56 protein-coding genes (1 of these 56 running past the window's edge) are annotated in these 57671 nt (G+C 69.1%); 38 read left to right on the forward strand and 18 right to left on the reverse strand.

From position 1 onward, the window contains the following. Positions 1-779: 779 nt before the first annotated feature. Entirely contained in the window at positions 780-2534 is a 1755-nt protein-coding gene (locus VKZ50_05350) for a gamma-glutamyltransferase (GenBank protein HLJ59139.1), read from the reverse strand. 284 nt (positions 2535-2818) lie between these two features. Further along, positions 2819-3664, reverse strand: coding sequence for a polysaccharide deacetylase (locus VKZ50_05355; protein ID HLJ59140.1), 846 nt, complete (start codon positions 3662-3664; stop codon positions 2819-2821). 369 nt (positions 3665-4033) lie between these two features. On the opposite strand from VKZ50_05355, the gene VKZ50_05360 reads away from it, so the two are divergent. Continuing rightward, positions 4034-4420 carry a hypothetical protein gene (locus tag VKZ50_05360; GenBank protein HLJ59141.1) on the forward strand — a complete coding sequence of 129 codons (387 nt, stop codon included), beginning with the start codon at positions 4034-4036 and terminating at the stop codon, positions 4418-4420. A 100-nt stretch (positions 4421-4520) separates the two neighbouring features. Here VKZ50_05360 and ligD read toward each other — a convergent pair whose 3' ends face one another. From ligD to VKZ50_05375, 3 genes are all read right to left on the reverse strand, one after another. Beyond that, positions 4521-5456, reverse strand: coding sequence for a non-homologous end-joining DNA ligase (gene ligD, locus VKZ50_05365; GenBank protein HLJ59142.1), 936 nt, complete (start codon positions 5454-5456; stop codon positions 4521-4523). 381 nt (positions 5457-5837) lie between these two features. Next, a complete protein-coding gene (locus VKZ50_05370) occupies positions 5838-7319 on the reverse strand; it encodes an HD-GYP domain-containing protein (GenBank protein HLJ59143.1) in 1482 nt (493 codons plus the stop codon). Positions 7320-7636: 317 nt separating this feature from the next. Further along, the gene (locus VKZ50_05375) at positions 7637-8158 is read right to left on the reverse strand and encodes a CAP domain-containing protein (GenBank protein ID HLJ59144.1); all 522 of its coding nucleotides are present in this window, start codon (positions 8156-8158) and stop codon (positions 7637-7639) included. 382 nt (positions 8159-8540) lie between these two features. On the opposite strand from VKZ50_05375, the gene VKZ50_05380 reads away from it, so the two are divergent. The 5 genes from VKZ50_05380 to VKZ50_05400 all read left to right on the forward strand — a co-directional run bounded on the left by VKZ50_05380 (position 8541) and on the right by VKZ50_05400 (position 12826). Then, positions 8541-9311 (forward strand): creatininase family protein, encoded by a 771-nt coding sequence (locus tag VKZ50_05380; GenBank protein HLJ59145.1) that lies wholly within the window; start codon positions 8541-8543, stop codon positions 9309-9311. A 7-nt stretch (positions 9312-9318) separates the two neighbouring features. Continuing rightward, a complete protein-coding gene (gene uppS / locus VKZ50_05385) occupies positions 9319-10116 on the forward strand; it encodes a polyprenyl diphosphate synthase (protein HLJ59146.1) in 798 nt (265 codons plus the stop codon). Between the two features lie 232 nt (positions 10117-10348). After that, on the forward strand, positions 10349-11176 hold the full coding sequence (locus tag VKZ50_05390; protein HLJ59147.1) for a polysaccharide deacetylase: 828 nt from the start codon (positions 10349-10351) through the stop codon (positions 11174-11176). A 1-nt stretch (position 11177) separates the two neighbouring features. After that, positions 11178-11762: a Maf family nucleotide pyrophosphatase gene (locus VKZ50_05395; GenBank protein ID HLJ59148.1), complete on the forward strand. Its 585-nt coding sequence runs from the start codon at positions 11178-11180 to the stop codon at positions 11760-11762. Between the two features lie 38 nt (positions 11763-11800). Beyond that, the gene (locus VKZ50_05400) at positions 11801-12826 is read left to right on the forward strand and encodes a D-2-hydroxyacid dehydrogenase (protein HLJ59149.1); all 1026 of its coding nucleotides are present in this window, start codon (positions 11801-11803) and stop codon (positions 12824-12826) included. Positions 12827-12883: 57 nt separating this feature from the next. Here the strand turns inward: VKZ50_05400 and VKZ50_05405 are convergent, their stop codons facing one another. After that, positions 12884-13426 carry a hypothetical protein gene (locus VKZ50_05405; protein HLJ59150.1) on the reverse strand — a complete coding sequence of 181 codons (543 nt, stop codon included), beginning with the start codon at positions 13424-13426 and terminating at the stop codon, positions 12884-12886. Positions 13427-13569: 143 nt separating this feature from the next. Further along, positions 13570-14115 carry a hypothetical protein gene (locus tag VKZ50_05410; GenBank protein HLJ59151.1) on the reverse strand — a complete coding sequence of 182 codons (546 nt, stop codon included), beginning with the start codon at positions 14113-14115 and terminating at the stop codon, positions 13570-13572. Between the two features lie 275 nt (positions 14116-14390). Between VKZ50_05410 and VKZ50_05415 the strand changes: the two genes are divergently transcribed. From VKZ50_05415 to VKZ50_05425, 3 genes are all read left to right on the forward strand, one after another. Next, positions 14391-14678, forward strand: a complete 288-nt coding sequence (locus tag VKZ50_05415; GenBank protein ID HLJ59152.1) for an HU family DNA-binding protein — start codon at positions 14391-14393, stop codon at positions 14676-14678. Between the two features lie 243 nt (positions 14679-14921). Next, the gene (locus tag VKZ50_05420) at positions 14922-16796 is read left to right on the forward strand and encodes a 2-oxoacid:acceptor oxidoreductase subunit alpha (GenBank protein HLJ59153.1); all 1875 of its coding nucleotides are present in this window, start codon (positions 14922-14924) and stop codon (positions 16794-16796) included. After that, positions 16789-17664: a thiamine pyrophosphate-dependent enzyme gene (locus VKZ50_05425; protein ID HLJ59154.1), complete on the forward strand. Its 876-nt coding sequence runs from the start codon at positions 16789-16791 to the stop codon at positions 17662-17664. Before VKZ50_05420 ends, VKZ50_05425 begins: the two co-directional genes overlap by 8 nt. 67 nt (positions 17665-17731) lie before the next feature. Here the strand turns inward: VKZ50_05425 and VKZ50_05430 are convergent, their stop codons facing one another. The 7 genes from VKZ50_05430 to VKZ50_05460 form a co-directional block, all read right to left on the reverse strand. Then, on the reverse strand, positions 17732-20332 hold the full coding sequence (locus VKZ50_05430; GenBank protein HLJ59155.1) for an MFS transporter: 2601 nt from the start codon (positions 20330-20332) through the stop codon (positions 17732-17734). Beyond that, complete coding sequence (locus VKZ50_05435; GenBank protein HLJ59156.1) at positions 20329-21564, reverse strand: HD domain-containing phosphohydrolase; 1236 nt, start codon at positions 21562-21564, stop codon at positions 20329-20331. The genes VKZ50_05430 and VKZ50_05435 overlap by 4 nt, the downstream gene beginning before the upstream one ends. Before the next feature lie 680 nt (positions 21565-22244). After that, positions 22245-22829, reverse strand: coding sequence for a FumA C-terminus/TtdB family hydratase beta subunit (locus tag VKZ50_05440; GenBank protein ID HLJ59157.1), 585 nt, complete (start codon positions 22827-22829; stop codon positions 22245-22247). After that, a complete protein-coding gene (locus VKZ50_05445; protein ID HLJ59158.1) occupies positions 22826-23668 on the reverse strand; it encodes a fumarate hydratase in 843 nt (280 codons plus the stop codon). Before VKZ50_05445 ends, VKZ50_05440 begins: the two co-directional genes overlap by 4 nt. Then, positions 23649-25106 carry an MmgE/PrpD family protein gene (locus VKZ50_05450; protein HLJ59159.1) on the reverse strand — a complete coding sequence of 486 codons (1458 nt, stop codon included), beginning with the start codon at positions 25104-25106 and terminating at the stop codon, positions 23649-23651. Before VKZ50_05450 ends, VKZ50_05445 begins: the two co-directional genes overlap by 20 nt. Position 25107: 1 nt before the next feature. Beyond that, positions 25108-26307 (reverse strand): CoA transferase, encoded by a 1200-nt coding sequence (locus VKZ50_05455; GenBank protein ID HLJ59160.1) that lies wholly within the window; start codon positions 26305-26307, stop codon positions 25108-25110. Between the two features lie 64 nt (positions 26308-26371). Further along, complete coding sequence (locus VKZ50_05460; GenBank protein ID HLJ59161.1) at positions 26372-28675, reverse strand: DEAD/DEAH box helicase; 2304 nt, start codon at positions 28673-28675, stop codon at positions 26372-26374. 78 nt (positions 28676-28753) lie between these two features. Here VKZ50_05460 and VKZ50_05465 point away from each other — a divergent pair, with 78 nt between their 5' ends. Then, positions 28754-29194, forward strand: coding sequence for a hypothetical protein (locus VKZ50_05465; protein HLJ59162.1), 441 nt, complete (start codon positions 28754-28756; stop codon positions 29192-29194). 28 nt (positions 29195-29222) lie between these two features. On the opposite strand, the gene VKZ50_05470 is transcribed toward VKZ50_05465, so the two are convergent. Together VKZ50_05470 and VKZ50_05475 are read right to left on the reverse strand one after the other, a co-directional pair. Beyond that, a complete protein-coding gene (locus VKZ50_05470; GenBank protein HLJ59163.1) occupies positions 29223-29906 on the reverse strand; it encodes a metal-dependent hydrolase in 684 nt (227 codons plus the stop codon). A gap of 53 nt (positions 29907-29959) precedes the next feature. Then, positions 29960-30598, reverse strand: coding sequence for a metalloregulator ArsR/SmtB family transcription factor (locus VKZ50_05475; protein ID HLJ59164.1), 639 nt, complete (start codon positions 30596-30598; stop codon positions 29960-29962). Positions 30599-31032: 434 nt separating this feature from the next. Between VKZ50_05475 and VKZ50_05480 the strand changes: the two genes are divergently transcribed. After that, positions 31033-32094, forward strand: a complete 1062-nt coding sequence (locus tag VKZ50_05480; GenBank protein HLJ59165.1) for a GntG family PLP-dependent aldolase — start codon at positions 31033-31035, stop codon at positions 32092-32094. A 95-nt stretch (positions 32095-32189) separates the two neighbouring features. Here VKZ50_05480 and VKZ50_05485 read toward each other — a convergent pair whose 3' ends face one another. Next, positions 32190-32480 carry a ferredoxin family protein gene (locus VKZ50_05485; GenBank protein HLJ59166.1) on the reverse strand — a complete coding sequence of 97 codons (291 nt, stop codon included), beginning with the start codon at positions 32478-32480 and terminating at the stop codon, positions 32190-32192. Between the two features lie 151 nt (positions 32481-32631). Here VKZ50_05485 and VKZ50_05490 point away from each other — a divergent pair, with 151 nt between their 5' ends. The 21 genes from VKZ50_05490 (at position 32632) to VKZ50_05590 (ending at position 52145) form a co-directional block, all read left to right on the forward strand. Beyond that, positions 32632-33279: a CoA pyrophosphatase gene (locus VKZ50_05490; protein HLJ59167.1), complete on the forward strand. Its 648-nt coding sequence runs from the start codon at positions 32632-32634 to the stop codon at positions 33277-33279. Between the two features lie 18 nt (positions 33280-33297). Beyond that, positions 33298-34011 (forward strand): metallophosphoesterase family protein, encoded by a 714-nt coding sequence (locus VKZ50_05495; GenBank protein ID HLJ59168.1) that lies wholly within the window; start codon positions 33298-33300, stop codon positions 34009-34011. Positions 34012-34036: 25 nt separating this feature from the next. After that, entirely contained in the window at positions 34037-34879 is an 843-nt protein-coding gene (locus tag VKZ50_05500) for a histidinol-phosphatase HisJ family protein (protein ID HLJ59169.1), read from the forward strand. Positions 34880-34913: 34 nt separating this feature from the next. After that, a complete protein-coding gene (locus tag VKZ50_05505; protein ID HLJ59170.1) occupies positions 34914-35681 on the forward strand; it encodes a methyltransferase domain-containing protein in 768 nt (255 codons plus the stop codon). Between the two features lie 142 nt (positions 35682-35823). Next, positions 35824-36210, forward strand: coding sequence for a MerR family transcriptional regulator (locus VKZ50_05510; GenBank protein HLJ59171.1), 387 nt, complete (start codon positions 35824-35826; stop codon positions 36208-36210). Between the two features lie 106 nt (positions 36211-36316). Next, on the forward strand, positions 36317-36670 hold the full coding sequence (locus tag VKZ50_05515; GenBank protein HLJ59172.1) for an NADH-quinone oxidoreductase subunit A: 354 nt from the start codon (positions 36317-36319) through the stop codon (positions 36668-36670). Further along, the gene (locus VKZ50_05520) at positions 36661-37152 is read left to right on the forward strand and encodes an NADH-quinone oxidoreductase subunit B family protein (GenBank protein ID HLJ59173.1); all 492 of its coding nucleotides are present in this window, start codon (positions 36661-36663) and stop codon (positions 37150-37152) included. Before VKZ50_05515 ends, VKZ50_05520 begins: the two co-directional genes overlap by 10 nt. 13 nt (positions 37153-37165) lie before the next feature. Continuing rightward, on the forward strand, positions 37166-37726 hold the full coding sequence (locus VKZ50_05525) for an NADH-quinone oxidoreductase subunit C (protein ID HLJ59174.1): 561 nt from the start codon (positions 37166-37168) through the stop codon (positions 37724-37726). Positions 37727-37730: 4 nt separating this feature from the next. After that, the gene (locus VKZ50_05530) at positions 37731-38903 is read left to right on the forward strand and encodes an NADH-quinone oxidoreductase subunit D (protein HLJ59175.1); all 1173 of its coding nucleotides are present in this window, start codon (positions 37731-37733) and stop codon (positions 38901-38903) included. Continuing rightward, complete coding sequence (gene nuoE / locus VKZ50_05535) at positions 38900-39376, forward strand: NADH-quinone oxidoreductase subunit NuoE (GenBank protein ID HLJ59176.1); 477 nt, start codon at positions 38900-38902, stop codon at positions 39374-39376. The genes VKZ50_05530 and nuoE overlap by 4 nt, the downstream gene beginning before the upstream one ends. A gap of 1 nt (position 39377) precedes the next feature. Then, positions 39378-40661 (forward strand): NADH-quinone oxidoreductase subunit NuoF, encoded by a 1284-nt coding sequence (nuoF, locus tag VKZ50_05540; protein ID HLJ59177.1) that lies wholly within the window; start codon positions 39378-39380, stop codon positions 40659-40661. A gap of 22 nt (positions 40662-40683) precedes the next feature. Next, a complete protein-coding gene (gene nuoG, locus VKZ50_05545) occupies positions 40684-43158 on the forward strand; it encodes an NADH-quinone oxidoreductase subunit NuoG (protein HLJ59178.1) in 2475 nt (824 codons plus the stop codon). Positions 43159-43180: 22 nt separating this feature from the next. Then, a complete protein-coding gene (gene nuoH / locus VKZ50_05550) occupies positions 43181-44170 on the forward strand; it encodes an NADH-quinone oxidoreductase subunit NuoH (GenBank protein ID HLJ59179.1) in 990 nt (329 codons plus the stop codon). A gap of 1 nt (position 44171) precedes the next feature. Next, a complete protein-coding gene (nuoI, locus tag VKZ50_05555; GenBank protein HLJ59180.1) occupies positions 44172-44657 on the forward strand; it encodes an NADH-quinone oxidoreductase subunit NuoI in 486 nt (161 codons plus the stop codon). Between the two features lie 48 nt (positions 44658-44705). After that, a complete protein-coding gene (locus VKZ50_05560) occupies positions 44706-45308 on the forward strand; it encodes an NADH-quinone oxidoreductase subunit J (GenBank protein ID HLJ59181.1) in 603 nt (200 codons plus the stop codon). Positions 45309-45310: 2 nt separating this feature from the next. Continuing rightward, positions 45311-45610, forward strand: coding sequence for an NADH-quinone oxidoreductase subunit NuoK (nuoK, locus tag VKZ50_05565; protein ID HLJ59182.1), 300 nt, complete (start codon positions 45311-45313; stop codon positions 45608-45610). Positions 45611-45613: 3 nt separating this feature from the next. Further along, entirely contained in the window at positions 45614-47512 is a 1899-nt protein-coding gene (gene nuoL / locus VKZ50_05570) for an NADH-quinone oxidoreductase subunit L (protein ID HLJ59183.1), read from the forward strand. Continuing rightward, positions 47509-49110, forward strand: a complete 1602-nt coding sequence (locus VKZ50_05575) for an NADH-quinone oxidoreductase subunit M (GenBank protein ID HLJ59184.1) — start codon at positions 47509-47511, stop codon at positions 49108-49110. Before nuoL ends, VKZ50_05575 begins: the two co-directional genes overlap by 4 nt. A 2-nt stretch (positions 49111-49112) precedes the next feature. Continuing rightward, positions 49113-50546, forward strand: coding sequence for an NADH-quinone oxidoreductase subunit N (locus VKZ50_05580; protein ID HLJ59185.1), 1434 nt, complete (start codon positions 49113-49115; stop codon positions 50544-50546). A gap of 10 nt (positions 50547-50556) precedes the next feature. Then, positions 50557-51864: an FAD-dependent monooxygenase gene (locus VKZ50_05585; GenBank protein HLJ59186.1), complete on the forward strand. Its 1308-nt coding sequence runs from the start codon at positions 50557-50559 to the stop codon at positions 51862-51864. Further along, on the forward strand, positions 51861-52145 hold the full coding sequence (locus VKZ50_05590; GenBank protein HLJ59187.1) for a 4Fe-4S dicluster domain-containing protein: 285 nt from the start codon (positions 51861-51863) through the stop codon (positions 52143-52145). The genes VKZ50_05585 and VKZ50_05590 overlap by 4 nt, the downstream gene beginning before the upstream one ends. 88 nt (positions 52146-52233) lie before the next feature. Here the strand turns inward: VKZ50_05590 and VKZ50_05595 are convergent, their stop codons facing one another. After that, positions 52234-52779 (reverse strand): hypothetical protein, encoded by a 546-nt coding sequence (locus VKZ50_05595; protein HLJ59188.1) that lies wholly within the window; start codon positions 52777-52779, stop codon positions 52234-52236. 163 nt (positions 52780-52942) lie between these two features. On the opposite strand from VKZ50_05595, the gene VKZ50_05600 reads away from it, so the two are divergent. From VKZ50_05600 to VKZ50_05625, 6 genes are all read left to right on the forward strand, one after another. Beyond that, positions 52943-53704 (forward strand): SDR family oxidoreductase, encoded by a 762-nt coding sequence (locus VKZ50_05600; GenBank protein ID HLJ59189.1) that lies wholly within the window; start codon positions 52943-52945, stop codon positions 53702-53704. A 135-nt stretch (positions 53705-53839) separates the two neighbouring features. Beyond that, on the forward strand, positions 53840-54697 hold the full coding sequence (locus VKZ50_05605; GenBank protein ID HLJ59190.1) for an IclR family transcriptional regulator: 858 nt from the start codon (positions 53840-53842) through the stop codon (positions 54695-54697). Beyond that, entirely contained in the window at positions 54697-55572 is an 876-nt protein-coding gene (locus tag VKZ50_05610) for a dihydrodipicolinate synthase family protein (GenBank protein HLJ59191.1), read from the forward strand. Before VKZ50_05605 ends, VKZ50_05610 begins: the two co-directional genes overlap by 1 nt. Before the next feature lie 13 nt (positions 55573-55585). Further along, positions 55586-56746: a galactonate dehydratase gene (gene dgoD / locus VKZ50_05615; GenBank protein ID HLJ59192.1), complete on the forward strand. Its 1161-nt coding sequence runs from the start codon at positions 55586-55588 to the stop codon at positions 56744-56746. 105 nt (positions 56747-56851) lie between these two features. Next, entirely contained in the window at positions 56852-57583 is a 732-nt protein-coding gene (gene ehuD, locus VKZ50_05620) for an ectoine/hydroxyectoine ABC transporter permease subunit EhuD (GenBank protein ID HLJ59193.1), read from the forward strand. After that, positions 57583-57671, forward strand: partial view of an amino acid ABC transporter ATP-binding protein gene (locus VKZ50_05625; GenBank protein HLJ59194.1) — the 5' end (the start) only. The gene runs 721 nt beyond the window's last position; 89 of the gene's 810 nt are visible here — the first part of the coding sequence; its start codon is at positions 57583-57585; the stop codon falls past the right edge of the window. The genes ehuD and VKZ50_05625 overlap by 1 nt, the downstream gene beginning before the upstream one ends.

Here is a 57671-nt window from a genome sequence, read left to right on the forward strand (position 1 = left end):
GGACCCACTCGCCCGTTCGGGGGGCCGGGACAGCCGGAGCGCATGCCCGCGCATTACGTCACTCACCGATGCCCCCGTAGCGGGACGTGTGTCTCCGCAACCCCTGAGGATATCGTCAGCAACGGTTCTGCTTCGCTCGGAGCGCGCCGGCGTCGGGCCGACACGGAACAGCATGCGCGTCCGCGGTTCGCGCCCGGGCGCGTTGCGCGCCCGAACGGTGCGTCAATCGGGTCCGGTCTTGGGACGAACGGCCCCGCTCCAACAGCGCATACTACTGCGCGGAGAAGCGTGCCACCTCCAGGCCGAGACCCCGCCCCCCGATGCCGTACGCGGCGATTCTAACGATTGGCTGGCGCCCTTGTCAACGAACTCAGGCGCCAGATTTGCAACTACCCGTATCCTGGGTGCTTTAGCGGTGCAGGACAGGCCGTGAAACCGCGCGGTGCGGGCCGCGTCGCTCCGAAGTCGGCGCCGAGCACCCAGCCGGAGGGGCGTGTCTTCATGCCGATGACCGGCCGTCGGCACGGCGCACGTCCCCTGACGGAGACGGCGTGCACGAACAGCAGCTTTCCGCGGAGCCGGGCGGCACCGATCGGCAAGGTGCTCCTCGCTGATCGGACTATTTCGTCCGCCACTTGCTCGGCGTACAACCGCCGGCCGGATCGGCGGTGACGCCGGGCGGCGACGGGGATCGCCTCTGACCCGACGGTGCGGTTCGTTGATGGGTCGCGGTGGGGCGCCATGGCGGTCCCGCGCCCGGGCCGTCCCGGATTCCCGACTCACCAGCCGGCGGCGTAACTCTCGCGGCGGGGATCGGCCCCACCTTCAAGCACACCGCCGTCGCGGCGTCGAATCGCGCAGACTGCGGCTGCCACCGGCGTGAAGTCGGGCAGCACGTGAACGGTATGACCGCGCACGGCGAGGTGTTCTCGTACGCTCGGCGGAATTCGGCCCTCGACGCGCACCACGCCCGGCTCGTACCCATGGGGATGAAAGGACGAAGGGAAACTCGCCGAAATGACGCGAGGCGCCTCGATGGCGGCCTGCGCGTTCATCTCAAAGTCCAGGACGTTTGAGATCACTTGGACCATCGCCTGGACCTGCGCATCACCGCCGGGACAGCCGACGGGCATGACCGCCCGCCCCGACCGCATGAGCATGGCGGGATTGGGCGTCAGCCGCGGGCGCTTGCCGGGCGCGATCGCGGAGGGGTGCCCCGGCGTTGCCCACAGCTGCGCCCCGCGCGTCGAGATGATCATGCCCAGATCGTCAACGAGCGGAGCGCTCAAGCCGGGGTCGGACGGGGTCGCGCAGAAGGCATGGCCTTCCGCGTCCATCGCGCACACGAAGGACGTGTCGGGTTGCGGCGACCCGGCGACCGGCGCCGGAACGTACCCTGCGGGGCCCGAGCGGCCTTCGTACCGCCACGGATCTCCGGGCAGCGGAAGCCGCGGACACGCGGACGTCGAATCGATGAGGCGTCGCCGCTCGTCCGCGTACTCCGGATTGAGCAGCCCCGCGATCGGCACATCGACGTGGTTGGGATCCCCGAAGAAGCCCTCGCGGTCGGCGCAGGCGATCTTGATCGACTCGATGACGTAGTGCAGGTAGGGACCGCTTCCGCGACCGAGCTCGCGCATGTTTGCGCCTTGCAGCAAGTTCAAGACCATTGGCAGGAGCGGGCCTTGCGACCAGGGACCGCAGGCGTGTACCTCCACGTCGCGGTACGTCGACGAGACTGATGGCTCCACGGCGACGTGGTAGGCGGCCAAGTCTTCCGCGTCCAACTCGCTTCCCGTGCGCTCGGCGTGAGCGACGATCGCGCGGGCAATCGCGCCGCGGTAGACGTCGTCCCGGGCCGCCATGATGGCCGCCTCACGCCCGCTCGGTTTGGCACCGTGTTCGATCTCGATGAGTCGGGCGAACAGGGCCCCCAGGTCTCGCTGCACCAAGACGTCGCCGGTTTGCGGCGGCCGGCCGTTGGGCAGGAACACCCGCGCGCTCGCGGGCCACTCGCGCAATCGCGGGGCCAAGCTCGCGATCGTACGCGCGAGGCGGTCGAACACCGGAAATCCTTCGCACAGTTCACACGCCGGTCGCAGCACCTCGCCCAGCGTCAGGCGCCCGTATCGCGCCAGCGCGGTCAGCCACGCATCCGGCGCCGCCGGCGTGACGTAGCGCGGCGCGCCAATCGGCATGTCCGTTTCGTAGCGCTCGAGATACCGCCGAAGGGTGAGCCGTCGCGGCCAGCACCCGACGCCCGCCAAGGTCTCGGGCCGCGTCATCCCCGGCCGAAAGAACATGACTGGCGCGACGCCGCCAAAATCGGTCAGGTGGCGCTCGAGGACGTTGAGCGCAATGCCGGCGGCCACACCCGCGTCCGCGGCATTTCCGCCCAACGCGAACATGCGCAGGCCGGCCATGGTGGCGAGATAGTGGCTCGAACTGACCACGTGCTTCGTGGCCAGAAATGCCGGCCTGCCCTGCGTCACGCCAATGGCCGGGCCGACCGTGTCTGTCGCAATGTCGAGCATGGCGCACCTCGTCGAGGGACGATTGCTGTCCCCGTGATCGCAAGCGTTCACGCGGTCGCCCTTAGGCGCCGTCGCTTGCGGGGTCGATAGGTGGAGGCGAATGCGTCGGCCGGCATGCCCTTCGGTTGGCCCGCAGCACCCGCACGGTCGTGCGGTCGTCCCGTGAGGAGGGGGCGTGTATGGCGGGCGCGCCCATCCTCATCACCCTTGCGGTGCACGACGCGGGCGACCTGCTGCCGCCGCGCATCGAAGAGGCGTCCGCACATGGCCGCCGACCGCGACGATCAGTCGGTCGTCGAGGCAACTTTCCGTGCCACGGCGTCGAGGCGGGCGAACCGGGCGCCCAGTGCGGAGAGCGCCTGCACGAGACGATCGAGAAAGAGCATACGATGCCCGCGGCCGATTGCCTGCGGATGGAACGTGTACGTCAGCACCCCGCACGCTGTCGTCTGGATTAGGTAGCGAACGTCGTCGACCCAGTTGTCCAACACGTCAGAAGACCGGCGGAGCCCGGGCGTCACAAACGGGGGGCCGTTGACGAACTCAAAGTGCTGGTAGTCCGACAACGACCAACTGACCGGCATCTCGATCAGATCGGTCGTTTCACCGAACTCAAGCAGGGCGTCCACGGCGACCGTGTCGCCACGGCGCGCGCGGTAGGGCTGGTGATCGTGGGCCATCATGCTGCTGTCATAGAGGAAGCCATGTCGGATCAAGAGATCGATCGTGTGCGGGCTCAGATCCCACCCGGGCGATCGGTATCCCGAAGGGCTGGCTCCTGTGACGCGGCGGATCGCGTCGCTGCCCTTGACGAGCGCGGCCTCTTCTTGCTCCGCCGACACCGCCGTCGGCCGCTCGTGCAGATATCCGTGATTCGCAATCTCGTGGCCTTCCGCGTGAACTCGCGCACACATCTCGGGATACGTGTCCAGCGTGTGCCCCGGGATGAACCACGTGCTTGCGATTTCGTACCGCTTCAACAACTGAAGGATCCGCTGAGCGCCGACAACACCGAACTCCCCGCGCGAGATCGGCGTAGGAGTGACCATGCCGCGCGAGATCCACGTCGAGATCGCGTCGAAATCGAACGTGAGACAGACGACGTGGCCGGTTCTCGCTGACGTCGCCACTCGCCCCCCAGTGTGCCAGATGGTCTCCGAGCGTGAACACGCGATCGGGCGATGACTCCTCCGAGGCACTCGGGGCGGAGACGTCGCCCCCATCGGCGCGCCGTCGCACGCGTCGGCCGCAGTGCCGTTCGCGTGGCGCCCATACTTCTCGTGCAGCGGGGCAAGACCCTGCACGAGGAAAGTGCGACCCGTGCGCGGGCCCCGCCGATCCCCCGGCGCCTCCAGGACTCTTGCAAGATTCACAAGTTCTTCATCGATCTTCGAAGAGTTCTTCAACGGGTCGAGGTATCGTCAGGGTGACGGCATCGAGCGAGACTGGAATCTCAACGGTCGAGCCCGTGAGCCAGAAAAATGCCGGAGGTGAAGAGGATGCTACCTTTCAAGGGACGGATCGCACGACTGGTGGTGCTGGGCACAACGTTTGTCGCACTGAGCGGGCTTCCCGCGTATGCGGCGCCGGCGTGGAGCAACGGAAATCATCAGGGGTGGGGCAATCGCGATCAGGCCCAGAATAGCTGCAACGGCAACTTCCGTCGCCAGGGACGCCCGCAGGACCAATCGTGCGGCTGGAACGGGAATCAGAACGGCAACCAGTGGAACGGCGGGGGGTCCTGGAATGAGGGCGCGTATCCTCCGGGGCAGGTCAATGGCATGTCCTGGCAGGCCGCAGGATACTCCCCCGCGCAGGCGTGGGCAGTGTACAGCGGTCCGGGCGGAGGATCGCAAAACGGGTACACCGCCCAGCCGAACCCATAGCCGAGTCGCGGTGGGGACGGGGACCGGGGTGGATGACGCGCACTGAGGCGGGCTTCCGGCGGTGCCACGCTAACTCGAGGGTGCCCCGGGAAGCCCGCCGTTAGGCTCGGCGCACGGCACGAGGGGTTTTGTCCGGACGCAGCGCCTTCAGCGCGGCGTGGCGGAGCCCGTCCTCCAACCGCTCTCGGTATTCGACTTCGACGACGAGCGTGGGCTTCACCCACTGTGGCCGTAAGTCGGTGCGCATCTCGCCCCAATGATCCCTCAGCGTGGGAACCGAGCGAAATGGCGAGACTGCGGTGACCATCGTCTTCAGTTGTTCGAGGATCGCCTTGCGCGCCCCGACCGAGAGCCCGCCGCCGACGAGGCCCGCGTAGGCGAGCTTCTCCTTGCGGTCATACTGTCCGAGAATCAGTGCGCTGAGACGGTTCGGCGCCGATGACAGATACCCGCCGACGACAAACTCTTCCCGTCGGTGGAACGCCATCTTGCGCCAATCCTTCGACCGCTTGCCGGGGCGATACGTGCTCGCGAGCCGCTTGGCCACGACGCCTTCCAGCCCTTGCCGCTGGCACTCCTCATAGACGAAGGTGCCCAGTGCACCCGGAAACGGGTCGGTCACGCGCACGAAGTCGCTAGTGAGCACGGGCTTCAACGCGGCCAAGACATCTTGCCGTTCTTTCAGGGGACGGTCGCGAAGTGTGTGTCCGTCCACGTAGAGGCAGTCGAACACAACATAGGATACGTGGCCGGTGCGCGGCCGGCTTCCTGGGCGCAGCCATTGTTGCAGCGCGCCAAAGTCAGGGAGCCCGTCCGCGCCTACCGCCACGACCTCTCCGTCCAGTACGACCGGAACGGTGATCGATTTCAGCGAATCAGCGACCGGGGCGAACAGGCCTGTGTAGTTCTCGAGGTTCCGAGACCACAGACGAACCCGATCTTGTTGGACGTGCGCGAGAATCCGGATGCCGTCCCATTTCGGTTCGTAGGTCCATTCGGGGCTGTCGAACGCTGCCTTCCCAGCTTCGGCCAGCATGGGCGGAAAGGGCTTGGGGAATCGCGTCGACCCGGGCTTGTCAAGCCCGAGCCGTGCAAGTGCCCGTCGCGTTGTTGCCGTCCACCTCACGCGGGGGAAAGACACGCGGGGGATTAGAACAGGGGCGTGCGTAAATCCTTCCCGGTCGGTTCGAGCCCTGCAATGTCCATCCGTCAAGAAGACTCCGCAGTCGCTTCTGACCGCGGATGCAGCAGCGCATCAAGAGGTCAACGATGTCGGTCGGGGGACGCTGATCGGGTCTGCCACGGACGCAGACGGTAACGTCCTCGGGCTGATTCAGTCGTCGTAGTTGCAGCACCCTGCGCGCGTCCTTCCCGGAGCGACAGGGCATCCAACGCGCGGGTTGACGTCTTCGGTGGTTCAGTCGCGGATAATTGCCAGCGCGGACCGCCCGAACGGGGACGGCGAAGGCGACGCGAGGCGCGCCGGAGCCGCCGCCGTGCCCGGGTCCGCGGCGTGCCGCAGATGGTTCGCGAGTGCGGTCACGGTCGACCCGTCATATTCGCTTCCCGCGCGCTCCTGCAGCTCGGCCACCGCGGTGGCTGTCGACGACGCGCTGCGGTACGGCCTCGCCGACGTCATCGCGTCGTACGTGTCCGCCACCGCAACAATGCGGGCTTCCAGGGGGATCGCCTCGCCCTTCAAGCCGTCAGGATACCCCGAGCCGTCGAGCCGTTCGTGGTGCCAACGGATGCCGGGACGCGCGAAGGCGAGCGGCGGAATGCGGCGGATCAAGTCGTCCCCAACGGTGGTGTGGGACGCGACGAGCGCGAACTCGCCCGGCGTCAGCTTCCCGGGTTTGTTGAGGATGACGTCGGGCACGACGATCTTGCCCACGTCGTGCAGGAGCGCCGTTTGATGGAGCGCGCGCAGCCGCTCGGGGGACAACCCCAGTTCCTCACCGATGCGCGTCGAGAGCCGGGCCACGCGGGCAGAGTGCCCGTGCGTGTCCGCGTGCCGCGCCTCGACGATGTCCACGAAGGCCTGTAACACCTCCGCGTAACTGTGTTCGAGCTTGCCGACGGTGTCCCCGACGAGCAGGGTGGCGAACACTTCCGAGACGCTGTTGCGTCGCGCCGCCTCCCGCAGCACGGCGAGGAGGATCACGCCGAGCCCCGCAAGGAGGAGCACATGATATTCCCACCAGCGTACGTGCCACGTCGCGGATGTGGCGAACGCGACGGCCGACACCTGCAGGATGAGCAAGCCCGTGACCATGGCATGAGGAAACGGGAGCCCCGTCAGCCGGAAGTCGCGGTAGTACGGGACGGTTGCGGCGGCCAGTGCAGCGAACGCCAGCAGGCTTCCGCCCGCGACGATGAGCATGTTGACGCTCTCATATCCTTCCTCGGACGACGGGGCACCGCCGAGCGCGAGAAACGCAGGATAGCGGACGGCCGCTAGCGCGGCTAGGAGCGCGACCGCCATCACCACGAGGAACAGGTACGGTCCGACGCGGGTGATGGTCTGCTGCGTGGGAGGGGAGTACCGATAGCTGCTGGCCGCCAGCAACACGCTGCACAGCAGAAAGCCGAGGATCAGGGTCCATTCCGTCCCGGTCGTGGCGATCGGGAGCAGGGTCTCTGGGGTCAGCAGCGCGTGCACCACGAGGAAGACGCCCATCGCGTGGAACGCAAGGGCGAGGATGATGATTCGGGCGTTCTCCGTTTTGGCGGCGACGCGGGCGAGGAGCGTCGCGAGGACGATCCCGACGACCCCGGCCGCGCTCACGAGAACCAGGTGCGCCCAGGAGAGCTCCCATTGGACGTCCAAGGCCGGATGCTGCGCAAGGATGCCGAGCGCGACGCTCGGGATCGACACGTAGAGAAACCACCGAACCATCTGCGTGCTCGGGAGCGGCACGGTCCGCCTACGATCGTGGCCACGCTGGGACTGCCGATGCATTTCCGGTGCTCCGCGAAGCGAAAGTCGTTCCCTTGAGAGGTGCCCATCCCGCGTGCCGCTTAGACCACCCCGGGGCGCTCGCATCGGGGGCCGAGGATCCGGAGCCGTCGAAGCAGGTGCCGTCGGTGTGCCCGCGTCGCGGCGCGTCTCAAGTCGGCCGAGGGGTACCGCCGCGACTGCAGACAGGGTGGAGGAGCCCGATGCACGAGCACGCTCGAGGCGAGGCGCCGGACGGCCGCGCGTTGAGGCGATGGCTACTGCGCGAAGTCTTCCGTGATCACGAGCTCTTCGTTCCCGGCGGTCGTGATCCCGATCCCCACGTATCGGAACGCGGGATACAGCATCACGGTGCGATGCACGGGACTCGCGAGGAACGCCCGGTTCGCCTCTTCGACGGTGGGTACCAATCCCACGTTCTCCCCGACCATCGTGCCAGGCCGCATCTCCGCGGACAGCCGCTGGAGCAGGGTTGCTCCCGATGAGGAGACGTGCCCCAGGAAGCCATGAAGGGCCATGTCCTGCGAGAGCGCTCTGGCCGTCGATCGGAGATGCGGGTCCATGGCCAAGGGGCTTTCGTGAACGCGCGCACGCGCGCGGTTCAGGAGCCCGAACAGTTCCACCTCCGCACGAGGGACGAGCCTGGGGTTCGAGGTCGCCAGCCCGGCGGGGACCGTGATCACGCCCCCCGCCGCCGGCGCCGACAGCACCATCCCGGTGACCAACGCCGAGAGCACGGCGGCGCCGCCGACCACCGCAACTACCCGCTGCCAGCTCATCGCATTGGCGCCTTTCACCATCCTACACGTGCGGAGGATCGCGCGGTATCTCGCCGGCTTACCTCCCTATCCCGATCACGAACTCGGGGAGCGCGATCCTCTAGCGCCACCAGCCCCCCTCGACGTTAGACGCGGCTTCCCGGAAACCTTCTCCCGGCGCGTCCTCACATCCTCGCGGTGCATCATGCGCTCAACGCGACCGGGCGGGTTCGGCTTGGGACAGGGCGCGTGTGCGCGGAACGCATCGACCGTGTGACGCACGGCTTAGTCCACTCGTGCCATCTATCGGCACCGGGACGAGGAGCTCTCACGGTCCCACGCCGAACAGCATGAGGCGGGCAGCGTCCGAAGGACCGCACCCAGGGACGGGAGGAGGCGTCGCGTGAAAGACACGGTATTGCTGGAGGAGATGTCGTGGCCCGAGGTGCAGGCGGCGCTCGAGCGCGGCGTGCGGACGATTGTGATCGTGGCCGCGTCGATCGAGCAGCACGGTCCGCACCTACCCACCATGACCGACACCGCGATCGGGCGCGCGGTCGGCGAATTGGTGGCGCGGAAGCTCGGCAAGGCCCTGCTGGCCCCGGTGATCCGGCCGGGGTGCTCCGACCACCACCTTGCGTTTCCCGGAAGCATCTCGATCCCTCACGAGGTCATGATCGCGACGGTCACGGCGTACGTCCGGTCCCTCGCGCCCCACGGATTCGATACCTTTGTGCTGCTGTCGTCCCACGGAGGGAACTTCGACGTCCTGGAGACCGCGGCGCGGCGATTGCGTGACGAGTACGCGTCGGGCGGCGTGCGGATCGTCGGTGCGTTCGGACGCGAAGCGTTGTTGGAAATGTCGCGCGTGATGGTCGCGGCCGCGGCTGCCCACGGCGCCGCGCAGGACGTCGACGCGATCCACGCCGACGCGACCGAGACGTCGGTGATGATGGTGCGGCACCCGGACCTGGTGGCCGCCGATCGGCTCGAGCGGGGCCTCCTCGGCCGCATCAATCCCGATGAAGTATTTCGGCGAGGGCTGCGGGCGATGACGCCGAACGGCATCTTCGGCGACGCGACGCTGGCCGCGCCGGAGATCGGGATCACCGTGCTTGAGCGACTGTCCGACCATCTGGTCGAGGTGGTGCGCCGCCAACTCGCCGCCGGGTGAGCGCGGCGTGTCCGAGGGACTGCGACCCGTCGTGCTGACCGGTGTGCTCTACCGGATCTACGAGACGCGACTCCTGCGGACGCTGCTGGGCGGTCCGCTGCCCAGGCACCTCGGGTTGATCCTTGACGGAAACCGACGCTACGCTCAGCACACGGGTTTGACCGCCCGAGACGGCTACCTCCGTGGCGCCGGTAAGGTCGACGAGATCCTTGAGTGGTGCGAGGCGCTCAGGATCCCCCAGGTCACGATCTGGGTCTTGTCCATGGAGAACCTCGATCGGTCGCCGGAAGAGCTCGGCTCGTTGCTGGACGTTCTGGTGCGGAAGATCCGCGATCTTGCCCGTCATCCGGCGACGGCGCGCACCCGGCGGCGCATCCGGGCCGTCGGCCGGCTCGACGCGCTGCCGCGTCCGCTCCGGGAGGCGGTCGCCGACGCGGAGCGCGAAACGGCCGCGTACGACGGCTGTCTCTTGAACATCGCGGTCGGGTACAGCGGGCGTCAGGAGATTGCCGACGCCGTTGCCGCGCTGGTGCGCGCGCGGTTCCGTCCCGGGATGACGGCGGACGAACTCGCGGCGTGCGTCACCCCCGAGGAGATCGGCAGGCACGTGTACGCGGGCGGCGACGAAGATCCCGATCTGATCATCCGGACGAGCGGCGAGATCCGGCTGAGCGGGTTCCTCCTCTGGCAAAGCGTGTACAGCGAGTACTACTTCTGCGACGTGTATTGGCCAGCGTTCCGGCGCGTCGACTTCCTGCGGGCGCTCCGCAGCTACCAGCAGCGTCAGCGGCGGTTCGGCCGGTAGCGCCCCGCCAACCATCGCGCACGCCATCACGCGGGCTGCGGCGGCGCTGGCGGATCACGTCATCGGCGCGTCGCTGTCCCACGTGATGCCGGCGAGGGTGTTCGTGCCGATCGTCGCGAACGCGCCGATGCGCGGGGGAGTGGGCCGCCATGCCGCCGAAGCCATGAGACGTTGGCGGACTGGCATGCCGGAACGCGGCACGCCGATGATGAGACGATGAAGGGATGGTGCGGTGGAACCCACGGTGCGCTACGAGTGGCCCGGCGGGCGTCGGTGCGCGGTGGCCCTGACGTTCGACACCGACGCGGAGGCCGGGCACGTGTTCCAGGACCCCCAGCGAGCCGCACGCCAACTCGCGGACATGGAGGAGCGCCGGTTCGGTGTCCGGACGGGCGTGCCGAGGATTCTCCGGTTGCTCGACCGTTACGGACTGCGGGGCACGTTCTACGTGCCGGGGTGGACGATCGAGCACCACACCGCCGCCATCCGCACGATCCGTGACGCCGGGCACGAGATGGGGGCCCACGGGAACGTGCACGAGCGACTCGACACGCTGTCGCCGGATCGAGAGCGCGAGGTCCTCGAGGCGCAGCTTGCGATCTGGCAATCATGCTTGGGCGTGCGTCCGACCGGGTACCGGGCGCCGGCGTGGGAGCTGAACGTCGGAACGCCGGCGCTCCTCAAGCGCTACGGGTTTGTCTACGACAGCTCGCTGATGGGCGATGATATCCCGTACGACCTGGAGACCCCGGACGGACCGCTCGTGGAGGTGCCGGTGCAATGGCTGCTCGACGATGCGCCGCTCTACCGCTACGCGCCGCGTACGAGCAACGGCATCGCGGACCCGGACCGGGTGATCCGCATGTGGGCCCAGGAGTTCGACGGGATGTACCACGAGAACGGCTGTTTTGTGCTGACGATGCACCCGTGGACATCGGGACGGGCGGGGCGATTGCTGGGCTTGGAGCAGCTCATCCATCACATGCGGACGCGGCCCGGTGTCTGGTTCGCTACGGTCGGCGAGATCGCGAGCTGGGCGGTGTCCAGGCGCGGCGGGTGAGATGCGCATCATCGACACCATCGTGCTCGCGTCGGCGTCTCCGCGCCGCGCGGCGCTCCTGGCGTCCGCCGGCGTGCGCGTGACGGTCCTGCCCAGCGGGATCGGCGAGTCGCGCCGGCCGGGAGAGCCCCCCGAACGATACGTCAGACGGCTGGCCGGGGCCAAGGCGCGCGACGCCGCGTCGAAGGCGCACGCCCGGTTCTTCATCGGCGCCGACACGATCGTCCTCGCCGGCGGGGCGGTGCTCGAGAAGCCGGCGGACGTGGAGGAGGCGGCGCGGATGCTGCGCCGGCTCTCCGGACAGGTCCACGACGTGCTCACGGGGTACGAAGTCTACGACCGGACCGAAGACCGCGCGGTCGGTGGCGCCGTCTCCACGCGCGTCCGGTTTAAGGCGCTCAGCGACGAAGAGATCGAGGCGTACGTGGCCACCGGCGAACCGCTGGACAAGGCTGGCGCCTACGGGGTGCAGGAAGGCGCGGCGTACATGGTGGAGCAGATTGACGGGTCGTACACCAACGTGGTGGGGCTGCCGCTGACCGAGGTGGTCGAGGCGTTGGTGCGGCTCGGCGCGGTGGCGTGGTGACGCGCGCCTCCGACCGATACCCTTGGGTGAGGTGATCGATGGACAAGGTGTGCGTGCTGATCGCATCCTACCTAGAGCCCGAGCACGTCGACCGCATCGCGGCGACGCCCGGGATCGAGGTAATCTACGAGCCGGCGTTGCTGCCGAAACCCCGCTATCAGGCCGACCATCATGGTGCTCCGCTCCGCCGGACGCCCGAGGACGAGCGGCGGTGGCGCGGGTACCTCGCGCAGGCCGAGGTGCTCTTCGACTTCGACTTCACGAACCTCGAGTCGTTGCTCGAACTTGCGCCGAACGTGCGGTGGGTCCAGGCTACGAGCGCGGGCATCGGGCAGCTCATGGTGCGAACCGGGTTCGTGCGCAGTTCGGTGGTGTTCACAACCGCGAGCGGCATCCACGCGACGCCGCTCGCCGAGTTCTGCCTGTGGGCGATGCTGGGGTTTGCGAAAGACGCCCCCCGATTGGCCCGCGAGCAGGCCGCGCACCATTGGGAGCGGTACTGTGGCCGGGAGTTGCGCGGCACGACCGTGGGGATCATCGGGCTCGGTCAAGTCGGGCGGGAGGTCGCGCGGCTGAGCCGTGCCGTTGGGATGCGCGTGATCGCGACGAGGAGGACGGCTCCGTCCGGCCGCGACGCGGACGCCGACGAGTGGGTGCCGGCCTCCGAACTGACGAGGCTGCTGAGGGTGTCTGACACGGTGGTGGTGTGCACCCCGCAGACTCCCGAAACCGAGGGGCTGCTCGGCGAGCGTGAGCTCCGGAGCATGAAACCGGGGGCATTGTTCATCAACATCGGTCGGGGCGTGGTGGTCGACGAACCGGCCCTGATCGCGGCGCTGCGCGACGGGCACCTTGTGGGCGCGGCGCTCGACGTCTTCGCCCAGGAGCCGCTGCCGGCGACGAGCCCGCTGTGGGACATGCCCAACGTGATCGTGAGCCCCCATTCGGCGAGCACCGCGGACAGCGAGAATGCGAAGTTGACCGATCTCTTTTGCGAGAACCTCAGGCGGTACGTGCAGCGCGAGCCCCTGCTGAACGTGTTCGACCGGGAACGGCTCTATTAGGACTCGCGAACGGTGCGGTGCAGCATTGGGGAGGGCGCGGGCCGCTCGCCGTCGGGCCTAGGGCACGTCGATCTGCACCGCCTGCGGGATCGTCGTCGTGGCGACCGCGCCGGCCGGGGCTTCGACCTGGCCGCCGTGCGCCAGCGCCCCGCCGAGGAACCCAATCGGCCACAACAGGACGATCCCTGCGAAGCCGGATCCAGCGGCCCGGCTGGCGCCTTGGATCCGCGGGACGGTGTCGGGCGTGACATCCACGGATGCGAGCTGAACCGGCCGGCCGTCGACTGCGGTGACTTGAATGCTGTCGATGCGCACGCGGGCGCCCTTGCCGAACAGGCCAGGCTGCGCGACCTCCGTGGCGATCCCCTGGGCCGCGGCGCCGGCGCGGAGGATGACGGATCGGTCCACCAGCACGTCGGACGCCACCTCGAACTTCACAATCGCGCCCTGCTTCGTCGTCGAAGAGTCTACCGGGGTGTCAAACTTGAGCAGTACCTCCGTGCCGGCCGGCGCTTCAACCGGCGTGCTTCCTAGGGCGGCGGGTAGCACGGCCAGCGAAGCGGCGAGCGCTACCGCGGCGAACCCAACGAGTCGGTGCATACCGATCGCCCCCTTCTGTCCCCGGCGCGGCGTCCGGTCGGGCCAAGGGTTCGGGAGAGCGCCGGGCCGCTCCTTCAAGGTTCCGGCGGCAGCCCGCGGGCGCGTCGCGCTCCCGGGCGTCGCGCCCGCGCCTTCTGACGCGCCTACGGGACCTGAATCCGGAGCGTCTCCGGGACCTCTGTCGTGCCGACCGCGCCGGCCGGCACCTTCACGTCGCCACCGTGTATCAACACGCCTGCCGCCAATCCGATCGGTCCAAGCAGGATCGCACCCGCGAGGCTGGACCCGGCCGCGCCGCCGACGTCCTGGACCTGACGCACGGTCTCCGGGGTGACGTCCAACGGAGAGAGTCGCACGGGGCGGCCGTCCACCGCGGTTGCCTGGATATAGGAGATGTGGACGCGGGCGTTCTTGCCGAAGATGCCGGGTTTGGAGACATCGGTCACGACACCCTGCGCGGGCGCTCCCAGGCGGAAAATCACGTACCGGTCCACCAGCACGTCCGACGCGACCTCGAACTTCACTGCGGCCCCTTCCGTGATCGTGGACGAGTCCACCGGCGTGGTGAACTTGAGCAGGACCTTCGTACCCATCGGCACCGTGATGGCGGTGCCCGCGAGCGCCGGGGCCAGACCGGTTAGGGAAGCGGCGAGCGCGAGTGCGGCGGCGAGCGCGGTGATGCGGCGCATGCAAAGGTTCCCCCTTGAGTCCGTTGATGGGACGCGTGCCTCCGTGGGCGCAGGTGGGATTCTGGAGCCGGCGGAGGTTCCCCTCCGTCGCGCGTTCGGATGTGCGTCGGAGGGGTGAGCCGCCTCGGACGTCGAGACCGGACCGTTCGCCCGCTCCCCCGCAAAACCCGGCAAAATAAGGCAGATCGACCCGCACGGCGGAAGGAAACGGCGAGCGGTCCCCGAACACCCTACACCCGAGATTGGTCCGACAACGACGAGAGCGGGAGGGACGTATGACGAAAGCACAGTTCGCGGCGCGGCTCGCCGAGAAGCTGTCTTCGAGAGACAAGACGGTCAGCAAGGCGGAAGCCGGGCGCATTGTGGACGAGATCACGGGTCTCGTGACGACGGTCCTCAAGAAGGGCGACAAGGTCCGGTTCCCAGGGTTTGGGAGCTTCCGCGTGTCCAAGCGGAAGGCGCGGATCGCCCGAAACCCGCAGACCGGCGAACCCGTGCGTGTGCCCGCGCGGACCGTGCCCCGCTTCACGGCGGCGAAAGAGTTGAAGGCGGCCATCAAGTAGCCGACTCGACGTGATCGGGCCGCAGGGCGGACGCCCTGCGGCCCGTTGCTGTGCGTCCCCCGACCGGCGCCGTTCCGCCGGGTGGAGACGGGACGTCCCTGTACCGCTCCGCCGGCGATAGACGATTCGACCGTCTCCGTGTTAACATTATATGTTGTAGTCTGGACAGTAGGCTCGGGCCGCGACGCTCGGGCGTAACCCGCCGTGGTGCGCCCCGCGCGTCCCCAGGAGGCAAGGTTCGGAATGACTGTCAACCAAATGAAGCTGCTGGTCGGCGGCGTGCAGCTTCGCGATGGCGTGTCCACGGTCGCCGACCTCATCGGTCGAATCCTCACCCGTGCTGGACTGTGCGTGCTCGGCGTTGAACGGGGTTTCGCCTCGACGATCTACGGCGCGCATCAGTACGATCCGTTGATGATCTCGGCGACGCCCCCGGTCTCGTGGGGCGACCAAGCCGTCGACGTGCTCGTCGGCCTCGACTACGACAGCAATCCGGACGTGGCTCAACAACCCAACCGCGATACGATTTCACAGCATGGCCGGCAACTGGTCGGCGGCGGGGTGCTGCTCTACGACAGTTCGGGCGCTCCGGTGCCGACGGACGCCCTCCAAGCGCGCGGGGTGCACGTTTTTGCGATCCCGGCCCGCGACATCGCGGTGCGCGACCTTAGGAAGGAAGTCGTCAAGAATATCATCATGACCGGCGCGCTGTTCCGTCTGCTTGAGTTCGATGAAGACGAGCGATGGTTGCGGCAGCTGCTCGAGCAGCGGTTCGGGCGCAAAGGTCCGGCGGTCGTGAACCTGAACCTCGAAGCGGCGCGCCGCGGACGGGCGCTCGTCGAGGAGATCTTGAAGGAGCGCGGACATGACTCCGTCGGCTACCGTCTGGAGCCGGTTCCCGGCGCGCGCCCGGCGGTCTACATCAGCGGCAACGAGGCGCTGTCGATCGCGGCGATCCAAGCGGGCATCCGGTTCTACGCGGGGTATCCGATTACACCGGCGTCGGGCATCCTGGAGTACATGGGTGCACACCTGCCGGACTACGGCGGCCGGGTGCTGCAGGGTGCCAACGAGCGCGAGTCGATCCGGGCGGCGCTCGGCGCCAGCGCGACCGGGGTGCTGAGCATGATCGGAACGAGCGGTCCCGGCCTCTCGCTGAAGGTCGAGGAGATCGGCGCGTCCGGGACGACGGAGACCCCGCTCGTAATCGTCGACGCCATGCGCGCCGGGCCGTCGACCGGGATGCCGACGAAGAGCGAGCAGGGCGACCTGGCGCTTGTCACGGGCGGCGGCCACGGGGAGATTCCGCGGATCGTGCTCGCGCCGTCGACCATCGACGAGTGCTACACGCTCATGCACGAAGCGGTGCGGCTCTCCGACCGATACCAGTGTCCGGTGTTTTTCCTGACCGATCTCAACCTCAGCGAAGGCCTCATGACGGTGCCGGAGTCGGTGTTCCGGCAGACGTCCGGCCCGGTCGAGCGCCACGTGGCCGCGGAGGCCGACGTCCGCAGGGAGCGCTACCTACGCTACCGGCTCACGGAGACCGGAATTTCGCCGCGCCTGGTTCCGGGGCAGCGTGGAGGCATCTCCAAGATCAGCAGCACCGAGCACGACGAGTTCGGATTTGTGACGACCGATCCGGCGATGCGCGTGGCCCAGATGGACAAACGGATGCGCAAGCTGCAGACGTATCTGCGGGAGGACGTGAAGCCGCCGCAGGTGTACGGTGAGCTCGGGCGCGGGCCGACCCTCGTCGGCTGGGGCGGCACCAAGCTCGTGCTGCTGGATGCGCGCAATCGGCTCCGGGCGGAGGGGGTCGATGCCGCGGTCGTCCATTTCACGCACCTCTGGCCGTTCCCGACGTACCTCGCCAAACCCCTGCTCGATACTGGTCACCCGGTCGTGGTCTGCGAGCACAACTACACGGGGCAGTTTGCCGACGTGATTCAGGCGCACTGCCTGGTGCCGGTCCGGCGCGTGCTCAAGTACAACGGCCGTGCGCTCTATCCCTCGGAGATCGTCCGTGCCGTGCGGGAGGTCACCCACAACGGTGCGGTTGCGGTCCGGCTCGGCGGCAAGGAGCCGGTGATGGTCGAGGTGAGCATCGATGCCTGACGCGACCAAACCCCAACCAGCGAAGTCCATCTGGGAGCAAAACGCCGCCCCGCGACACCGCATCCAATGGTGCCCCGGCTGCGGTGACTACGCAGTGCTGAACGCGGTGAAGGCCGCGGTCACGGCGCTGGAGCTGACGCCGCCTGAGCTGTTGCTGGTCGGCGGCATCGGTTGCTCAGGGCAGATCCGCAACTATCTGAACGGCAACTCGTTCTACGGCACCCACGGCGGCGCGCTCGCGTATGCGCTCGGGGCGAAGATGGCGAATCCGGAGCTGACGGTCGTGGTGATGGCCGGTGACGGGGACACGTTGGCGATCGGGATCGAGAACTTCGTGCACGTCTGCCGTCGCGATCCCGATATCACCCTCGTGATCATGAACAACGGCGTGTACGGTCTGACGAAAGGGCAGGACTCCCCGTCGGCGGGGCTCGGCCAGGCCGACTGGAAGCCGTCGGAGGAGCACCCGCCGTTCATCGACCCCGTGGAAGTGGCGCTGACCTCCGGAGCGACGTTCATCGCGCAGTCCTTTTCTGGCGATCCCAAGCACGCGGCGCAGATGATGGTGGAGGGCGTGCGGCACCGCGGCTTTGCGGTGGTGAACGACTTCTCTCCGTGCGTCACGTACAACAAGTTCAACACGTACGACTGGTTCCGCGCGCACGTCGAACCGGTGCCGGCGAACCACGATCCGTCCAGCAAAGATGCGGCGTGGGACGTGATCCGGGACTTCCAGCGGCGCGGGAAGCTGCCGGTGGGAATCGTGTACCGCCAGCCGCGCGTGAAGGGGGAGGCAAAGCGCCTCCCGATGTGGCCGCAGGAACTCGCGCAGGCCGAGATCGAGCCGCTGCTCAAGCGGTTGCGCTGATCGCCAGGGCGCGACGCGCCCGAGAGGCGTGCCGACGGCCGTGCCCTGACGGGTGCGGCCGTCGCGCTTACGGCGGGCGTGCGGCCGCCGGATCGGCGGGCACGTCGACGCGCGCGGCGACGGACGTTGGTTCAACCGGCGCGCGGAAGACCGGCGGGGGAGGGGGGGCGGCGCCGGGCAGATCCCGCCCGGCGACGATCCAGACGATCAGCACGCCCAGGACGGAGATCACGCCGAGCAGGACGACCGAGACCTGCGGGCCCGCGACGTCCGCGAGTCGGCCGAACACCAGCATGCCGAGCAGCGTCGTGGCGGCGATGAACACCTGCCGGCTGGCCATCAGCCGTCCGACGATCCACGACGGCGCGTTCGCGAGCGAGATTGCGACGTTCGCGATGTTCGTCGCGATGTTCCCGGCGCCGAAGAGGAACGCAGCGACGAGCAGGACCGGATACGCCGTCGTGACCCCGAACAACGCGACGGCTGCGCCCGTCAGCAGGAACGTCACCATGACGAAGGGGATGTTCACCCACCGGCGACCGGTCGCCGCAAGGGTCACGGCGGAGGCCAGCTTGCCGACCCCGATAACACTGTTGATGATGCCGTAGGCGACGACCGGCAGCCCCGCGGCTTTGATGATCATCGGGGCGCGGAGCGCCGGAAAGGCGAGCGTCAGGTACCCGGGCACGATGAGGAGCGCGAGCACCAGGTGGATGGGGGTGTTTCGGATGTACGCGAGCCCCTCGCCGATCTCGGTGACGAGATGCTTGGGTGCGTTCGTGGCGAGGCCAACCCGCCACGCGATGGGCATGAGCCCGACGCACACGGCGCTGACGACAAAGCTCAGTGCATCGAGATAGAACACCATGTGGTAGCCAAGCGTAAGCACGATCGCGCCGCCGAGCACGCCGCCGATGATCTCCGCGACCCGCTCGGTCGTTTGCAACAGCGCCGTGCCCGTCGGCAGGACGTCCTCGGGGACGACCGCCGGGATCAGGCCGTACACGGCGGACCGGAAGAACACGGTGCCCACGTTCAACACGACGAGCACGACGAAACCCGCCGGGAGCGATCGGAGCAGCACGAAGGGGAGCACCGCCACGAGCGCCGCGCGCCCGAGGTCGGACGCGATCATGAGGCCGCGCCGGTCCATACGATCTGCGAGCGCGCCGGCGAGGAGGCCGAGCAACCCCTGCCCGACCGTCGCGGTGATGAGCGTCAGCGCCAGGACCGTGGCGGAGCCGGTGAGTTGGTACACCCACAGCGTCAGCGCGATGAAGAAGATCTCGTCACCGAGGAAGCTCACGAGCTGCCCGGTCCACAGTAGCGCGAACGCCGGCTGCCGGAACAGCGCGACCCAGGTCGGCTCGCGACGGGCGCTCGGCTCAGGTTCGCGCTCGCCGGCCGCCGGGCGCGCTCGCCGGCCCCGAGCGTACCCCAGGGCGGCGCGAAACGCCGCGACAACCCGGGGATCAAACTGGGTGCCGGCGTGCGCCTCGAGTTCTTGGATCGCCGCGTCAGACGATCGGGCCGCCCGATACGGGCGATTCGTCGTGAGGGCGTTGTACGCGTCCACCACGAGGTTGATGCGGGAGCTCAGCGGGATCTTGTCGCCCGCGATCTTCGACGGATATCCGGTGCCGTTGAAGTTCTCGTGGCTCCCCGCCACGAGCGGGGCGATCTCCGCCAACCCGCTGATGGATTCCACGATTCGCACGCCGGCTTCGACGTGCGACTGCATGATCCGCCACTCCTCGTTCGTCAGCTTGCCCGGTTTGAGGAGGATCTCCAGCGGGATGACCGTCTTGCCGACGTCGTGCAATAGTCCCGTGAGATAGACGCGGTGGACCTCGGGTTCGTCGAGGTCGAGGATCCGCGCGACGCGGCGCGACAGGTCCGCGACGGCTGCGGAGTGATCGGCCGTATACGGGTCCCGCGCGTCGACGGCTGCCGCCAGGACCGAGACCGCGGCCAGCGCGCGGCGTTGCTCCTGGCCGCGCAGGATGCGCGGCAGATACAGCTGCAGCGTCAGCGTGGCGGCGAGCGGCGGCACGAGCAGGCGGTCCGCCAGCGACGGGCTGTTGCTCACGGCCCACACGGCGACTGCCGCTGCGGCCGTGAAGGCGGCCATATGGAACGTGGTCGCCGAGATCTGGAAGCGGATCGCGCGCGGCCACGTGATGGCCTCTTCGATGTGCAAGTGCGCCGAGGACAGCACCAAGCGAACCACCGCATAGCCCGCGCCGGCGAGGAGCACGTCCGAGACGTTCGCTCCGGTCGGCGGGGCGACGTACGCGACGAGCCCGCCCGCGCTGAGCGCCAGGAGTTGGTCCCCGCCGTTGCCCAACACATCCCGGACGGGGCGGCGGAAAAAGCTGATCGCAATGCCGGCAGCGGTGCCGATCAGGGTGGGGGCCCATCCGAACAGCACAACGGTCGCAACCGTGATGACCGGAGTCAACGGAAGTTCCCCGGTCGGATCGAGGTGAATCGGGTAGTGATCCAGGAGCGCCGTCGTCAGCGCGATCACGAGCACTGCTGGGATTTCGGGGATCGCAATGATGCGCAGCCCAGAAATCAGCAGGACCGCGGATGCAGCGGCGATGCCCCACGTCAACGCCCCGATCCGCGCTGGCGGCTGCCGCAAGGGAGTCTGGGGCGTGTTCAACGCGCGGCCACCGGTTCCGCGCGCGTCTCACCAAGCACCGCGACCAGGGCCTCCACGACGCTGGGATCGAGGGTGCTCCCGGCGAGCGTCCGGAGGTGCGCCACTGCGTCGCGCTGGGAGTGGGCGACGCCGTCGTACGCGCCGTGGCAGATTTCATCGTACGTCTCAACCGCCGTGAGGATACGGGTCGCGAGCGGGATCCTCCGTCCTCGTTTCCCGGTCGGGATCCCGGTGCCATCCCATCGCTCATGATGTGCCTCGACAATCCTCGCGACGAGAGGGTCCGGGAATCGGGCGAGGATCCGGCTACCAGCCGTGACGTGATGATCCCGCGATTCCGCTCCCTCCTGTCCAGCCAGCAGACCGACGTCGTGTAGCTGCGCGGCGAGACTCATGCTGCGGATGCGCTCCTCCGACATCCGGAAACGCCGTCCGACCTCGGCGGCGAGGGCGCCTATCCGATCGCCATGAGCCCTGGCGTCGGGATCTACGCCTTCGAGCACGCGTACGACCGCCTCTACAATCTCGGCCACGGCCTGTTGGGAACGATGGTAATAGGCGAGTTCCTGGCGAGGGATCGGCAGAGCAACGGCGGAGACCGCGGTGAGCCCCAGCGAGAGCCACACGTTCTGGAGACGGATGGCGGTTCCCGCCAGAATGATGGCCATGGGTGCCGCGAGAATTTGGCTTGCCCACTGGTCCAAGACGTTTTGGCGCCAGGTCGCGACGAACGGAAACCCGAGCCGCTGATATCGGTAGATAGAAAAGATCCCCTCGTTCACAACTCGGTTCGTCACGACGATCGCGATCGCGGCCACGATGAGGCGCAGCAAGCCGGGCGCGAACTGCGAGGCGACAACTTGTCCGGCGAACGCCGCCGCAGTCGTGGCGAGACCCCAACCAGCTCCGTTGTTCGAGGCCCGCCAGAGTTCATTCTTGCGGAAGACGAGGAGCCCGAGGAAAGATCCGATCCCCACGCCCAGCAGGACATCCGGGGCGGACCAGATGAGCGCGGCCACGATCTTGACGCTGTTGTTCGGAAAGATGCTGCCGCCCGACGGATTGGGGATGGGCCGGACGAGCGACGCACCGACAAAGACGGCCGTGAGGCCTGCGACCACGAGAAGGTGGCTGTGCGGGAATGCCCATCCCGCAAGGCTGAGATACACCAACGGAAGTGCGATCGAGAACTTCTGGGTAGAGGATGGGAGATTGCGAAAGCTCTCTCGCATGCGCGACCTGTTCAAACGCGGTCCGAGCGGCGCCGTGCCCTACCTAGCAGCCACCGTCGCCAGCCATGTCCGTAGTTCTCGGGCGATGCTCCGTGCATCTGCATCCATGCACACTTGCGATTCACCCGCTCATAGGGTGCTGACCGTGCCAATCGGAGATGGCGAGGGGTCAGCATCGTTAACCCTGCTTCCCGCATCGACGGTTCGTCGATGCCTGCGGGAGGTATCTCGCGGCGTGGCATGCCGCTGTGCGTTCGCGCCGCCCGGACCGTTCTTAATATGTTGTTGTCGGTTGCCCCTTCAGTTCCTCCTAACGAGGCTCTGGCATAATCCTTCGTTTCCCCCCGGCGAGAACCTCGAGGGTGCCAGGTCTTCGCACACACCCGCAGAACCACCGATCTGTGATTCCTCATCAAGGACCGCTATGCTTCGTCGCAGGGTAACGACCTCCTGCTAAAAGCTGACGGTTCGCCGAGTTTCAGCGAGAGTGTGTCGCGTGCAACCTGCCAAAACCTACGCAGTCCCTCCATACCTACTATCCAACTGTGACGATGCAATGACTGCCTTTTTCCCATGAATATCACGGAGCCCAGTGTCAACGGCACACGTCGCGTGCCCGATGTTGAGGTTCGGTGGTCCGCCCATAGATGGCGTTTGTGCTGGTTGTTGCGTTCGACGGGCTATCTGCGTTGATCCGCGCGGTCCCGGCGATAGCGGGCGCGCCCCTCGTCGTACGCGTCGCCGCCCCGCACATCGTTGACGACGATCAGGGGAAAGCGCTCGACGACGAGGCGGTGGATCGCCTCCGGGCCCAGGTCGGAGAACGCCACGACGCTCGCCTGCGTGACGCGCGCACCGAGCAGCGCGGCGGTGCCTTCCACCGCGCCGAAGTAGACCGCGTGGCACTGCCTCATCGCGGCGCGCACCTCGGCGGACCGCTTCCCTTTGCCGATCATCCCCCGCACTCCGGTCGTCTCGAGCAGCAACGGGGTGTACGCGTCCATCCTGGACGCCGTGGTCGGACCGGCCGACCCGATCGGCCGGCCGGGGCGGGCCGGTGTGGGGCCGCAATAGTAGATGATCTGATCGCGCAGGTCGACCGGCAGCGGTCGATGGGCCGCGATCAGCTCGGCGAGCCGCGCGTGGGCGGCGTCGCGCGCGGTATAGATGATCCCGGACAGGAGGACCGCGTCGCCCGCGCGGAGCGCGTCGGCCTGCGCCGCGCCGAACGGCGTGGTCACCTCGATCGGTCGGTCGTCCGTCACAGCACCGCGCGCCCGGCGCGATGCGAGTGACAGTCCAGGTTGACGGCGACCGGCAGGCTGGCGATATGGGTGGCGCGGCTCTCGACGTGGACGGCCAGCGCGGTGACGCGCCCGCCGAATCCCCCGGGGCCGATGCCGAGGTCGTTAATGCGCCCCAGGAGCTCGGCCTCAAACGCCGCAAGCCGCGGATCGGGGCTCGGCTCCCCGACCGCTCGTAGCAGCGCGCGTTTGCTGAGCAGCGCCGCCTGTTCGAACGTGCCGCCCATGCCCACGCCGACGAGCAGGGGCGGGCTCGGGTTCGGGCCGGCTTCGGAGATCGCCCGGACCACGAACCGCAGCGCCCCGTCGCGGCCGTCCGACGGCGTCAACATCGCAAGCCGGCTCATGTTGTCGCACCCGGCGCCCTTGGCGAGAAGGCCCAGCGCGATCCGATCGCCCGGCACGATGCGCGTGTACACGATCGCCGGGGTGTTGTCCCCGGTGTTAACGCGGTCGATCGGCTGCTCGACGACCGAGGGCCGGAGATATCCGTCGCGGTATCCTTGGCGCACGCCTTCGTCGATCGCGGCGTCGAGATCGGCCCCGGCAACGTGGACGTCCTGGCCGAGGTCGACGAAGATCACGGCCTGCCCCGTGTCCTGGCAGATCGGGTACCATTGCTCGCGCGCGACCCGCGCGTTCTCCAGCAACCGTTCGAGCACGTGCCGGCCGACGTCGCTTTCCTCGATCTCGAGCGCGCGCCGGAGCGCGGCGAGCATGTCCTCGCCCATCCGGTGGTTCACGGAGATGCAGAGTTCGCGGACCGCGGCGGTGACGTCGCTAGCCGCGATCGTTCGCATCGCTGCCCCACGCGATCGCCGCGACATCCGGCGCCTCGGCCAGGTGATCGACCGCGTCCACGAGCGCGTCCCGGCGCGCGCGGTCGAGCCGTCCGTCGCACAAGCCCGCGAACTTGTCCCGCAGTTCGTCGCGCGACGCTGGGTTCTGCGGGGTGCCCCGCGGGGCCTCGACGCGCACCGTCTCGCGGCGTCCGTTCGTCCGGGTGACGGTCACCGTGGCCTGCCACCGGCCGGGGAACGCGCGGTTGCACGCCGCCTCTTCGACCAGCGACACGCGGTCGGCCAGGGCGCGCAGATCCGGATCGCCAATCGCCGCCTCCGTGAACTCGCCGAGTCCGACCCGGCCGCGCGCAAGTGCGAGCGCCACGCAGAACGGCAGGCTGAACTTCGCCTGATAAGGGTTCCGCGGGTCCCGGATCGCCGTGACCTCGATCGCCGTCCGGAACGTGCCGACGCGGATCGCGGCGATCTCCGACGGCCTCACGCCGAGCCGGCGGAGCTCGAGCGCCGCGTCCACCGCGGGGTGGGTGTGGCCGCACGCGGCGTGCAGCTTGAACGAGTTCTCGTCAATCCGCAGCGCGCCTCCGAGCCGAGCCGTCAGGTGTTCGGGGCGGCCGCCGCCCGCCATCGATCTGAGCACGCCTTTCTCGCCCTCAAGGATCGCCGACGCGCCGGTGAAGCCGTCCCGTGCGAGCAGCGCGCATAACACGCCCGTCTCGGCGGCGCGACCCGCGTGCAGCGTCTTGCTCATCGCGCCGTCGGCGAGAAACTCCCACAGACCCGCGCACAGGGTGCCGGCGTTGCCGAGCGCGTGCAGCGTGGCGTCCGGGGAGAGGCGGAGTACCACCGCGCCGGCGGCCGCGGCAGCGAACGTCCCCGCGGTCCCCGTCGTGTGCCAGAAGTGGTAGTGTGGCTGGCCGAGCGCCTCGCCGACCCGCGCCCCGACCTCGTAGCCGCAAACGATCGCGTCCAGCAGACACCGGCCCGAGATTCGCTCCCGCTCGCCGAGCGCGAGGGCCGCCGGAATCGTGACCACCGCGAGATGCATCACCGAGGCCCGGTGTAGATCGTCCATCTCGATTGCGTGCGACGCGACGCCATTGGCGAGGGCGGCGCCCGTCGCCGCCACGCGCCCGCCGGCCAAGAGCGTGGACTCCGCGGGGCCCCCCATTTGGCGCGCGATCCGGGCGGCGATCCGCGCCGCAGGCCGGTCCGCGCCGGCGATCCCGGCACCGAGCCAGTCGAGCACGCACCGTTGGGCCATCGCGATCGTGGCGTCCGGGAACGCGTGGCCGGCCGCGACCCATTCCGCGAGCATGCGGGTGGCGCCGGTGCCCGACGGCGGGGCCGCGGGACGGGTCGGGCGTACCCCGCGCCGCCGGGGAGCGCCTCCCGCGCTCCTCCGCGATCGGGATTCGATGCGACGGGCTCGCGCCATCTCAGATGACCTCCTCGTCCGTCAGCCGGGCGATCTCGTCGTCGGTGAGCCCGAGCCACCCGCCGTAGATCTCGCGATTGTGCTCGCCGAGCGCGGGGCCGGTTGTGTGGACCGCACCGGGCGTCTCGGAGAACTTCGGCACGATGCCGATCATCGTCAGGGCGCCGACGTCGGCATCGGGGACCGCGATGACGTTCCCGCGGGCGGCGATGTGCGGGTCCGCGAGGATGCGCGGGACGTCGTACACCGGTCCGGCGACGGCGCCGCTTTCCTCGAGCCGGGCCAGCACCTCTTCCTGCGTGCGCCCGCCTATCCACTCGGCGATGATCGCGTCGAGCGCCTCGCGGTGTCGCACCCGGGACGTGTTGTCAGCAAAGCGGGGATCCTCGGTCAGGTCCGGCCGACCGATCGCCGAGGCGAGTCGCTCGAACACGCGCTGGCTCGTGGCGGAGAGCGCAATCCACGTGCCGTCGTTGGCGCGGTAGAGGTTGCGGGGCGCGGCGTCGGGGAACGCGTTGCCGGTGCGCCGCGCTTCAATCCCCAATGCCCGGTACTGCGTGATGTGGGGGATGAGCATTCGGAACAGCGGTTCGTAGAGACTGACGTCCACGACCTGGCCGCGCCCCGTCGCCTGGCGGTGGTGGACCGCCATCAGCGCGGCCATCGCTCCCGTCAACCCCGCGACCTCGTCGGCGAGCGGAATCGGCGGCACGAGCGGCGGCGATTCCGGAAACCCGCTGATCGCGACGAGCCCGCTCATCGCCTCCGCGATCGTGCCGAACCCTGGCCGATGCCGGTACGGCCCAGTCTGGCCGAATCCGGAGATGCGCAGCACGATCAGCTTCGGCGCCCGCTCGTGCAGCCGCTCGGGCCCGAGTCCCCACCGTTCGAGCGTGCCTGGCCGAAAGTTCTCGACGAGGACGTCGGCACGCTCCGCGAGCCGGACCAGGATCTCTTGGCCGCGCGGCCGGCTGAGATTGAGGGTGACGGACCGCTTGTTTCTCGAGACGATCTTCCACCATATGGAGCAGCCGTGGGCGAACGGGCCCCACGAGCGAAGGGGATCGCCGGCCCTTGGGTGTTCGACCTTGATCACCCGGGCGCCGAAGTCCGCGAGCATGGAGGTCGCGGTCCCCCCTGAAACGATCGTCGAGAGGTCGAGTACCGTGAGATCGGCGAGCGGACCGGTTGCAGTCGTCATCGCGGCTGTGTGAGCGTAGCGCTCCCGGGAAGGGATTCCGCCGCCGCGCCGGGGGTCCCTGCCGCTACACGATCGGGGGGCGAAGGAGTGCCGCCCGTCCGTCGCGCGCGAACGGCGCGAGCGGGTGGCCCGGTAAATCCTCCAATTGGGCGAGAATCTCCGCGGCCTGCCACACGAGGCGCTGCAGGTCGCCGTCCGGAATGTGATGGCGCGCGGTGATGCTCCCCCAGGGCCGTTCCTCGGCCCACGCGCCCACGGCCGACGCGCGCCACGCCGCCTGGGCCGCTTGGGTGCCGATCGCGGTCAACTCGTCTTCCAGCGGATCCGCCGGCAGGCTCGCGTCCCGTCGAGCGGCGTTGATGCGCGCGACCACGCGCCGCAGACCGATGAGCGACTTCCGCACCTCCTCCGAGGTGGGGCCAGGTTCCCATCCGGGGCCGCCGGGCCGGCCCGGGCCGCCCGGCGGCCTGCCGGGCCGCGCGAGCGTGCGGACACGCGGGACGACGAGGCGCTCGGTGCCGAGCGCCCCCGCGACGGCGGCGAGGGCGGAGGGCTTCTGCGGAAGGATCCGGCCGCGGATCGCCTCGGCGAGCACGAGCATCCTCGGGTGGCGGATGCGCGCGGCCGTGCGGCCCGCGTCGGTGGGCCGTTGGCCGGCATCAAGGTAGCCGAGGTCGCGGAGGATCGCGGCGCGGGCCCGAAACTCCGCCACCTCCGGCTGGTCGAGGGCGGCGAGGTCCCGCGTCACGGTGCGGCGTTCCCGCTCGAGCGTGGCGAGGTCGGCGAGACTCTTCAGGCACCGATCGACGACGCCGCATCCGGTACAGGGCATCTCGACCACGGCCTGGCCGAGGCGCGCGACCTGCTCGGCAGCGTCCTCCCGGTGGCGGGCGCGCCGCAGTCGGCCGAGCAGGTCGTCGAATTTCGCTCTGGTCGCGAGACGGTCTCGACACGGTCGTTCGACAAGCGGATCGGCGGGAATGGCAGCGAGCCGGGCGCGCATCGCGGCCACCTCGGGCGCCCGCAGAAACGCGGCGAACGACCGCCGCATCATGCTGTCGGCATCAGCGGCCGATCCCCGTACGAGCAGGTTGAGGACCTGCGCGTCGGACGGTGTGAACGTCGAGACGACGGGATCCGATGCGGCCGAGGCGAGGGCGAGGCCTTCGCGGGCGTCGTTGGCGGTCTCGGCCGCCACGATCACGATCCCGAGGGTGTCGCGACCACGCCGCCCGGCCCGGCCGGTCATCTGATGGAACTCCGTCGGGGTCAGCGGTTCGACGCCGGTGGGGCCGTGCCGGTGGAGCGTGGAGAGGACCACGGTGCGGGCGGGGACGTCCAGGCCGGCGGCGAGCGTCGTGGTGGCGCAGACGAGACGCACCAGGCCGGCCTCCAGGAGCTCCTCCACGCAGAGGCGCCAGCCCGTCAGATGGCCCGCGTGGTGCGACGCGACCCCGGCTCGGCGAAGCGCGGTGAGGAGGGGATGCGCGGCGAGCTGAGGCGTCCGAGCGAGCCAGTCCTGGATCCGCCTCGCGCGATCTGCTTCCCCGGGCGCGGGCCGCCCGCCCAGGAGCCGCGCGGCCTCATCGCATTCCCGGCGGCTCGGGAAGAACATGATCGCCGGGGTCAGGCGATGCCGGTCGAGGGCCTCCGTGACGGTCGTCAGCCAGCGGGGGTGCTTCGCGCGCGGGCGGATCTGGTCCGCGGCATCGCCCGGCAGCAACTGTCCCGCGCCGTCGGCCAGCAGGAATGCGAGCGGTACCGGCCGGGTCTCGAGTGTGATCACCTCGGGCGCCCGCCCCCGCAGCGTCTTCATCCATGCCGCGAGGGCGGCGGCGTTCGGAACTGTCGCCGAGAGCAGCAGAAGGCGGGCCTCACGCGGCGCCAACAGGATGATCTCCTCCCATGCCGTCCCGCGTTCCGGATCGGACAGGTAGTGGGCCTCGTCAAGCACAACCGCGGCGGGCGGCGTTTCCCCGCCGCGCGCGTCGTAGAGGACGTTCCGCAAGATCTCCGTCGTCGCCACCAGTACCGGCGCGCGCGCGTTGACGCGGCGCTCGCCGGTGAGCAGGCCGACGGCGGCGTCGCCGAAGAGGGTTTGGAACTTTCGGAACTTCTGGTTCGACAGGGCCTTGAGCGGCGTTGTGTACCAGACCCGGGACGGCGCGACCCCGGCCGTAGCGGCGTTGCCGAGCGTCTCTGCGACGTACTGCTCGGCGATCCATGTCTTGCCGCTGCCGGTTGGCGCGGACACGAGGACGTCGCCCCGCGCCATCGCCGAGAGCGCGTCGCGCTGGAAAGGCGCGGGCGCAAACGGCACCTGGGGCGCCTCGCCAACGTGCCTGAGGATTTCGTGTAGCGTCGTCACGGGCGCCCTGCCCCACAGGAGCCCCGTTGAGTCGCGTCGAAGGCCAAGGCACGTAGGTCGTTCACGCTCGAGGGGCCGGTGCCGAAGCAGACGAAAGGGTTCACGACATACGAGAAGCGGTTCTTGGCGAGCCTGATCCGCCAGGTGTGGCGGGCGTGCCAGGGATTCGTTGCCGTGGTCGTCGAGCGCGGTCCGGGAGAAGCCATCTACGCCCTCGACGACCTGGCGGAGTGGTCCACGGCCCAGAGCGCGCGGCTTCGCTCGACGGCGGGTCGGTCACCGACCGTGGGAGACGTCACGCGGCGCGTCGCGACCGAACTCCTCCGCGACGTCCGTACGTTCTGCGGCGGGCTCGGCGACCTGCTCGGCAACGCCCAACAGTCATCGCTCGATCCCGACGAGGTCGAGGACGAGGCGCTCACCATGGTCGAGGGATTTCTCTCGTGGACCGCGCTGATGGCCACCCAGCTCGGGATCTCCCGAAACCTCCGCCCGCAGACCCTCTGGTACGAGCGATAGGCCGCCAGCGTCGCGCTCCGGCTCGCGATTAACGGATCTCGAAGCGTTCCCCCGGCTTCAAGACCGCGACGGTCGATTCCGTGGACGACTCGACCAGGCGCTTGAACTGCTGTGGGTCCTGCGCGATAATCGGCCACGTGTTGTAGTGCTGCGGGATCACCGTGCGGGCGCCCAGGAACTTCGCGGCTTTGGCCGCGTCCTCCGGTCCCATCGTGAAGTTATCGCCGATCGGCAGCAGCGCCACGTCCAACCCGTTCTCGCCGATCAGGCGCATGTCGGAGAACAATGCCGTGTCCCCGGCGTCGTATACGCGTTTCCCCTCAACCTCGAACAGGACGCCCGCGGGCATCCCGCCGTATGTGCCGTCAGGAAACGACGAACCGTGGAATGCCACGGTCAGTTTCACCCGGCCGAACGGGAACGTGTGGGCGCCTCCGATGTGCAGCGGGTGGGCGTTCGCCACGCCCTGCTTCTGCGCGTAGTTGACCATCTCGAAGTTGGCGATCACCGTGACGCCGGTGCGCTTAGCCAGCTCGACCGTGTCGCCGTAGTGATCGCCGTGCGCGTGCGTCAACACGATGAAAGACGGGCGGAGGTCGGTCGCAGCGACGGGGGCGAGGGAGTTGCCCGTGAGAAACGGATCGATGAGCACTGTGGTCCCCTTGGTCTCGAGTGCCCATGCGGAGTGCCCGTAGTAGGTGAGCGTCGCCACGGCTGTCCCTCCGTTCCGATGTCGGTCCCTACCGCCCGGGTGCCCGGGCGGCGTCATGTCTTTCGTCGAGGCTCCCGGGGCCTCGTGATCACGTACCGGCACCGCGGCGCCCCCGCGAGAATGTGTTCGGTCCGTGTCGTGTCAGCGCCGAGCGCCTCGGAGAACAGGGCCAGCTCGCACGCGCACACCTGCCGATGCGCGTCCGCGACGAGGCGGATCGGGCAGTTGTGCTCGATGAGCACGAACGTGTCTTTGTCGAGCTCCTCGCACTCCGCGAGATAGCCTTCCTCGTCACGGACCTTTGCGAGGACGGTCACGCGGTCCCGCAGGTCCTTGCCCGCCATCAGGGCGCGGTACTGCTCGAGCTCGCGCTTGCGCCGCCGCTCGAACAGCGCGTCGATCTTGGCGTCACCGTCGAGGACACGGACATCTTCGAGGAGGGAGGTTGCAACTTCCTCGTACGTGCGGGGAAACACTTTGTCGCCTTCCAGGGTGATGCTGTATACGCGGCTGGGTCGACCCTGACCGCGTCGGATCCCGTCGGACCGCAGCTGCCCGTCGCGCTCGAGGATCGCCAAATGTTGGCGCACGCCCATCGGCGTGATCCCAAGCCGCCGGCTGAGCTCTTGCACGGTCAGGGGACCGTGCCGCTTGATCAACGAGAGAATCTCACTCCGCGTTGTTGAGGTCATGGGCGGCCGCCTCGCACAGCATTGTAGCAAAGGGTTTCCGACTTGGCAAAGAAATCACAGTTCATAGTGTACTATTAGACCTTACTATGGATGAAGGGGGATGAAGGGCCGCCTCCGGAATCGCGGCCAGGGTGCCGGACCGCAGAACCCTCTCATGGTCGACCCTCCACGTTCACCAGGCCGTCGTCGTCGGGGCTCCCAGGCGCACTGTCAGCGGGAGGTGTCGCCCTCGGGCATGGAGAAACCGCGGACCGGGAGTCCGTTCGAGGCGGGCGCCGTTTATTTCCGGGCGGCCCCGCGCTCGCGATCGGGGAACGTCTCGCGCGCGGACCGCCGGGAGCGCAGGCGAGCGTCATCCCCGGGACGGGCGTCGCCCGGGCCACCCGAGGTGCGCGATCCCTCGGCGAGGTTGATCGAGCGACAAGGAGGCAGGCGTGACGACGTTGATCGATCTTTCCAGTGACACCGCGACCCGCCCGTCGGCGGCGATGCGGGCGTTCATGGCGCAGGCGCCGGTGGGCGACGAGCAACGGCAGGAAGACCCGACCGTGAACCTCCTCCAAGAACGCGTGGCCGCGCTCCTCGGCAAGGAGGCGGCGCTGTATCTCCCGTCGGCCACGATGGCCAACGCGATCGCGGTGAAGATGCACACGAAGCCCGGCGACGAGGTCGTGCTCGAGCGAACAGCCCACATCATGACGTCCGAGGTGGGAGGGACGGCGTTGCTGTCGGCGGCGATGGTGTACCCTCTCGACGGCGTGCGCGGGGTGTTTACGGAGCAGCAGGTCGTCAACGCGATCCGCAAGGACGATCCGCACTGTGCCCGTACCCGCCTCGTCTGCGTCGAACAGACCGCGAACTTCGGCGGCGGGACGGTGTGGCCGCTCGAACGGCTCCGCGCCGTCGCCGAGACGGCGCACCGCCACAACCTGCGCACCCACCTGGACGGCGCGCGCATCATGAACGCAGCGGCGGCGACGGGAGTCCCGGCGCACGAACACGCGCGCGGCTACGACTCCGTCACGTTCTGTCTGACCAAGGGCCTCGGCTGTCCGGTCGGCGCGCTCGTCGCGGGCGACCGCGAGTTCATCAAGGAGGCTCGCCGCTACAAGCACCTGTTCGGCGGCGCCATGAGGCAGGCGGGGATCATCGCCGCCGCGGGCGTGTACGCACTGGACCACAACGTCGAGCGACTGCCCGAGGATCACACGAACGCGAAGATCCTGGCGCGGGGACTCGCGGAGATCCCGGGTGTTGCGATCGACATCGCGCACGTGGAGACCAATCTCGTGTTCTTCGACGTGGCGGCGACCGGGCTCACCGCGAAGGAGGTCGTTGACCGGTTACTGGCGCGCGGCGTCCGGATGGGGGCAAGCACGCGCACGCGCATTCGCGCGGTTACCCATCTGGACGTCAGCCAGGCGGACGTGGAGCGGGCGGTTGCGATCGCACGGGAAGTCCTCGCGACGGCGCGCGCCGGGGCAGCGGGACAGTAGCGCGGATCCGCGGCCATCGGCACGAAGCGGCACACGTGAAGCGGGGGTCCCACTGAGGGGCCCCCGCTTCACGTGCGCGCAAAACCGGCCGGGCGTTAGACGTGCCCGTGTTTCGCCTGGAACTCTTCCTTGCTCAACTTGTAGTGGTCGGCGCCCTCTTCAACGTACGTCTTGTACTGGTCGGGCACGTCGCCCTCCGCGAAGATCGCCGTGACCGGACACACCGACTCGCACGCGCCGCAGTCGATGCACTCCTCCGGGTTGATGTACAGATGGGTCTCCCCCTGATCCTCATCGGCTTTGGGGTGAATGCAGTCGACGGGGCAGACCTCGACGCACGAGCGGTCTTTCGTGCCGATGCACGGCTCCGTGATGACGTAAGTCATTCTCGCGTGCCTCCTTCAACGAACTCGAAACCCCCGTCATTATACGCTATAGCGCGGGCGAGTTCCTCTCCACGGCCGGGCCGCGGACGCGTGGCGCATCGGGTTCGACCCGCATCGCGTGTGGTATGATGGCATCGTTCGGGAGGTGTTCGTGACGGGATCGCGAGAGCAGCCGGTGCGGGTGCAGGACGTGTTGCATGATCCGGAGATGTTTCGGGCGCACGTCCGGAAGACGCTCGCGCACCGGGAGGCCCGGCGCGGAACGCCCCAGCCCGGCACCCGCCGTGCCGCCGTCCTCATGCCGTTGGTCGCCTCGCCCGACGGTGCGGCCATACTCCTGACCAAGCGCACCGACACGCTCGAGCGCCACGGCGGACAGATCTCGTTTCCGGGCGGCGGCCTCGAGGAAGGCGAGACCCCGCTCGAAGCCGCGCTGCGCGAGACGTTCGAGGAGATCGGGGTGCCTGCCGCGGACGTCGACGTCCTCGGTCGTCTCGACGAGGAAGTGATCACCGTGTCTGGGTTTGCGGTCACCCCGTTCGCTGGCGTCATCGCGTCTCCGAGCCGGTTGCGCCTGAGCGCGCGCGAGGTACGGGCGGTGCTTCAAGTGCCGATCGAAGTGCTGTTGGATCCCCACACCACGCGGACCGAGGTCTGGGAGCGGAGCGGGCGGTCTCGAGTCGTCCACTTTTACGCGGTCGGAGGCGAGGCGGTGTGGGGCGCCACGGCCCGCATCATTGCAAGGTTCCTGCAGGCGGTGTTCGACGCGCCGTCGAGGGGCGCGGGGGACGTTATCTAGTTGGGGAGGGCTGGCCCGATGCGTGTTGCGATCATCTCCGATGTCCACGGCAACGTCCGCGCCCTGGAGGCCGTGTTGGCGGCTGTGCGCGCGCGCGGGCCGTTCGACGAGATCGTCAACGGAGGGGACCTCGCGCTCGGTGGGCCACGGCCGCGAGAGGCGATGGAGGCGCTGCGGGCGCTCGGCTATCCCACCGTCGTGGGCAACACGGACCAGTGGCTCGTCGGAGGGGTCGACGCGCTCGAAGCGCCGCCGCCTCTCCACGCGGTCCGGGATTGGGCGCGTCGTCGCTTGGGAAGCGAGGACCTCGCGTATCTGCGAGTCCTGCCGATGTCCCACCGCATCGAGCCGGCCGGGGGACCGCCGCTCGTGATCGTTCACGCGACGCCCACGAGCACCATGGTGTCGGTCAATCCCGACGCGCCCGCGGAGATGCTGGCCGACATGTTGGCGCAGGCGCAGACGCGCGCTCTCGCCTACGGCCATATCCACAAGGCATATGTGCGCGAGGTCGGCGACGCCGTGGTCGTCAATGTCGGGAGCGTGGGGCTCCCGTTCGACGGCGTGGCGAAACCTGCGTGGGCCATGCTCACGCTGCGGGACGGCCGCTGGCAGGGCGAGATCGTGCGCGTGCCCTACGACACCGAGGCCGTCGCGCGGGATCTGCTGCAGAGCGATCATCCCGCCGCCGCGACGTTCGCGGGCCGCGTGCGGACCGCCCGCGCGGACTAGGCGCGGGCTACCAGGAGGGCGTGTCGTGCGTGCCGACTACCACATGCATCTCGAACGCGGTCCGTGGACGCTCGAGTGGCTTGGCCGGTTCGTGGAGCAGGCGCGCGCGTCCGGGTTGAGCGAGATCGGGTTCAGTGAGCATCCGCACCGCTTCAGGGAGTGCCGGAAGATGTACCCTCCGCGCGGGGTTGTGGACGGGTGGATCGACGAGCAGTGCACCGAGCACTTGGAGAGTTACATCCGGCTGATCGAGAGCGCCCGGTCCGCCGGTTTGCCGGTCAAGATCGGGTTGGAGTGGGATTTCCTCCCGGGGTATGAGCGCGAGCTCGAGCGGCTGCTGCGGACGTACCCGTGGGACTACGCGATCGGATCCGTGCATTGGCTGCCCCCCGCGGATGGCGCGGGGGCCTGGTGGGGGTTCGACAACCTGTCCCGAGCCGACGAATGGCAACGGCATGACGTCCTGGGCGCCTACCGTCAATACTTCCAGCTCATCGCGCAGGCTGCGGAAACCGGCTTGTTCGATTTCATCGGGCATGCGGACGTCATCAAGGTGTGCGGCTTTCGGCCGTCCGCCGATATCGGCGACCTCTACATGGCCGCGGCGTCCGCGTTCGCCAAGGCTGGCGTGTGCGCAGAGATCAACACCGCCGGATGGCGAAAGCCGGTGGGCGAGATCTATCCCGCGCCGGAGTTTCTTCGCGCGTGCCGGCGCGCGGGCGTCCCGACGCTCATCAACTCCGACGCCCACGTCCCCGAGGACGTCGGTAAGGATTTCGATCGCGCCGCGGCGATCGCCAGGGCGGCGGGGTACGCCGAGGTCGCGACCTTCGCCGGCCGCGTCAGGACGATGACGCCGCTGCCGTGAGCGCGCCGGGGACCCCTCCGAGCGCGAACCAGCCGTGAGCGGCGACACCCGGCGCACGAACGAGGCGCGGTTCACGCAGACCGCGGCGCAGTACGCCGCGAGCCGGATCGGCGCGCGCCAGACGCAGAACGAGGCGCTGTTGCGGCTCACGGCGCCGCGATCCCACGAGCGCGCGCTCGACGTGGCGTGTGGGCCGGGCGCCCTGCTCGCGGCTCTCGCGACTCACGTCCGGTTGGCGGTCGGGCTCGATTTGACGATGGCGATGCTGCGCGAGGCCCGCCGTCGGATCGGTCCGAACGGCACCGTGTCGATGGTGCAAGGCGCCGCGGAGCGGTTGCCGTTTCCGGACGGGACATTTTCGCTCGTCACGTGCACGTCGGCGCTCCACCACTTCGGCGAGCCCGCGCAGGTGCTCGGCGAGATGGCCCGCGTCACCGCGCACGGCGGGCGCGTGGCGCTCGGCGACCTGGTCGGTGCCGAGGACGACGCGGTGCGGGCACGGCAGAACGCGATCGAGCGGCTGCGCGACCCCGCCCACGTCGAACTCCATAGCCCGAGCGGCCTCCGGGCACTCCTGGTGGCGGCCGGGTTGCAGCCCGTCGCCGTGGAGGGTGGCACGGAGCCTCGAGAGTTTGCCGAGTGGTGTCGGCTCTCCGGTACTCCCCCCGACGTCGCCCGGCAGGTTCGGGAGATGCTCGTCGCCTCCCAGCCGGGTGACCTCGCCGGAATGTCGCCGGCGATCGTCGACGGGCAGGTGCGATTTGTCCACCGTTGGGTCATCGTCAGGGCCGATCGCCTCTGACCGCGTGGGACGGGCCGGCCGCGCCCGAGGGTCCATCGGGCGCCCTGGGGCCGGCATCGACCGAATCGACTGAACGATACCCCGGCTCCGTGCCGATTGCTATACTCGTGTTGCCCGGTCCACTCAGTGCTGGAGGCCTTCAATGCGTGACCTGGAGTCGCCGGTGCTCCCGCGGGCGATTGTCTCGCGGCTCACCGGGTTGTCCTTCGGAACGCTTGCACGCTGGCGGGCGTCGGGCATCGCCCCGCGCCGCGGACGCCGTGGCGCCCGCGCCCTCTATTCATGGGACGACGTGGAACGACTCCAGCGCGCCGCCCACCTCGTCAGAACTCGACGTCTCCCCCTGGCAGACGTCAAACGGCTGCTCGCCCGCCGTGCCCCGGCTGCATCGAGCCCGAAGTGGGTCGTCGCCAGGCCGAAGCCGGCGCCGCGGCGGCGGCGCCGCGTCGTCGCGTTCGCGCTGCCGCGCAGCGCAACACGACGCCCCCGACGGAGGTCCAGGGTCCGCGCCACGTCGTTGACACGGTGAGGCCCTTCTGCAATCATTGATGGAGTGAGCAGGAGCGGCCGGCTGCGCGCGGATTTCGGGGCCGCAGGCGGGGCGGCCGTGTGCGGCTACCGTTCGAGAGGGTGACATGTCGGGATACGTCCCCGTACTCGTCCATTTGGTGCTCGCCGTCTTGCTCGCCGCCACGGTGCTCGGGCTGCACTTGCTCCTGGGGCCGCGGCGGCCGAGCCTGGAGAAATCGCTCCCCTACGAGTCCGGCGTCTGGCCGGTGGGGAGCGCGCACGAACGGGTCCCGAGCCGCTACTACGTCGTTGCGATGCTGTTCATCCTGTTCGACGTCGAGGTCGTGTTCGTGTACCCCTGGGCCGTTCTGGTCCGGGAACTCGGGCGTCTCGGCCTGGGTGAGATGTTCGCGTTCCTTGCAATCCTCGTCGTTGGGTACCTGTACGTCGTCAGGCGGGGGGCGCTGCAATGGGAATGATCGCCTCCGAACGGGACGTCGAGCGCAACGTGCTCACGACCACCGTGAACAAGCTGATCGCGTGGGCGCGCGGCAACTCGGTGTGGCCGGCCCAGTTCGGGCTGGCGTGCTGCGCGATCGAGATGATGTGCGCGGCCGCTCCGCGGTTCGACATCTCCCGGTTTGGCTCTGAGCTCTTTCGGGCGTCCCCGAGGCAGTCCGACCTTATGATCGTTGCCGGCCGGGTCAGCCAGAAGATGGCGCCGGTGCTCCGCCACATCTACGACCAAATGCTGGAGCCCAAGTGGGTCATCTCGATGGGCGACTGTGCGAGCTCGGGCGGCTTGTACAATAACTACGCGGTGGTACAAGGCGTGGACAAGATCGTGCCGGTGGACGTCTACGTCGCCGGTTGCCCACCCCGGCCCGAGGCGCTGCTCCACGGCCTGCAGCTTCTCCAACGGAAGATTCAGCAGAGCGGCGCCGCGGCGCGCGTAACCTAGGCCGGCGATCTCCGTGGGTGAGACGTCGATTCTCGACCGGTTGCGCAACCACGTGCCGTGGGACCGGGTGACCGCCCACGAGGAGCGGGGGCGCGCGGTCGTGCTGGTGCCTGCCGAGTTGCTGCTGGAGGTGCTGCGCGTCGCGCGCGACCGCCTGGGGCTCGACACCTGCGTGGACGTCACCGCGTGGGACCGCCTGCCGACGGAGCCTCGGTTCGAGGTCCTGTACCTGCTCGGCCGCGCGGGCGGCGCCGATCGCCTCACCGTGAAGGCGCGCGCCGCCGGCGACCCGCCACGCCTGCCGAGTGCGGCCGCGATCTACCCCGGCGCCGGGTTTCCCGAGCGCGAGGTCTACGACATGTACGGGGTCGTGTTCGACGGCCACCCCGATCTGCGCCGGATCCTGATGCCGGACGACTGGGAGGGGCACCCGCTCCGGCGGGATTACGCGCTGTTCGAGGAGCCGGTGCAGTTCAAGGGTCACACGCCGAAGGTGCCGAGCGAGATCATTCCCTACTTCCCGCCCGGAAGTCCGTCGGGGTCCGGCGGCGAGACGCCGCCCGTGCCCGGGTGACGAGTTGACGACGACCGAGACGCTGACGATCAACATGGGCCCGCAGCACCCCAGCACGCACGGCGTGCTGCGGCTGGTGCTCGAGCTCGAAGGCGAGATCGTCCGCAAGTGCACGCCCGTGATGGGATATCTCCACACCGGGATCGAGAAGGAGATGGAGACCCGTACCTACCACCAGAACGTCACCCTGGTGGATCGGATCGAGTACCTGGCCAACTACAACGAGGAGATGGCGCTGTACCAGTCGGTGGAGCGCCTGTTCGGGATCGAGCCGCCGCCTCGGGCGCGGTACATCCGGATCTTGATGTGCGAGATGAACCGGATCGCGAGCCACCTGATCTACCTCGGCGCGGGCGGGATGGATCTCAACCTCAGCAGCGTCTTCCTCTACTGCATTCAAGATCGCGAGCATTTCCTTGATCTGTCGGAGATGATCTCGGGACAGCGCATGATGCCAGGGTACTTCCGGGTCGGTGGCGTCGCCGAGGACATCCCCGACGGGTTTGAGGCTGCGGCGCGGAAATGGGTCGACGGGATCGCCGCCCGGCTGGACGAGTACGACCGTCTGCTCACGGACAACCTGATCTGGCGCGGGCGCCTCGAGGGGGTGGCGCTTCTCTCGCGCGAGGACGCGATCGCGCTTGGGGGGACCGGGCCGGTGCTCCGCGGCTCCGGCGTGGCGCACGACATCCGCAAGGTCCTGCCGTACGGCGGGTACGACGAGTTCGAGTTCGACGTGCCGGTGCAGACCGGGTGTGACGCGTTCGCCCGCTACCTGGTACGGATGGAGGAGATGCGCCAGGCCCGGCGCATCGCGCTGCAGGCGCTGGACCGTCTGCCGGACGGGCCGGTGATCGTGAACGACCGCAAGGTCGCGCTGCCCCCGCGCGCAGAGCTCGCGCGGAGCATGGAGGCGGTGATCCACCAGTTCAAGCTCGTCAGCGAAGGGATGCACCCCCCGGCTGGCGAGAGCTACGTGGCCACGGAGTCGCCCCGCGGCGAGAAGGGCTACTTCGTCGTCAGCGACGGGAGCAACAAGCCCGTGCGCGTGCACGTGCGCGCGCCGTCGTTCTACAATCTGCAGACACTGCCGGCCATGGTCGTAGGACGGCCGCTCGCGGACGTCGTCGTCGCGATCGCCAGTATCGACATCGTGCTGGGAGACATCGACCGGTGACTGTGCGCGTGCTCTCGGGCGAGACGCTTGCGGAGATCGCGCGGCTGCGCGGGCTGTATCCGCGCGCCCAATCGGCGCTGCTGCCCGCGCTCCACGCGGCGCAGGACCAGGTCGGCTACCTCACCCCGGAGGCGATGGAGGACGTCGCCGACGCCCTCGGTCTGACGACGACCGAGGTGACCTCTGTCGCCAGCTACTACACGATGTTCTTCACCAAGCCGGTGGGCCGGCACAAGGTGCGCGTCTGCACGAATCTGTCGTGTTACCTAAACGGCGCCGAGGAGGTACTGCATCACCTGTGTCAGCGGCTGGGCGTGACGCCCGGGGAGACGACGGCGGACGGGCGGGTGCTTGTCGAGGGCGTGGAGTGCCTCGGGGCGTGCGAGGAGGCGCCGGTGCTGCTGGCCGACACGACCCGGCACCCCCGTGTGACCGCGGCCGCGATCGACGAGCTGCTCGAGAGGCTGCGCTGAGATGCCGGCACCGCTGCTCATGAGGTACGTTGGACAGCCAGGCCGCGAGGCCGTCGAGGCGTACTTGGCGACGGGCGGGTACGCGGGTGCGACGCGGGCGCTCAAGGAGCTGACGCCCGACGACATCGTGGCGCTGGTCGAGGGCTCCGGGCTGCGCGGCCGCGGCGGTGCCGGCTTCCCAACCGGCCGCAAGTGGAGGCTCACACCCAAGCGTGAGGGCGAGGTGCGCTACCTCGTGGTGAACGCCGACGAGGGCGAGCCCGGCACGTTCAAAGACCGCACGCTGATCGAAGGCGATCCCCACCAGATCCTCGAGGGCGTGTTGATCTCCTCGTACGCCAACGGGGTGCACAAGGCGTTCATCTACGTCCGCGGCGAGATGTTCCTCGGGCACGCCCGGCTGAGCCGGGCGCTCGCCGAGGCGTACGGCCGCGGCTTCTTCGGCAAGAACATCCTCGGGACCGGGTTCGATCTGGACGTTGTGATCCACCGGGGCGCCGGGTCCTACGAGTGCGGGGAGGAGACCGCGTTGCTCGAGAGCCTCGAGGGACGCCGGGGCGAGCCGCGGGTCAAGCCGCCGTACTACCCGGCCGTGCGCGGGCTGTACGACCGGCCGACCGTGCTCAACAACGCGGAGACGATGGCCCACATCCCGCACATCGTGCGGCTCGGGGTGGACGGGTACAAGGCCTACGGCCCGCCGATCCTGTACTCGGTGTCGGGGCACGTGACGCGGCCCGGGGTGAAGGAGCTGCCGATCGGGACGCCGCTTCGGGAGATCATCTTCGAACACGCTGGCGGGATGCGTCCTGGGCGGACCTTTAAGGCGGTGTTCCCCGGCGGGTCGTCGGCCGCGATCCTGACCGCGGAACACCTCGACACGCCGGCGGACTTCGACTCGCTGGCCAAGTTGGGGTCGATGCTCGGCTCGAGCGCGATCATCGTGATGGACGACACCACGTGCATCCCCGCGGTGATCCGGCGGACGATCGAATTCTACCGGGACGAATCATGCGGCAAGTGTACGCCATGCCGGGAGGGGACGATCTGGCTGAGTCAGATCCTGGACCGCATCCTTGAGGGGCACGGCCGCATGGAAGACCTGGAGCTGATGGACAACGTCGCCCAGCAGATGACGGGCATCTGTCTGTGCGCGCTCGGCGAGAGCGTGCCGCCGGCTCTTCGTGCGTCGCTCCGGTACTTCCGCGACGAGTACGTCCAGCACATTAGGACCGGGACCTGCGACGTCGCGCCCGCACCGGTCGCGGCCGGCGGGTCCGCGTGACGGACGGAAAGGAGCCTTCCCGATGAGCAGCGCACCTCCGGTGACGACGGTTCGCCTGACGATCGATGGGCGCGAGGTCGTCGTGCCGAAGGGGACCACCATCTACACGGCGGCCAAGCAGGCCGGCATCGAGATCCCGACGTTCTGTTACCATGACCGGATGGCGCCGCTGGGCGCGTGCCGGGTCTGCCTCGTCGAGGTTGAGAAGATGCCGAAGCTCGCCACCTCGTGCACGCAGGAGGCGGGCGACGGGATGGTCGTCCACACCGTCTCCGAGAAGGCGCGGGCCGGACAACGGTCGATTCTGGAGCTGCTGCTGATCAACCACCCGCTCGACTGTCCGATCTGCGACAAGGGCGGGGAGTGCCCGCTGCAAGACAACACGCTCAAGTTCGGGTCGGGGCAGAGCCGGTTCGTCGAGGTCAAGCGGACGTACCGCAAACATCTTCGGATGGGGCCGACCCTGGTGCTCGATCGCGAGCGGTGCATCCTCTGCTGGCGCTGCGTCCGCTTCGGCGAGATCGTCGCCGGCGACGACGCGCTCCAGGGTTTCGAGCGGGGGTACCACAGCCAGATCGCAACACCCCAGATGGCGCCGGTCCAGAGCAAGTTCATCGGGAACACCATCGAGATCTGCCCGGTCGGAGCGCTGACGAGCGCCACGTACCGGTTCCGGTCGCGGCCGTGGGACAACCGTGCGGTCAAGAGCATCTGCCCGCACTGTGGGTGCGGGTGCGCCACGACCCTGAACGTGCGCGACAACACCGTCGACCGGACCCGGTCCCGGGAGCATCCGGAGGTCAACGACGTCTGGCTGTGCGACAAGGGGTTCTTCGGGTACGAGTTCGTCCACAGCCCCGAGCGCCTGACGGCGCCGCTCGTGCGCGACGACGGTGCGCTCCGCGAGGCGACGTGGGAGGAAGCGCTCGACCGCATCGCCGGCGCATTGCGGGAGACCCCTGCGGACGCGGTCGGCGTGATCGGCGGTGCGCGGTCCACGAACGAGGACAACTACCTGCTGCTCCGGTTGTTCCGGGGTCTCGTCGGTACCAACACGATCGATTTCCGCACGGACACGGCCGACCCGTTGCCGGTGTCGTCTGCCCCCTGGGGGCTGCCCGGGTCGATCGCGGACGTCGAGCGTGCGGACGCGATCGTGCTCGTCGGCTGCGATCTCACCGAGGAATACCCGATCGTGTGGCTGCGCGTCAAGAAGGCGGTGGATCGCGGCGCGCGCCTCGTGATTCTGAACCCGTGGGAGCTGGAGGTCGCCCGCTGGGCGACCCACTCGCTGACGCACCGGTGGGGCGCCGAAGCCGCCCTGCTCGGAGCGCTGGCGGGGCGGCGGGACGCGGCGGAAGTAGCCGCGAGGTCGGGCGCACCGGCCGGTCGTCTCCGAGAAGCGGCCGAGGCGCTCGCGAAGGCATCGCGGCCGCTGGTCCTGCTCGGCCGTACGGCCGTGGAGCGGCCCGACGGCGCAGCGGTGCTGGCGGCGGCCGAGGCGCTCCGCGACACGTTCCCCGCGGTTCAGATCGGGCTGCTCCGTGGCGGCGCCAACAGTGGCGGGGCGCAGGTGCTCGGCCTGGTGCCGGACATGCTGCCCGGATACCGTCCGATCGGCGACGCGGACGCCCGTGCGGCGGTGGAGGCCGTATGGGGACGGCCGGTGCCCGCGGCCGCTGGGCTGACCACGCGCGGCATGCTCGAGGCTGCGCGACGCGGCGCGCTCAAGTTGCTCTACGTGGTGGGCGCGGACCCGGCGACGGACTACCCGGACGCGCGCGCATGGGAGGAGGCCCGCCGCGGCCTCGGTCTGCTCGTCGTCCACGAGGTGTTCCTGACCCGGAGCGCCGCGTCCGCGGACGTCGTCCTCCCGGTGCTGTCGTACGCGGAGACGGCCGGTACCGTGGGCAACATCGAGGGACGGGTGCAGCGCCAGGACGCCGCAGTGAGCGCTCCCGGTACCGCCCGGTCGGACGGTCAGATTTTCTCCGCGATCGCCGAGCGGCTTGGAAGCGAGCTCACGTTCGCCTCGTGGGAGGCGGTCTCCGCGGAGATCGCCAGGCTTGTCCCCGGATGGGTTGAGGACGCGCGCCTAGCACCGCCGCGGCCGGTGCCCCTCGGGGCGCAGGCCGGCGGGCACGACGTCGCGGCGCCGGGGGCCGCGGGGAACGGCGCGCTCGCGCTCGTGGTCGGGACGCGGCTGTTCGATCGCGGCACGTTGGCGCTGCGCTGCCCGGGCATTCGGGGCCAGGCTGGCGAGCCGTTCGTCGGCCTGCACCCGGACGACGCAGCGCGCTTGGGCATCGCGGAGGGCACGGTGTGCGAGGTGCGTTCGCCGCGCGCGGCGCTCCGCCTCGCGGTCCGTGCGCTTCCCGGGCTGCACCCGGGGCACGCGTACGTGCCGCGCGGGTACGAGAGCGCGCCGGCGTCGGTGTTGCAGGACGAGCGCGGGCCGGTCGCGGTGACCCTGCGTCCGGTCGGGGGCGGCGCGTGAACGGACGGCCAGGAGCGGCCGGATGGCGCTGACGCTGCTGATCGACGCGGTCCGGAGCCTCGTCTTCCTCGTGGGCGTGCTGACCGCGTTCGCGTACGTCACACTGCTGGAGCGCCGGCTGCTCGCGAAGTTCCAACTGCGCGTCGGCCCGAACCGCGTGGGCCCGCTCGGGCTGTTCCAACCGCTCGCGGACGGCATCAAGCTGATCTTCAAGGAGAACTTCATCCCGGCCGGGGCCGACCCGCTGGTCTATCAGATCGCGCCGCTCATCTCCGCCGTCGCGGCCCTGTTCGTGTATGCCGTCATCCCCGTCGCACCGCCGATCCACCTGTTCGGCCAGGAGATCGCGCTGTACGTCGCCGACGTGAATGTCGCGATCCTGCTCGTGCTCGGGGCGAGCAGCGTCGGCGTCTACGGGATCATCCTCGGCGGGTGGGCCTCCGACAACAAGTACGCGATTCTCGGCGGGCTGCGCAGCAGCGCGCAGGTGATTTCGTACGAACTGACGCTGGGCCTGGGCGTGCTCGGGGTCGTGCTCGTCGCGAACTCGCTCAGCCTCACGGACATCGTGCGCGCGCAATCCCACCTCTGGTTCATCGTCCAGCAGCCGCTCGCGTTCATCCTGTTCATGATCGCCGCATTCGCGGAGACCAACCGCGCCCCGTTCGACCTGCCGGAGTCGGAGCAGGAGCTGATCGCGGGGTTTCACACGGAGTACGGCGGGTTCAAGTTCGCGATGTTCTACCTGGCCGAGTACATCGGCATCATTACGATGAGCGCGCTCGTCACCACGTTGTTCCTCGGCGGCTGGCAGGGACCGTGGTTGCCGCCGATCCTGTGGTTTCTGATCAAGGTGTTCGTGATCGTCTGCTTCTTCATTCTGGTGCGCGCCACGCTGCCGCGGCTGCGCTATGATCAGCTGATGGGGCTGGGGTGGAAGGTGCTGATCCCGCTCGGCATCCTGAACCTCGCTCTGACGGCCGGGCTGATCGTCTGGCGGGGAGGGAGGTAGCATGGCGGAGACCGTGCGCCAGCGTCTCGGGCAGGCCTGGAAGATGGTGTCGGGCCTGGCCATCATCGGCCGATACTTCTTCCGTCCCGCGGTGACGATCCGGTACCCGGAGCAGAAGACGACGGTCCAGCCGCGGTTCAAGGGGCGCCACTATCTGACGCTGTTCGCGGACGGGATGGAACGGTGCGTCGGGTGCGAGTTGTGCGTGATCGTGTGCCCGAGCCAGTCGATCTACGTCAAAGCGGCGGAGAACGACCCACTCGCGCCCCACTCGAAGGGCGATCGATACGCGGAGGACTTCCAGATCAACATGCTCCGCTGCATCTTCTGCGGGATGTGCGAGGAGGCGTGCCCGACGGGGGCGATCGTGCTGGGGCACGAGTACGAGTTGAGCGGGTACACCCGCGAGTCGCTGATCTACACGAAGGATCGTCTGCAGGAATCGTACCCCGGCGAATCCGGCCGGGATCCGCACCGCGAGGTCTAACCCCCTCGCCGGCGTCTCGCGACGACGGCGAAGGGGTCGGTCCGGACGGTGCAGGCACGACGCGTCACCATGGGGGGCGTGCTGGTGGAGGCGGTGCTGTTCACGATCACGGCGGTGCTCGGCGTCGCCGGCGGGGTCGGCGTCATCGCGGCACGCCAGCCTGTGCACAGCGCGTTGGCGCTGCTCCTGGTGCTGATGAGCCTGGCGGTCGACTACCTGCTGCTCGACGCCCAGTTCATTGCCGTTCTGCAGGTGATCATCTACGCTGGGGCGATCGTGGTGCTGTTCGTCTTCATCATCATGCTGCTGCGCACCGCCGGAGAGGCCCCGCGTCCGCGCGCCGCGCCGTCGATGGGGTTCGCGGCCGTGCTGGGGACGGTGATGGCGTCGGCGCTCGTGGCCGCCGCGACGATGGCGCGGGGTCCCGTCGCGCCCGTCGACGCCGCGTACGGGACCGTGCAGCAGGTCGGTCGCGCGCTGTTTCACGCCTACGCGCTCCCGTTCGAGGCGGCGTCGATCGTCCTCGTGGCCGGCATGATCGGGGCCGTGGCGCTCGGGAAGCGCGCACACGTGGTCACGGCCGCGAGCGGGGGTGCCGCCGAGCCGACGGCGGCCCGCGTCGCGGGGACGGCCGGGGGAACCCGACGGTGACGGTGCCCGCGCCGTTCTACCTCGCCCTGAGCGCGGTGCTGTTCACCCTCGGCACCGTCGGGGTGCTCGCGCGCCGGTCGGCGTTGATCGTGTTCATGTCGGTCGAGCTGATGCTGAACGCCGTCAACCTGACGCTGGTGACGTTCGCGCGACTGCGCGGCGGGGTGGACGGTCAGGTCGTCGTGTTCTTCGTACTCGTCGTCGCCGCGGCCGAGGTGGTGATCGGCCTCGCGATCATCGTAAACATTTTTCACACCAGGGAGACGGTGGACGTTGACGACGTCGATTTGCTGCGGGGCTAGGGCATGACCTACGCCGTCTGGATCCCGCTGCTTCCCCTGCTGGGCTGGGTCGTGAACGGCCTGTGGGGACAGCGGTGGGGCCGCCGGCCGGTCGCCGCCGTGGCGTGCGGGACGGTCGTCGCGGCGTTCGCCGTCGGGTTGGCGCTCCTTCGCGCGCTGTCGGCGCTCCCGCCCGACGCGCGGCACGTCGAGGTGGATCTCTACCGGTGGTTCGCGGCGGGCCCGGTCGCCGTCCCGATGCGGCTACTCGTCGACCCGCTGTCGGTCGTCATGGTGCTCGTGGTCACCGGCGTGGGCGCGCTGATCCACATCTACTCCGTCGGGTACATGGGGGACGACGACGGGTTCGCGCGGTACTTCGCCTATCTGAACCTGTTCATGGCGTCGATGCTCACGCTTGTTCTCGCCGACAACCTGGTGGTGATGTTCATCGGGTGGGAGGGCGTGGGGCTCTGCAGCTACCTGTTGATCGCGTTCTGGTTCACGCGGCCGGCCGCCGCCGCCGCCGGCGTGAAGGCGTTTCTCGTCACCCGCCTCGGCGACGTGGGCTTCTTGCTCGGCATCTTCCTCGCGTTCGGCATCTTCGGCACCGTCGAGTTCGGCGCGATGACGCGCGACGCCGCGACGCGCCTGCCGCTCGGGGGCGCCGCCGCGGTCGCGTTGTGTCTGCTGCTGTTCCTCGGGGCGACCGGGAAGTCGGCGCAGCTCCCGCTGTACATCTGGCTCCCCGACGCGATGGAGGGTCCGACGCCGGTCAGCGCGTTGATCCACGCCGCGACGATGGTCACCGCGGGCGTGTTCATGATCGTCCGGATGCACGCGGTGTACCTCCGGGCGCCGCTCGCGATGGACGTTGTGGCGATCGTCGGGGCCGTCACGGCGATCTTCGCCGCGGCCTCGGCCCTCGTGGAGCCCGATCTGAAGCGCGTCCTCGCCTATTCGACGATCAGCCAGCTCGGGTACATGTTTCTCGCGGTCGGTGTCGGTGCGTGGGGCGCCGGGATCTTCCACCTGACGTCGCACGCGTTCTTCAAGGCGCTGCTGTTCCTCGCCGCCGGCAGCGTGATGCACGCGCTCGGCGGAACGACCGACATGCGGCAGATGGGCGGCCTGGCGAAGCCCCTGCCGCAGACCGCCGCGATGTTCGGGATCGGGGCCCTGGCGCTTGCCGGAATCCCGCCGCTGACAGGGTTCTTCAGCAAAGACCAGATTCTCTCCGCGGCGTTCCGTCACGGCGACATCGTGCTCTGGGCGGTCGGGCTCGCGGCGGCTGGGCTCACGGCCGTGTACATCGTGCGCGCGTTCGTCCTGACGTTCCTCGGCGCGCCGGCCCCGAGCGCCGCCGGCGACGCGGCTAGCGCGCACGCGCCCCACGAGGCACCCCCGGTCATGAGCGTGCCGATCCAATCGCTCGCGCTGCTCACGGTGCTCGGCGGCGCACTCGGCCTGTCGTTCACCCGCCCCGGCGTGCTCGAGCGCTTCCTCGCGCCCGTCTTCGTGGCGTCGGCGCCGAACCCCGCCGAGGCGGGCGGCGGGGGAAGCGAAGTGCTGCTGGTGTCCGCGAGCATCGCGGTGGCGCTCGCCGGCGTCGGGCTGGCGTGGGCGATCTACCGCATGCGGACGCTGCGGGGTGAGTCCCCGGCGGTTCACGCTGTCCTCGCGCACCAGTTCTACGTCGAGGACCTCTACAACGCGGTGGTCGCGGCGCCCGCTCGGGGGCTCGCCCGCGCGTTCGAGCTGTTCGATCGGGAGGGCGTCGACGGGCTCGTCATGGTGATCGCCCGCGGGGTCGGCGGCGGCGGCGCATGGCTCCGCCGGGTGCAGACCGGCTATCTTCGTCAATACGCCGCGCTCGTGCTGATCGGGGTCATCCTCTTCCTCGCTTACTGGGTGTCGCGATGACGTGGGGGCCGCTGTCGGTGCTCGTCGTGCTCCCGCTGCTCGGGGCGGTCGCGGTGGCCGCCATCGATGCGCGCGCGGAGCGGGGTCTACGGGCCGTCGGCTTCACCGTGATGCTGCTGGTGTTTCTCCTCGCCGCGGCGATCTGGCTGCGGTTCGTGCCGGGGACGCCGGCGCTGCAGTTCGAGGAGCGGGCCGCGTGGGTGCCGGTCGCGGGCATGACCTATCACCTCGGGGTGGACGGTCTCTCGGTGAGCCTCGTGGCCCTCGTCGCGTTCCTGTTCCCGATCGCGCTCGCCGCATCCGGCCAACAGGTGCGGGACCGTGTGAAGCCGTTCGTGGTGACCCTGCTCCTGCTCGAAGCCGGTCTGCTCGGGACGTTTCTCGCCCAGGACCTGGTGTTGTTCTACGTGTTCTGGGAGGCGATGCTCATCCCAATGTACTTCTTGATCGCGTTGTGGGGGGGACCCGGGCGCGGGCCGGCGGCGATCAAGTTCTTCCTGTACACGATGGCGGGCAGTGTGCTGATGCTGCTGGCGATCATCACGGTGTACCTGCAGTCGGGGCATCTGCCGGGCGGACCCACGTTCGATCTCCCGTCGCTGCTCGCGCACCCGCTCGGGTTCGCCGGGAGCACGGAGACGCTTCTGTTCCTGGCGTTCGCGGTGGCGTTCGCGATCAAGATGCCGGTGTGGCCGTTGCACACATGGCTCCCCAGCGCCTACGCCGAGGCGCCGCCGGTGGTGACCGTGCTGCTGGCGGGGCTGATGGCGAAGGCCGGGGCCTACGGGCTGCTGCGGTTCTGTCTGCCGCTGTTTCCGGAGGCGTCGCGCGCGTTCGGGCCGCTCCTGTCGGGCCTCGCGGTCGTGGGAATCTTGTACGGCGGCGCGATCGCGTGGGCGCAGCGGGATATGCGCCGCCTGCTTGCGTACGGGAGCATGAGCCACATGGGGTTCATCCTGCTCGGGATCTTCGCGCTCGACGCGACGGCGGTGCAGGGGAGCCTGATCCAGATGATCAACCACGGGGTCAGCACCGGCGCGCTGTTCATCGTAGCGGGGTTACTGCTCGACCGGACGGGACGGGCTCGGACGGACGAGTACGGCGGGATCGCGGCGCTCGTTCCGGCGTTGAGCGCGGTTACCCTGATCGTGGTGCTCTCGTCGCTTGCGCTGCCCGCGACGAACGGGTTCATCGGCGAATTCCTGATCCTGCTCGGGACGTTCCAGGCGCGACCCGCGGCGGCCGTGGTCGCGTCGCTCGGCGTCGTGGTCGCGGTGGCGTACCTGCTCGGGTTCGTCGGTCGCGTGTTTCACGGGCCGGTGCGCGAGGAACTGCGCGGCATGCCCGACCTGCGGCTGCGGGAGTACGCCCTGTTCGTGCCGCTCGTCCTCGTGATCTTCTGGACGGGACTGTATCCGCAGCCGCTGCTCGACCGGAGTGCAGCGACCGTAAACGCCGTGCTCGGCCGCATCTCGGTCGCCGCGCCCCGCCGAGACACCGCTGCCGTGACACCGCCCGCGTCGCCCCGAGGCGGCGCCGCGTATCGTCCGGTTCCCCAGGGACAGAGCGCGCGCGGCGCGGCGGGGACGGGGCGCTAGGCATGTCCTGGACCGATCTCGCGGCCATCGCACCGGAACTGACGCTGACCGTGACGGCGTTCGTCGTGCTGCTCTACGACGCCGTGGTGACCGGACCGGCGCTCGAGGCGCCGCGGGGCCGCGGACCCGTGTGGGTGTCGCTGCTCGGCGTGTGCGTCGCGCTCGTGCTGAACGCGTCCCGGCCGGCGGCCTCGGTCGCGTTTGGCGGGATGTACATCCGCGATCCGCTCACCCAGGTGGTGACGCTGGCCGCCCTGATCGCTACGGGGCTCGCGGTGCTGCTCTCATCGGTCTATATGGAACGGTTCCGGCTCCCGGCCGGCGAGTATTACGCGCTGCTGTTGTTCAGCGCGGTGGGCGCGATCCTGATGGGCGCCAGCCGGAATCTCGTGGTGCTGTTCCTCGGCCTTGAGATCCTGAGCTTTCCACTGTATACGCTGTCGGCATTCGCAACGCGGAGCCGCCGCTCCCAGGAGGCGGGACTGAAGTACCTGCTCCTCGGCGCATTCGCTACCGCCTTCTTCGTGTACGGGATCGCGCTGGTGTACGGCGCGACCGGGACGCTCGATCTGCTGCGGCTGGCGCAGGCGCCGTTCACGCCGCTGCTCGGCGTGGGGATCGCGTTGCTTACGATCGGGCTCGGGTTCGAGGCGGCCCTCGTGCCGTTCCACGCGTGGGCGCCCGACGTCTACGAGGGTGCGCCGATGCCGGCCACGGCGTTCATGTCGGTTGTGGCCAAGATCGGTGCGTTCGCAGGATTCCTGCGCGTCTTCCCGCTGGCGCTGCCCTCCCTCGCGAACGAGTGGGGCGCGGTCCTTGTGGCCGTAGCCATCGCGACGATGATCTGGGGCAACGTCGCCGCGCTGCTGCAGACGAACCTGAAGCGCCTGCTCGCCTACTCCGGCATCGCGCACGCGGGGTACCTCCTGATCGGGATCGCGTCGCCGGGACCGGCGGGGACGATGGGGGTGCTCTACTACCTGGTCGTGTACACCGTCATGAACCTGGGGGCGTTTGGCGTGCTCATGCTGCTGGAACGCCGGGGTGAGGAGGCGGACGAGATCGAGGATCTCGCCGGTCTGTGGACGCGCGCGCCGTGGGCCGCCGGCATCCTCGCGCTGTGCATGGTGTCGCTTGCGGGGCTGCCGCCCACCGGCGGTTTCATCGCGAAGCTCTACCTCTTCCGCGCCGCACTCGAAGGTCACCACACGGCGTTGGCGATCATCGCGGTGTTAACGAGCGTGGTGTCCGTGTACTACTACCTCCGCGTCGTGGTGGCCGCGTTCAGCGGGTCGGTCCCCGACGCGGTCGCGGTGCGGCGGAGCGGGGTGGTCGGCGTCGCCCTCGCGCTCGCGGCCGTGGGCGTGCTCTGGCTTGGGATCCTCCCGTCCACGCTCACGACGTTCGTGCAGCAGGCCGTGCAGGCCCTGCGGTAGGGCCGGACGCGTGGGCTCGAACGAGCAGTTCGACGCGATCGTGGTCGGGGCGGGGCCCGGCGGCGTCTCGGCCGCCCTGACGATGGCCCGGGCCGGGCTCAGCGTGGTGCTGTTCGAGCGCGCCGAGCGGCCCGGTCAGAAGAACGTGATGGGCGGCGTCATGTACGGGCGTATGCTCGCCGACGTGGCGCCGGAGACGTGGCAGCACGCCCCCGTCGAACGGGTCGTCGCCGACGAGCGGATCTGGCTGACGACCCCGGACGCCTCGGTCACGCTGGGGCACAAGCACGTGCCGCACGCGGCGCCGTCGGATCCCCCGAACGCGTTCACGGTGCTCCGCGTGCCGTTCGACGCGTGGTTCGCATCGCAGGCGGAGGCCGCCGGCGCGCTGATCGTCCCGGGCACGACCGTCGAGGACGTCATCCTTGAGCAGGGGCGCGTCGTCGGCGTGCGGACGGGCCGCCAGGACGGCGATCTGCGTGCGTCGCTCGTGGTGATCGCCGATGGCGCGAACTCGTTTCTCGTGCAGAAGGCAGGGCTGTCGCGGCCGCTGGAGCCGCACGAGATGGCGCTCGTGGTCAAGGAGATCGTCGCACTGCCGCCCGAGACGATCGAGGATCGGTTCAATCTCGAGCCCGGCTGCGGGGCGACGATCGAAGTGTACGGCTCGGTGACGCGCGGTATGGCCGGGTACGGGTTCATTTACACCAACAAGGAGTCGCTGTCCGTCGGGATCGGGGCGCTGATCTCGCATTTCATGAAGACGCGCATCACGCCGTGGGACCTGCTGGAGGGGTTCAAGACACACCCGATGGTCGCGCCACTCCTGCGCGGGGGCGAGGTGCGGGAGTACCTCGCGCACGCGATTCCGGAGGGCGGGGTGCGAGCGATGCCGCGCCTCTACGGCGACGGCGTCCTCGTCGTCGGCGACGCCGCGATGATGGTCAACAACCTGCACCGGGAGGGCAGCAACCTCGCCATGGCGGCGGGGCGGATGGCGGGAGAGACCGCGATCCAGGCCAAGCGGGCGGGCGACTGGTCGGCGCGGACACTCGCGACCTACCGCGAGCTGCTGGAGGCGTCGTTCGTACTCCAAGACCTCCGCAAGTATGAGCGTCTGCCCGAACTGGTGGAACATCGCCCGGAGCTGCTGGAGACCTACCCGGCGATGCTGAGCGAGGCGGTCCACGAAATGCTCACGGTGGATGGCCAGTCCAAGCGCGACAAGCAGCGCAAGATCCTCCGGCGCCTGCTCACGCGCCGCCCTTGGTGGCGGATGCTGAAGGACGCGGCCGAGGGATGGAGGGCGATGCGATGAAGATCGAGGAGAAGCTGTACACGCTCCGGTGGAAGCACGACAAACAGACCCACATCAAAATCACCCGTGCGGACGTGTGCCTGGAACGCTGCGACGGCGAGTGGCACCGCCCGTGCACGACGTTCTGTCCTGCCAACGTGTACGCGTGGGACGGCCAGAAGATCGCCGTGTCCTACGAGAACTGCGTCGAGTGCACGACGTGCGTCCTCGGGTGTCCGTACCGGAACATCGACTGGAAGCCTCCCCGCGGCGGGTTCGGAATCGAGTGGCAGAACGGGTAACCGCGGGACGCGCGGGACGTCCGAGGCACGGTGGAGGCCGTGACGCGGCGCCTCATGGACGTGTGGGCTCACCTCGCGGCGTCGTTGGTCAGTTGCCGCGTGCCCCGAAATAGTCTGCCAGCTCGTCAGAGAACCGGTAGGGCGTGGGAGGCACGGGCATGCCGTGCTCGATCAGCGCCCGGGCGCACCCGAGCCAATCGCCGCCGTCGACCGGTTCGCTCCTGGATGCGTAGCTCAGCGTCCCCATCACGTGGTCCTGATGGCCGTGCTCCTCGCGCCAATTCGCCCCGTGCTCCAGCAGGAAGGCCGTCAGCTCGGCGTCGTCGCGAAGCACCGCGTGGTTGAGTGCGCTGGCGCTCCAATCGCCGCCCCGCACGTCGATCGGCCAACCGAACTCCACCATCGTTCTTACGGCTTCGCTGCGCCCCTGTTGGGCGAGATCCGGCAACCGGCGAAGCGCGTCGGCGGAGAGGGTGTCCAGAAGCCGGGGGTGGCCCGCCAACACGCCCGCGGCGGTCGTGCGGTCGGCGCGGGCGCACGCCCCCAGGAACGGATCCTCGGGCGAGAGGCGCTCTTCGATTCCGCGGGCCCGAAGCGTGTCCGCCACGTCCACCAGCGTCCGGGGCCAAGTCACGAGGGCTCCCGCCGCGCGTCGGGCGCCGGAGATAGGAGTAGGGCGTCCGGACGCGGAATCGGAGTGCACCACCGTGCTTGTCTCGCGTCCTGCGCCGGTCGAACCCCAGGCATCGCACGGCGCAGGCCGTCCGACCAGGCGGGGTGTCGATGGAGGGAACCGCATGCCGGACGCGCACGAGGTGCCACCGAGGCTCGAGGGCAAGGTCGCGCTGGTGACAGGCGCGAGCAGCGGGGTGGGCCTCGCGACCGCCCGTCTGTTCGTCCGCGAAGGAGCCACGGTGCACGGCATCGCGCGACGCAAGCGGGAGATGCTGGCCGGCTATGACGCCGCGCTCCTCGCCGGTGGACGGATCGTGGCCCATGCCGTGGACGTATCCCGCCCGGCCGACGTCGCAGCGGCGGTCGGGACCGCGACCGCGGTTCACCCGCTGGATCTGGTGGTGCTCGCGGCGGGCCTCAACATCCCCGCGCGCGCGCTCGACGCGCTCACGCCCGAGGCGTGGGACCGGTTGATCGGCGTCAATCTGAACGGCGCTTTCTACGTGCTGCACGCGGCGCTGCCCCGGCTCGCCTCCGGGGCGACCGTGATCTTCATCGCGAGCGTCTCCGCGCGGTGGCCCGACCCGTCCGGGGCCGCCTACCAGGCGGCGAAGGCCGGCATGGTCGCGCTGGCGCAGGCGGTCGGATACGAACGGGGACGCGACGGAATTCGATTTTCCACGATCCTTCCTGGTCTCATCGATACGCCGATGCTCGAGCATCGGCCGGTGCCGGTCCCGCGTGACGTCCTGGAGCGGGCCCTCCGGCCAGAGGATGTCGCGTCGGCCTGCCTCTACCTCGCGACCTTGCCCCCGCACGTGCTGGTCCCGGAACTGATCATGCTGCCCATTGCGTTGCAGGCGATCGGCCGAACGAACAACTGATTGCGGGCACCGCCGGGACCTGCCGCCGCCCGAGTGCGGCTGCGGCCGGATTCGGCGAGAGGATTTTCGGGCCGGGCGCACGAACGATCATCTTCCAATCGTGGAAAACTATTTCGTGATTCGGATCCGCAGCTGATGGCACGGCCGAGACGCCTCCCGGCCGCCAGCTATCAGGTGCGCGCCCTCCATCGCGGCCTTGCCATCCTGAAGTTGTTCAACCCGTCGCATCCGAAGATGGCACTCGCCGAGATCAGCTCCCGCCTCGAGATCCCGAAGCCCACCGCGCTGCGGTTGCTGGAGTGCCTGCGCGACGAGGGGTTTCTCGCCTGGGACGCCGAGACCGGGGCGTACTCGCTTGGACTCCGGGCGTTCCAGGTCGGCAGCGTATACCTAGCGACGCTCCCGCTCGAGCAGGCGGCGCTGCCGTTCCTCCGCCGGCTGTCCGAAGAAACCAACCTGACCACTAACCTCGGCGTGCTGGATCGGTCCGAGGTCGTGCACCTGGCGATCGTCGAGCCGGAACGACCGCTCCGCTACCACACGCGCGTCGGCACCCGCGACTACCTGCACTGCACGGGACTCGGCAAGATCCTGCTCGCACAGTTTGACGACGCGGCCCTCGACGGTCTCGTCCGGACCGTCGGACTGCCGGCGCGCACGTCGGCGACAATCACCGACCGCGCCGCGCTGGACGTGGACCTGGCCGGGATTCGCCGTCTGGGTTACGCCGAGGACCGAGAAGAGACGATCGCCGGGTTGCGGTGCCTGGCGGTCCCGGTGCGCGCCGCCAATCACGAGGTCGTCGCCGCGTTGAGCATCTCCGGGCCGGCTGCGGACTTCGACGACGCAGGGCGTCCCGCGCTGCTGCGGGCGCTCGTCGCGGCCGCGCGAGGGATCTCAGAGCATCTTGGGTGGTCCCCGGCGGCGGACGGCGAGCCGAGCGGCGTGCAACGCGGCGGCGCGCACGCGACCGCGCGAATCGAGGTGAGGTGATGGATCTTCGCGGCTTGCTCCCTCCGGTGATCACCCCGTTCCGGAACGGAGCGGTGGACGGGGACAGCATCGCCCGGCTCGTCGAGTCGTGCGCGCCGTACCTGGATGGCCTCGTGGTCGCGGGCAGCACCGGGGAAGGCCCGAGCATGACGCTGGCGGAGCGCGTGCAGACGGTGCGGTTCTTCAGCCAGGCGATGCGCGGCCGGCTCCGCCTCATCGTCGGAGTCGCCGAGACGAACCTCGAGAACATCCGGGAGATCGTGCGCGCCGGAGACGCCGAGGGCGCCGTGGCGTATCTGGTACCGCTCCCGTTCTACTTCAAGCACACCTCCGAGACGATCACGGCGTTCTACCGGGAGGTGTCGGGCTTCACCGACCGCGAGATCATCGTCTACGACAACCCCTACACCACGAAGACCGTTCTCACGGTCGCTGACTACGCGCGCCTCCGCGAGGTGCGCAACAACATCCGCCACGTCAAGGTGACCGACACGACCGTGGCCAAGATCGACGCCGCGAAGGCCGCCGGCGGCATGATCCTCCTGGCCGGGGACGATGGGGTCATGCAGCATCAGGTGCTCCGCGGGTGCGAGGGCGCGGTCACGGCCGTCCTGCAGGTGTTTCCCCAGGAGTCCCGGGCCTGGTTCGACCGGACGCGCGAGGGAGACCTTGCAGCCTCGACGCGGCTGTTCGCATCGCTGCTCCCGTTCATCAACGAGCTCGCGATCGGCGCCGACGAGTACCCCGCCGTCGTCAAGTGGGCGCTCCGGCACCGCGGCGTGATCGCGTCCGACGAGATGCGTCTCCCGATCTCGCCGCTGACGGACTTCCGGCGGCGCGTGCTGGAGCGCGTCATGGCGGTGATGGCCGGGTGAACGGGGGCGCGGCATGAAGATCACGGCGGTACGGCCGCTGATCGTGGGCGCCCGGATGCGGAACTGGATCTTCGTCAAGGTCGAGACCGATGCGGGCGTCGTCGGGTGGGGCGAGTGCACCACCGAGTGGAAGACCCGCGCCGTCGCAGGGTGCGTGGAGGACCTCGTCCCGTTCGTCGTGGGGGAGGATCCGCTCCGGGTCGAGCACCTGTGGCAGGTGATGAGCCGGCAGCCGTTCTTCCGCGGCGGGATCGTGGCGATGAGCGCGATCAGCGGGATCGACCAAGCGCTGTGGGACATCGCCGGCAAGGTCAGGAACGTGCCGGTGTACCAGTTGCTCGGGGGCGCCGTGCGGAACCGGGTCCGCCTCTACGATCACCTCGGCGGCGGCGATCCCGACGCCGTGTACGAGTCGTTCACCCCGGAACGCGTCGCCGACCATGCGCGGGCGTCCGTGGCCAAAGGGTTCACCGCGGTCAAGGCGGTGTTCGTCCCCAGAACCGGGGCGCTCGAGGGGCCCGGCCCGGTGCGGCTCGTGGACCGGCTCATGGCGGCGCTCCGAGACGCCGTCGGCGACGAGGTCGACCTCATGCTGGACTTTCACGGGCGCACGACCCCGGCGATGGGCATCCAGTACGGGCGCGCGGTCGCTCCGTACTCGCCGCTGTTCATCGAAGAGCCGTGTCTGCCGGAGAACGTCGAGGCGATGGCGGAGGTCGCGCGGCAGCAGCCGTGTCCGGTCGCGACCGGGGAGCGCCTCGTGACCCGGTACCAGTTCCGTCCGCTCCTCGAACAGCGTGCGTGCGCGGTCGCGCAGGCGGACGTGGGGCACTGCGGGGGGCTCTCCGAACTCAAGAAGATCGCCGCGATGGCCGAGACCTACTACGTCTCGATGGCGCCGCACAACCCGGCCGGGCCGATCGCCCAGGCCGCGGCGCTGCACTTTGCCCTCTCGACGCCCAACTTCTTGATCCAGGAGCAGATGCACGCCGACGCGCCGTGGCGGGACGACGTGGTGGACGAACCTCTGCCGCGGGAGGCGGGCTACGCGCTGCCGCCGACCCGGCCCGGGCTTGGCGTCAACGTCAACGAGCGTGAGGCCGCGAGGCACCCGATGGCGCAGGAGCTGCTGATGCGGTACGTCTACGACGACGGCTCGGTCGCCGATTGGTAGGCCGCGGGAGTTGCGGGCCCGTGCGCGAGCGTGGGGCGGTCGTCGCGGGGTCGGGAAGTCTCATGAGCGCCACGCCGACGCGGGCGGGCGAGACGGGAGGGCCGCATGAGCGGAATCTTCGCGCTGTTTGACTTCCGCGGCGCGATCGAGTACCTGCCGGATTTGTTGCGGGGAGCGTTGATCAGCGTCGAGCTGACCCTCAGCGTGATGGCCCTCAGCCTGGTGTTCGGGCTGATCGTGGCGCTTGCGCGGATGACGCGCGTCCGGCCGGTGCGGGTGGTGGCGACGGTCTACGTGGAGGTGATCCGCGGCACCCCCGCGCTGCTCCAACTGTTCTACATCTACTTCGTGCTGCCGGCGTTCGGGGTCCGGCTCCCGCCGTTTGAGGCCGGGATGATCGGGTTGACGATCAACTACGCCGCGTATCTGTCGGAGGTGTACCGCGCCGGCATCCAGGCGGTCGCGAAGGGCCAGTTGGAGGCGGCACAGGCCCTCGGGATGTCGCGCACCCTCACAATGCGGCTCGTGATTCTCCCGCAGGCGATCCGCATCGTGGTGCCGCCGCTCGGCAACTACTTCATCTCGTTGTTCAAGGACACGGCGCTGGCCTCGATCATCACCGTGAAGGAGCTGCTGTTCACCGGGCAGATCATCGCGGCCACGAACTTTCAGTACTTCACGATCTTCACGATCATCGGCGCGATCTACCTCGCGCTGTCCTACCCGGGGTCGCTTGCGGTGCAGTATCTGGAACGCCGGATGAAGATCGGCTACCGGACGCGGCGGATCGGCCCGCTGGGCGATTCCACGCGGGGCGCGCCGCAGGGGGCCGTGTGATGATCCGGCTGGAGCGCGTCAACAAGTCGTTCGGCCACCTGCACGTCCTGCACGACGTCACGCTGGAGGTCCAGAAGGGCGAGGTCGT

The organism is bacterium (assembly GCA_035295165.1).
In the GTDB taxonomy this organism is placed as follows: Bacteria; Sysuimicrobiota; Sysuimicrobiia; order Sysuimicrobiales; family Segetimicrobiaceae; genus JAJPIA01.

Excerpts from the sequence above, each read along its gene's own strand:
- VKZ50_05350 (HLJ59139.1), bottom strand. The coding sequence starts at position 2,534 with ATGCTCGACATTGCGACAGACACGGTCGGCCCGGCCATTGGCGTGACG.
- VKZ50_05360 (HLJ59141.1), top strand. The coding sequence starts at position 4,034 with ATGCTACCTTTCAAGGGACGGATCGCACGACTGGTGGTGCTGGGCACA.
- ligD (HLJ59142.1), bottom strand. The coding sequence starts at position 5,456 with ATGCTGGCCGAAGCTGGGAAGGCAGCGTTCGACAGCCCCGAATGGACC.
- VKZ50_05370 (HLJ59143.1), bottom strand. The coding sequence starts at position 7,319 with ATGGTTCGGTGGTTTCTCTACGTGTCGATCCCGAGCGTCGCGCTCGGC.
- VKZ50_05375 (HLJ59144.1), bottom strand. The coding sequence starts at position 8,158 with ATGAGCTGGCAGCGGGTAGTTGCGGTGGTCGGCGGCGCCGCCGTGCTC.
- VKZ50_05395 (HLJ59148.1), top strand. The coding sequence starts at position 11,178 with ATGCGCATCATCGACACCATCGTGCTCGCGTCGGCGTCTCCGCGCCGC.
- VKZ50_05400 (HLJ59149.1), top strand. The coding sequence starts at position 11,801 with ATGGACAAGGTGTGCGTGCTGATCGCATCCTACCTAGAGCCCGAGCAC.
- VKZ50_05405 (HLJ59150.1), bottom strand. The coding sequence starts at position 13,426 with ATGCACCGACTCGTTGGGTTCGCCGCGGTAGCGCTCGCCGCTTCGCTG.
- VKZ50_05410 (HLJ59151.1), bottom strand. The coding sequence starts at position 14,115 with ATGCGCCGCATCACCGCGCTCGCCGCCGCACTCGCGCTCGCCGCTTCC.
- VKZ50_05415 (HLJ59152.1), top strand. The coding sequence starts at position 14,391 with ATGACGAAAGCACAGTTCGCGGCGCGGCTCGCCGAGAAGCTGTCTTCG.
- VKZ50_05420 (HLJ59153.1), top strand. The coding sequence starts at position 14,922 with ATGACTGTCAACCAAATGAAGCTGCTGGTCGGCGGCGTGCAGCTTCGC.
- VKZ50_05425 (HLJ59154.1), top strand. The coding sequence starts at position 16,789 with ATGCCTGACGCGACCAAACCCCAACCAGCGAAGTCCATCTGGGAGCAA.
- VKZ50_05435 (HLJ59156.1), bottom strand. The coding sequence starts at position 21,564 with ATGCGAGAGAGCTTTCGCAATCTCCCATCCTCTACCCAGAAGTTCTCG.
- VKZ50_05445 (HLJ59158.1), bottom strand. The coding sequence starts at position 23,668 with ATGCGAACGATCGCGGCTAGCGACGTCACCGCCGCGGTCCGCGAACTC.
- VKZ50_05450 (HLJ59159.1), bottom strand. The coding sequence starts at position 25,106 with ATGGCGCGAGCCCGTCGCATCGAATCCCGATCGCGGAGGAGCGCGGGA.
- VKZ50_05455 (HLJ59160.1), bottom strand. The coding sequence starts at position 26,307 with ATGACGACTGCAACCGGTCCGCTCGCCGATCTCACGGTACTCGACCTC.
- VKZ50_05475 (HLJ59164.1), bottom strand. The coding sequence starts at position 30,598 with ATGACCTCAACAACGCGGAGTGAGATTCTCTCGTTGATCAAGCGGCAC.
- VKZ50_05485 (HLJ59166.1), bottom strand. The coding sequence starts at position 32,480 with ATGACTTACGTCATCACGGAGCCGTGCATCGGCACGAAAGACCGCTCG.
- VKZ50_05495 (HLJ59168.1), top strand. The coding sequence starts at position 33,298 with ATGCGTGTTGCGATCATCTCCGATGTCCACGGCAACGTCCGCGCCCTG.
- VKZ50_05510 (HLJ59171.1), top strand. The coding sequence starts at position 35,824 with ATGCGTGACCTGGAGTCGCCGGTGCTCCCGCGGGCGATTGTCTCGCGG.
- VKZ50_05515 (HLJ59172.1), top strand. The coding sequence starts at position 36,317 with ATGTCGGGATACGTCCCCGTACTCGTCCATTTGGTGCTCGCCGTCTTG.
- VKZ50_05520 (HLJ59173.1), top strand. The coding sequence starts at position 36,661 with ATGGGAATGATCGCCTCCGAACGGGACGTCGAGCGCAACGTGCTCACG.
- nuoF (HLJ59177.1), top strand. The coding sequence starts at position 39,378 with ATGCCGGCACCGCTGCTCATGAGGTACGTTGGACAGCCAGGCCGCGAG.
- nuoG (HLJ59178.1), top strand. The coding sequence starts at position 40,684 with ATGAGCAGCGCACCTCCGGTGACGACGGTTCGCCTGACGATCGATGGG.
- nuoH (HLJ59179.1), top strand. The coding sequence starts at position 43,181 with ATGGCGCTGACGCTGCTGATCGACGCGGTCCGGAGCCTCGTCTTCCTC.
- nuoI (HLJ59180.1), top strand. The coding sequence starts at position 44,172 with ATGGCGGAGACCGTGCGCCAGCGTCTCGGGCAGGCCTGGAAGATGGTG.
- nuoL (HLJ59183.1), top strand. The coding sequence starts at position 45,614 with ATGACCTACGCCGTCTGGATCCCGCTGCTTCCCCTGCTGGGCTGGGTC.
- VKZ50_05575 (HLJ59184.1), top strand. The coding sequence starts at position 47,509 with ATGACGTGGGGGCCGCTGTCGGTGCTCGTCGTGCTCCCGCTGCTCGGG.
- VKZ50_05580 (HLJ59185.1), top strand. The coding sequence starts at position 49,113 with ATGTCCTGGACCGATCTCGCGGCCATCGCACCGGAACTGACGCTGACC.
- VKZ50_05590 (HLJ59187.1), top strand. The coding sequence starts at position 51,861 with ATGAAGATCGAGGAGAAGCTGTACACGCTCCGGTGGAAGCACGACAAA.
- VKZ50_05600 (HLJ59189.1), top strand. The coding sequence starts at position 52,943 with ATGCCGGACGCGCACGAGGTGCCACCGAGGCTCGAGGGCAAGGTCGCG.
- VKZ50_05605 (HLJ59190.1), top strand. The coding sequence starts at position 53,840 with ATGGCACGGCCGAGACGCCTCCCGGCCGCCAGCTATCAGGTGCGCGCC.
- VKZ50_05610 (HLJ59191.1), top strand. The coding sequence starts at position 54,697 with ATGGATCTTCGCGGCTTGCTCCCTCCGGTGATCACCCCGTTCCGGAAC.
- dgoD (HLJ59192.1), top strand. The coding sequence starts at position 55,586 with ATGAAGATCACGGCGGTACGGCCGCTGATCGTGGGCGCCCGGATGCGG.
- ehuD (HLJ59193.1), top strand. The coding sequence starts at position 56,852 with ATGAGCGGAATCTTCGCGCTGTTTGACTTCCGCGGCGCGATCGAGTAC.